This is a genomic window from Olivibacter ginsenosidimutans (assembly GCF_039542865.1).
Taxonomy (GTDB): domain Bacteria; phylum Bacteroidota; class Bacteroidia; order Sphingobacteriales; family Sphingobacteriaceae; genus Olivibacter; species Olivibacter ginsenosidimutans.
In genome coordinates, this window is the sequence record NZ_BAABIQ010000001.1 from 115,343 (window position 1) to 173,013 (window position 57,671).

52 protein-coding genes (1 of these 52 cut by a window edge) are annotated in these 57,671 nt (G+C 43.2%); 26 read left to right on the forward strand and 26 right to left on the reverse strand.

Annotated elements, in window-relative coordinates:
• Nucleotides 1-618 carry the 3' portion of an epoxyqueuosine reductase QueH gene (locus ABD930_RS00490; RefSeq protein WP_425571084.1) on the forward strand. 57 nt of this gene lie to the left of the window's left edge, so the window shows 618 of its 675 coding nt (coding positions 58-675); its start codon lies off the left edge, out of view; it ends in the stop codon at nucleotides 616-618.
• 240 nt (nucleotides 619-858) lie between these two features.
• On the opposite strand, the gene ABD930_RS00495 is transcribed toward ABD930_RS00490, so the two are convergent.
• The 3 genes from ABD930_RS00495 to ABD930_RS00505 are packed head-to-tail and all read right to left on the reverse strand — an operon-like array spanning nucleotide 859 to nucleotide 6,837.
• Entirely contained in the window at nucleotides 859-1,824 is a 966-nt protein-coding gene (locus tag ABD930_RS00495) for a BT_3987 domain-containing protein (RefSeq protein ID WP_345229709.1), read from the reverse strand.
• Between the two features lie 31 nt (nucleotides 1,825-1,855).
• The gene (locus ABD930_RS00500; protein ID WP_345229710.1) at nucleotides 1,856-3,658 is read right to left on the reverse strand and encodes a RagB/SusD family nutrient uptake outer membrane protein; all 1,803 of its coding nucleotides are present in this window, start codon (nucleotides 3,656-3,658) and stop codon (nucleotides 1,856-1,858) included.
• Nucleotides 3,659-3,684: 26 nt separating this feature from the next.
• On the reverse strand, nucleotides 3,685-6,837 hold the full coding sequence (locus ABD930_RS00505; protein ID WP_345229711.1) for a SusC/RagA family TonB-linked outer membrane protein: 3,153 nt from the start codon (nucleotides 6,835-6,837) through the stop codon (nucleotides 3,685-3,687).
• 790 nt (nucleotides 6,838-7,627) lie between these two features.
• Here ABD930_RS00505 and ABD930_RS00510 point away from each other — a divergent pair.
• The gene (locus ABD930_RS00510; protein ID WP_345229712.1) at nucleotides 7,628-8,377 is read left to right on the forward strand and encodes an endonuclease/exonuclease/phosphatase family protein; all 750 of its coding nucleotides are present in this window, start codon (nucleotides 7,628-7,630) and stop codon (nucleotides 8,375-8,377) included.
• A 23-nt stretch (nucleotides 8,378-8,400) separates the two neighbouring features.
• Here ABD930_RS00510 and ABD930_RS00515 read toward each other — a convergent pair whose 3' ends face one another.
• Complete coding sequence (locus ABD930_RS00515) at nucleotides 8,401-10,299, reverse strand: heparinase II/III domain-containing protein (protein WP_345229713.1); 1,899 nt, start codon at nucleotides 10,297-10,299, stop codon at nucleotides 8,401-8,403.
• Nucleotides 10,300-10,453: 154 nt separating this feature from the next.
• Nucleotides 10,454-11,914, reverse strand: a complete 1,461-nt coding sequence (locus ABD930_RS00520; RefSeq protein WP_345229714.1) for a PQQ-dependent sugar dehydrogenase — start codon at nucleotides 11,912-11,914, stop codon at nucleotides 10,454-10,456.
• A 368-nt stretch (nucleotides 11,915-12,282) separates the two neighbouring features.
• On the opposite strand from ABD930_RS00520, the gene ABD930_RS00525 reads away from it, so the two are divergent.
• Both ABD930_RS00525 and ABD930_RS00530 read left to right on the forward strand, forming a co-directional pair.
• Nucleotides 12,283-14,223: an oleate hydratase gene (locus ABD930_RS00525; protein WP_345229715.1), complete on the forward strand. Its 1,941-nt coding sequence runs from the start codon at nucleotides 12,283-12,285 to the stop codon at nucleotides 14,221-14,223.
• 194 nt (nucleotides 14,224-14,417) lie between these two features.
• Complete coding sequence (locus tag ABD930_RS00530) at nucleotides 14,418-16,811, forward strand: TonB-dependent siderophore receptor (protein ID WP_345229716.1); 2,394 nt, start codon at nucleotides 14,418-14,420, stop codon at nucleotides 16,809-16,811.
• 176 nt (nucleotides 16,812-16,987) lie between these two features.
• Here ABD930_RS00530 and ABD930_RS00535 read toward each other — a convergent pair whose 3' ends face one another.
• Nucleotides 16,988-17,152: a suppressor of fused domain protein gene (locus ABD930_RS00535; RefSeq protein WP_345229760.1), complete on the reverse strand. Its 165-nt coding sequence runs from the start codon at nucleotides 17,150-17,152 to the stop codon at nucleotides 16,988-16,990.
• 239 nt (nucleotides 17,153-17,391) lie between these two features.
• Between ABD930_RS00535 and ABD930_RS00540 the strand changes: the two genes are divergently transcribed.
• From ABD930_RS00540 to ABD930_RS21805, 3 genes are read left to right on the forward strand one after another with little or no spacing between them, the layout of a single operon-like run.
• Nucleotides 17,392-17,718 (forward strand): type II toxin-antitoxin system RelE/ParE family toxin, encoded by a 327-nt coding sequence (locus ABD930_RS00540; protein WP_345229717.1) that lies wholly within the window; start codon nucleotides 17,392-17,394, stop codon nucleotides 17,716-17,718.
• A 28-nt stretch (nucleotides 17,719-17,746) separates the two neighbouring features.
• Nucleotides 17,747-18,031: an addiction module antidote protein gene (locus ABD930_RS00545; protein WP_345229718.1), complete on the forward strand. Its 285-nt coding sequence runs from the start codon at nucleotides 17,747-17,749 to the stop codon at nucleotides 18,029-18,031.
• 58 nt (nucleotides 18,032-18,089) lie between these two features.
• Nucleotides 18,090-18,200: a hypothetical protein gene (locus ABD930_RS21805; RefSeq protein ID WP_425571086.1), complete on the forward strand. Its 111-nt coding sequence runs from the start codon at nucleotides 18,090-18,092 to the stop codon at nucleotides 18,198-18,200.
• 71 nt (nucleotides 18,201-18,271) lie between these two features.
• Here ABD930_RS21805 and ABD930_RS00550 read toward each other — a convergent pair whose 3' ends face one another.
• Complete coding sequence (locus tag ABD930_RS00550) at nucleotides 18,272-18,454, reverse strand: hypothetical protein (RefSeq protein WP_345229719.1); 183 nt, start codon at nucleotides 18,452-18,454, stop codon at nucleotides 18,272-18,274.
• A 42-nt stretch (nucleotides 18,455-18,496) separates the two neighbouring features.
• On the opposite strand from ABD930_RS00550, the gene ABD930_RS00555 reads away from it, so the two are divergent.
• A complete protein-coding gene (locus ABD930_RS00555; protein WP_345229720.1) occupies nucleotides 18,497-18,787 on the forward strand; it encodes a helix-turn-helix domain-containing protein in 291 nt (96 codons plus the stop codon).
• A gap of 45 nt (nucleotides 18,788-18,832) precedes the next feature.
• Here ABD930_RS00555 and ABD930_RS00560 read toward each other — a convergent pair whose 3' ends face one another.
• From ABD930_RS00560 to ABD930_RS00580, 5 genes are read right to left on the reverse strand one after another with little or no spacing between them, the layout of a single operon-like run.
• Nucleotides 18,833-19,396 carry a hypothetical protein gene (locus tag ABD930_RS00560; RefSeq protein WP_345229721.1) on the reverse strand — a complete coding sequence of 188 codons (564 nt, stop codon included), beginning with the start codon at nucleotides 19,394-19,396 and terminating at the stop codon, nucleotides 18,833-18,835.
• 2 nt (nucleotides 19,397-19,398) lie between these two features.
• Complete coding sequence (locus ABD930_RS00565; RefSeq protein WP_345229722.1) at nucleotides 19,399-22,989, reverse strand: DUF6443 domain-containing protein; 3,591 nt, start codon at nucleotides 22,987-22,989, stop codon at nucleotides 19,399-19,401.
• 10 nt (nucleotides 22,990-22,999) lie between these two features.
• Entirely contained in the window at nucleotides 23,000-26,524 is a 3,525-nt protein-coding gene (locus ABD930_RS00570; RefSeq protein ID WP_345229723.1) for an RHS repeat domain-containing protein, read from the reverse strand.
• 16 nt (nucleotides 26,525-26,540) lie between these two features.
• On the reverse strand, nucleotides 26,541-27,212 hold the full coding sequence (locus tag ABD930_RS00575) for a hypothetical protein (RefSeq protein WP_345229724.1): 672 nt from the start codon (nucleotides 27,210-27,212) through the stop codon (nucleotides 26,541-26,543).
• A 23-nt stretch (nucleotides 27,213-27,235) separates the two neighbouring features.
• Nucleotides 27,236-28,036 carry a hypothetical protein gene (locus tag ABD930_RS00580; protein ID WP_345229725.1) on the reverse strand — a complete coding sequence of 267 codons (801 nt, stop codon included), beginning with the start codon at nucleotides 28,034-28,036 and terminating at the stop codon, nucleotides 27,236-27,238.
• A 291-nt stretch (nucleotides 28,037-28,327) separates the two neighbouring features.
• On the opposite strand from ABD930_RS00580, the gene ABD930_RS00585 reads away from it, so the two are divergent.
• The 3 genes from ABD930_RS00585 to ABD930_RS00595 are packed head-to-tail and all read left to right on the forward strand — an operon-like array spanning nucleotide 28,328 to nucleotide 30,015.
• Nucleotides 28,328-29,392, forward strand: coding sequence for a DUF1800 family protein (locus ABD930_RS00585; RefSeq protein ID WP_345229726.1), 1,065 nt, complete (start codon nucleotides 28,328-28,330; stop codon nucleotides 29,390-29,392).
• Nucleotides 29,393-29,400: 8 nt separating this feature from the next.
• A complete protein-coding gene (locus ABD930_RS00590; protein ID WP_345229761.1) occupies nucleotides 29,401-29,847 on the forward strand; it encodes a DUF1800 family protein in 447 nt (148 codons plus the stop codon).
• Nucleotides 29,848-29,865: 18 nt separating this feature from the next.
• On the forward strand, nucleotides 29,866-30,015 hold the full coding sequence (locus ABD930_RS00595) for a twin-arginine translocation signal domain-containing protein (protein WP_345229727.1): 150 nt from the start codon (nucleotides 29,866-29,868) through the stop codon (nucleotides 30,013-30,015).
• Between the two features lie 12 nt (nucleotides 30,016-30,027).
• On the opposite strand, the gene ABD930_RS00600 is transcribed toward ABD930_RS00595, so the two are convergent.
• Both ABD930_RS00600 and ABD930_RS00605 read right to left on the reverse strand, forming a co-directional pair.
• A complete protein-coding gene (locus tag ABD930_RS00600; protein WP_345229728.1) occupies nucleotides 30,028-30,957 on the reverse strand; it encodes an Rpn family recombination-promoting nuclease/putative transposase in 930 nt (309 codons plus the stop codon).
• A 142-nt stretch (nucleotides 30,958-31,099) separates the two neighbouring features.
• Nucleotides 31,100-31,471 (reverse strand): sialate O-acetylesterase, encoded by a 372-nt coding sequence (locus ABD930_RS00605; protein ID WP_345229729.1) that lies wholly within the window; start codon nucleotides 31,469-31,471, stop codon nucleotides 31,100-31,102.
• 1,134 nt (nucleotides 31,472-32,605) lie between these two features.
• On the opposite strand from ABD930_RS00605, the gene ABD930_RS00610 reads away from it, so the two are divergent.
• Nucleotides 32,606-32,815: a hypothetical protein gene (locus ABD930_RS00610; RefSeq protein WP_345229730.1), complete on the forward strand. Its 210-nt coding sequence runs from the start codon at nucleotides 32,606-32,608 to the stop codon at nucleotides 32,813-32,815.
• Between the two features lie 531 nt (nucleotides 32,816-33,346).
• On the opposite strand, the gene ABD930_RS00615 is transcribed toward ABD930_RS00610, so the two are convergent.
• The 6 genes from ABD930_RS00615 to ABD930_RS00640 all read right to left on the reverse strand — a co-directional run bounded on the left by ABD930_RS00615 (nucleotide 33,347) and on the right by ABD930_RS00640 (nucleotide 36,951).
• Entirely contained in the window at nucleotides 33,347-33,550 is a 204-nt protein-coding gene (locus ABD930_RS00615) for a hypothetical protein (protein WP_345229731.1), read from the reverse strand.
• Between the two features lie 32 nt (nucleotides 33,551-33,582).
• Nucleotides 33,583-34,050 (reverse strand): DUF5675 family protein, encoded by a 468-nt coding sequence (locus tag ABD930_RS00620; protein ID WP_345229732.1) that lies wholly within the window; start codon nucleotides 34,048-34,050, stop codon nucleotides 33,583-33,585.
• A gap of 64 nt (nucleotides 34,051-34,114) precedes the next feature.
• Nucleotides 34,115-34,342 (reverse strand): hypothetical protein, encoded by a 228-nt coding sequence (locus ABD930_RS00625; protein WP_345229733.1) that lies wholly within the window; start codon nucleotides 34,340-34,342, stop codon nucleotides 34,115-34,117.
• Between the two features lie 117 nt (nucleotides 34,343-34,459).
• A complete protein-coding gene (locus tag ABD930_RS00630; RefSeq protein WP_345229734.1) occupies nucleotides 34,460-35,371 on the reverse strand; it encodes a DUF6266 family protein in 912 nt (303 codons plus the stop codon).
• 177 nt (nucleotides 35,372-35,548) lie between these two features.
• A complete protein-coding gene (locus ABD930_RS00635) occupies nucleotides 35,549-35,866 on the reverse strand; it encodes a helix-turn-helix domain-containing protein (protein ID WP_345229735.1) in 318 nt (105 codons plus the stop codon).
• A 206-nt stretch (nucleotides 35,867-36,072) separates the two neighbouring features.
• The gene (locus ABD930_RS00640) at nucleotides 36,073-36,951 is read right to left on the reverse strand and encodes a LytTR family transcriptional regulator DNA-binding domain-containing protein (RefSeq protein ID WP_345229736.1); all 879 of its coding nucleotides are present in this window, start codon (nucleotides 36,949-36,951) and stop codon (nucleotides 36,073-36,075) included.
• A 373-nt stretch (nucleotides 36,952-37,324) separates the two neighbouring features.
• Here ABD930_RS00640 and ABD930_RS00645 point away from each other — a divergent pair, with 373 nt between their 5' ends.
• The 4 genes from ABD930_RS00645 (at nucleotide 37,325) to ABD930_RS00660 (ending at nucleotide 39,628) form a co-directional block, all read left to right on the forward strand.
• Nucleotides 37,325-37,714 (forward strand): hypothetical protein, encoded by a 390-nt coding sequence (locus ABD930_RS00645; RefSeq protein WP_345229737.1) that lies wholly within the window; start codon nucleotides 37,325-37,327, stop codon nucleotides 37,712-37,714.
• An 81-nt stretch (nucleotides 37,715-37,795) separates the two neighbouring features.
• A complete protein-coding gene (locus tag ABD930_RS00650) occupies nucleotides 37,796-38,377 on the forward strand; it encodes a Crp/Fnr family transcriptional regulator (RefSeq protein ID WP_345229738.1) in 582 nt (193 codons plus the stop codon).
• 152 nt (nucleotides 38,378-38,529) lie between these two features.
• Nucleotides 38,530-39,132, forward strand: coding sequence for a MauE/DoxX family redox-associated membrane protein (locus tag ABD930_RS00655; RefSeq protein WP_345229739.1), 603 nt, complete (start codon nucleotides 38,530-38,532; stop codon nucleotides 39,130-39,132).
• 112 nt (nucleotides 39,133-39,244) lie between these two features.
• The gene (locus ABD930_RS00660; RefSeq protein ID WP_345229740.1) at nucleotides 39,245-39,628 is read left to right on the forward strand and encodes a hypothetical protein; all 384 of its coding nucleotides are present in this window, start codon (nucleotides 39,245-39,247) and stop codon (nucleotides 39,626-39,628) included.
• Nucleotides 39,629-39,682: 54 nt separating this feature from the next.
• On the opposite strand, the gene ABD930_RS00665 is transcribed toward ABD930_RS00660, so the two are convergent.
• The 3 genes from ABD930_RS00665 to ABD930_RS00675 are packed head-to-tail and all read right to left on the reverse strand — an operon-like array spanning nucleotide 39,683 to nucleotide 45,109.
• Nucleotides 39,683-41,068: a RagB/SusD family nutrient uptake outer membrane protein gene (locus tag ABD930_RS00665; RefSeq protein ID WP_345229741.1), complete on the reverse strand. Its 1,386-nt coding sequence runs from the start codon at nucleotides 41,066-41,068 to the stop codon at nucleotides 39,683-39,685.
• Nucleotides 41,069-41,080: 12 nt separating this feature from the next.
• Nucleotides 41,081-44,311 (reverse strand): SusC/RagA family TonB-linked outer membrane protein, encoded by a 3,231-nt coding sequence (locus tag ABD930_RS00670; protein ID WP_345229742.1) that lies wholly within the window; start codon nucleotides 44,309-44,311, stop codon nucleotides 41,081-41,083.
• 9 nt (nucleotides 44,312-44,320) lie between these two features.
• Nucleotides 44,321-45,109 (reverse strand): TlpA family protein disulfide reductase, encoded by a 789-nt coding sequence (locus tag ABD930_RS00675; RefSeq protein WP_345229743.1) that lies wholly within the window; start codon nucleotides 45,107-45,109, stop codon nucleotides 44,321-44,323.
• Between the two features lie 831 nt (nucleotides 45,110-45,940).
• Between ABD930_RS00675 and ABD930_RS00680 the strand changes: the two genes are divergently transcribed.
• From ABD930_RS00680 to ABD930_RS00695, 4 genes are all read left to right on the forward strand, one after another.
• Nucleotides 45,941-46,171, forward strand: coding sequence for a helix-turn-helix domain-containing protein (locus ABD930_RS00680; RefSeq protein ID WP_345229744.1), 231 nt, complete (start codon nucleotides 45,941-45,943; stop codon nucleotides 46,169-46,171).
• A gap of 293 nt (nucleotides 46,172-46,464) precedes the next feature.
• On the forward strand, nucleotides 46,465-46,842 hold the full coding sequence (locus ABD930_RS00685; RefSeq protein ID WP_345229745.1) for a hypothetical protein: 378 nt from the start codon (nucleotides 46,465-46,467) through the stop codon (nucleotides 46,840-46,842).
• A gap of 196 nt (nucleotides 46,843-47,038) precedes the next feature.
• Nucleotides 47,039-48,247 (forward strand): PDDEXK nuclease domain-containing protein, encoded by a 1,209-nt coding sequence (locus ABD930_RS00690; RefSeq protein WP_345229746.1) that lies wholly within the window; start codon nucleotides 47,039-47,041, stop codon nucleotides 48,245-48,247.
• 622 nt (nucleotides 48,248-48,869) lie between these two features.
• Nucleotides 48,870-49,349: an Abi family protein gene (locus tag ABD930_RS00695; RefSeq protein ID WP_486348633.1), complete on the forward strand. Its 480-nt coding sequence runs from the start codon at nucleotides 48,870-48,872 to the stop codon at nucleotides 49,347-49,349.
• A 100-nt stretch (nucleotides 49,350-49,449) separates the two neighbouring features.
• Here ABD930_RS00695 and ABD930_RS00700 read toward each other — a convergent pair whose 3' ends face one another.
• The gene (locus tag ABD930_RS00700; protein WP_345229748.1) at nucleotides 49,450-49,845 is read right to left on the reverse strand and encodes a hypothetical protein; all 396 of its coding nucleotides are present in this window, start codon (nucleotides 49,843-49,845) and stop codon (nucleotides 49,450-49,452) included.
• 263 nt (nucleotides 49,846-50,108) lie between these two features.
• Nucleotides 50,109-50,534: a hypothetical protein gene (locus ABD930_RS00705; protein ID WP_345229749.1), complete on the reverse strand. Its 426-nt coding sequence runs from the start codon at nucleotides 50,532-50,534 to the stop codon at nucleotides 50,109-50,111.
• 36 nt (nucleotides 50,535-50,570) lie between these two features.
• Between ABD930_RS00705 and ABD930_RS00710 the strand changes: the two genes are divergently transcribed.
• Genes ABD930_RS00710 through ABD930_RS00720 form a run of 3 tightly spaced genes read left to right on the forward strand, consistent with a single transcriptional unit; the run spans nucleotide 50,571 to nucleotide 52,572 of the window.
• Nucleotides 50,571-50,969, forward strand: coding sequence for a helix-turn-helix domain-containing protein (locus ABD930_RS00710; protein ID WP_345229750.1), 399 nt, complete (start codon nucleotides 50,571-50,573; stop codon nucleotides 50,967-50,969).
• A gap of 9 nt (nucleotides 50,970-50,978) precedes the next feature.
• Complete coding sequence (locus ABD930_RS00715) at nucleotides 50,979-52,379, forward strand: Fic family protein (RefSeq protein ID WP_345229751.1); 1,401 nt, start codon at nucleotides 50,979-50,981, stop codon at nucleotides 52,377-52,379.
• Entirely contained in the window at nucleotides 52,372-52,572 is a 201-nt protein-coding gene (locus ABD930_RS00720) for a hypothetical protein (protein WP_345229752.1), read from the forward strand. The genes ABD930_RS00715 and ABD930_RS00720 overlap by 8 nt, the downstream gene beginning before the upstream one ends.
• Before the next feature lie 14 nt (nucleotides 52,573-52,586).
• Here the strand turns inward: ABD930_RS00720 and ABD930_RS00725 are convergent, their stop codons facing one another.
• Nucleotides 52,587-53,573 (reverse strand): RpnC/YadD family protein, encoded by a 987-nt coding sequence (locus ABD930_RS00725; RefSeq protein WP_345229753.1) that lies wholly within the window; start codon nucleotides 53,571-53,573, stop codon nucleotides 52,587-52,589.
• A 162-nt stretch (nucleotides 53,574-53,735) separates the two neighbouring features.
• On the opposite strand from ABD930_RS00725, the gene ABD930_RS00730 reads away from it, so the two are divergent.
• From ABD930_RS00730 to ABD930_RS00740, 3 genes are all read left to right on the forward strand, one after another.
• Complete coding sequence (locus ABD930_RS00730; protein ID WP_345229762.1) at nucleotides 53,736-53,966, forward strand: helix-turn-helix domain-containing protein; 231 nt, start codon at nucleotides 53,736-53,738, stop codon at nucleotides 53,964-53,966.
• A 54-nt stretch (nucleotides 53,967-54,020) separates the two neighbouring features.
• Nucleotides 54,021-55,571, forward strand: a complete 1,551-nt coding sequence (locus ABD930_RS00735) for an oligosaccharide flippase family protein (RefSeq protein ID WP_345229754.1) — start codon at nucleotides 54,021-54,023, stop codon at nucleotides 55,569-55,571.
• A 334-nt stretch (nucleotides 55,572-55,905) separates the two neighbouring features.
• Nucleotides 55,906-57,429 carry a capsule assembly Wzi family protein gene (locus ABD930_RS00740; protein ID WP_345229755.1) on the forward strand — a complete coding sequence of 508 codons (1,524 nt, stop codon included), beginning with the start codon at nucleotides 55,906-55,908 and terminating at the stop codon, nucleotides 57,427-57,429.
• The last annotated feature ends 242 nt before the right edge of the window (nucleotides 57,430-57,671 follow it).

A 57,671-nucleotide genomic window follows, 5' to 3' on the forward strand; every position in this document is an offset into this window, starting at 1 on the left:
CCAGCAGGTGGCAAAAAATTATTATTGCATTCGTGCTGTGCGCCATGCTCAGGAGAGGTAATGGAAGCCATTATCGCTTCGGGAATCGAATTTACAATCTTCTTCTATAATCCGAATATTCATCCCAAAAAGGAATACGATATCCGAAAGGAGGAAAATATCCGTTTTGCAGAAAAGCATCATATTCCTTTTGTTGATGCTGACTATGATGTCGACAATTGGTTTTCGCGCGCGAAGGGAATGGAATGGGAGCCGGAACGCGGTATACGCTGTACCATGTGTTTTGATATGCGTTTTGAACGCACAGCATTGTATGCTTTTGAAAACGGTTTTGATACGATTTGCAGTTCGCTTGGTATTTCTCGTTGGAAGAATATGGAACAGATTAATGCCAGTGGTACCCGGGCAGCTAATCATTATGAGGGCATTAGCTATTGGACCTATAACTGGCGAAAGAAGGGTGGCTCTGCGCGTATGTTGGAGATTAGCAAACAGGAAAAATTTTACATGCAGGAATATTGCGGCTGTGCTTACTCCCTAAGAGATACCAATCAATGGCGAACAAAAAATGGTCGAGCGAAAATCAAGCTGGGAGAAAAGTATTATGGCAACGAATAAAGTCGATCATTATACTATTCTTACCATTACATACCTTATTACCAACCGGTTACCAACGATAGCAAGACCACCCCTTACTAGTCGTTGTTAAGTGCCCCGATTTGTGGACCACTGAATATTTTTTTTCTCAAAACTGTCCGGTACTGTCTGCGAAAAAATTCCACTAACTTGTGCGTAAGTGTTTAAGGGGCCATACAGCTATATCCTGTCGGCCCCTTGACGTTGGTGGTTCTTCAACGATTAATAATATTCAATCAGCCGCCATTCACTCATTTGGAATAGCGAATCGCCATTATTCTCCAGTAGTACAATCCGATAATACGTATATGCCTCTGTATTCTCAAATTCAAACCTGCGGGTTAGCGTTCTGGCCGTAAAGCTTTCGTCCGTACGCGTATCCAGGGTTGTCCAAGTATTGCCATCGTTTGATGCTTCCAGGCGCCAAGTTTTAGGGTCTCGTGCATCCGCATCATTCCCTGAAGTAAAGGTATAAGCTCCCAATACATGTGGCGAAGCGAACTTCAGTCGAAACCACATACCCGACGCATACGTTTGTGTCAGGTATTTTGTGTCCAGGTCTCCGTCAACCAACTTAGGCGAACCTTCTGCCGCGCCAGATCCACCATTATTTTCATTACTGACGGATAAGGTTGCCAGCTGAGTAACATCACGTTCTCGCCTTACTAAGGAATCTATACGGAAATAGGCAATAGATAGACTGGAATCAATAGTACTGCTACCCGCTGCTGTTAGTTTAATTGGAAGCATATAGCCCTGCCCCAGCTCCAATTCATTGGCTGATACCGCAATTTTCAAGGGATCCGAATCTACCTTTCCCGACCGAATAGAACTATTTAGGCCAGAAATCGTATAGGCCGATTCCGGAAAGGAGATAAAATGCGTTCCGTGTTGTTCATTATACGTCGATATCAAAGATTTATCTACCTCAAAAGTTACTGGTATATCTGCTGAAGGGTAGTTTAGCCCTCCATAAGAAGCCCCAAAATTAATATCCTGAACGGAGTCAATCGCATATAGGATGACAGCCGCTTTATTCTCATAAGCCTGCGCCATATAGATGGTTCCTTCATTATCCACCGTATACTCCACATCTTTAGTACAGCCTACCAAAATGCCCATTCCAGCTATGCAACAAGTGATATAATGTGTGGCATGTTTAGCTAAATATTGTGTTAGATATTTCATTAGCATAATTTTTTTGTCCTTTTATTTTACCTTACCAACCTGGATTCTGTACCATAAATTCATTTTTTAGAATCTCTGCATTCGGGATGGGCCATAAGTAATCGCGTTGACGGAACACCCGGTTTTCGATCAGTGTTTTTTCATAGAAAGCATTGCCGTCCACGAACATGTTCATGCCATATACTTCTCCCGCAAATTCTGTTGCTGCTGTTTTCCAGCGGCGACAGTCAAAATAGCGTGTGTTTTCAAAAGCCAGTTCAATCTGCCTTTCTTTGCGGATAGCTGTGCGCATAGCCGCTTGACCTGAAGGCGCGGGAATCTGTGCCGATCCATAAACAGGGATACCTGCCCGTTCCCGAATCAGGTTTAGATACTTGAGAATATCCGAACTATTAGGGTTGTATTCATTTAAGGCCTCTGCATAATCCAGATAGATCTGCGCTAAGCGCAACTGCACTGATCCTCGGTTGTCGCTATTCGTCACGACATTCTTCCGCACCACATATCCTGTAGGCGAGACATCGGATGTGCTCTGTTTGCGACCTGAGTTTCCAGAAAGTTCAAATATCGAGATAACCTCTTTGGTATTATTCGACTGATTTAACCAGTAACTACCATTATAGGTTACGCCTACATAGAAACGTGGTTCACGGTTAATCCATTGGTTATATGTACTTCTAGCCTTCACATCAAAAGGTGCTTGAAATTCTGAAAAGCCCGATTGTTGATAACCTGATCCGTTGCTGGATATGGGAAGTCCATTTTTCATAAAGTAGGCATCCACCATTTTCTGCGTTACTCCTAAGGCACCTGCACCCTGTACATCTGTTGTGTAGCCCACATGTTTAGGTGTTTTGTCATACTGTGAACGGTTCATCGAATTTGGCCGGGCAAATATCCACTCCTTATTCCATTCCGTAAACATGACATTTTTGGTTGATAGATATGCTTGCATAAAAGGATCGGCATTGCTTTGCACAAATAAATCGTACGTTGTAGGAACAAATTCATCCAAAAAAGCCTTTGCCGCATCAGCCGCCAATTTCCACTTGTTTTCGTCATATGTAGCGTTAAAAAGTGCAGTACCATCCTTATTGGTTACACCTGCATAGTCTGGGTTACCGTTAAACAAGGGGCTGGCACTGAGCATCAATACTTCTACTTTAAAGGCTTTGACCATTCCTTTCGTAATCCGACCATACTCGTTATTCACCGGCGTCAACGGCAGATCAATGTAGGCTTGATCCAATTCACTGACAATATACTGCACACATTCATCAAAACTATTTCGAGGTAAGAGCACCTCATCTAAAGGGGCATCTACGGGCAATACTGTTTGGATCAACGGTACCGGGCCATAAATGCGAACCAGCCAAAAATAATACATCGCTCGTAGGGCTCTAGCCTCTGCCTTGTAACGTGTTTTCATAGCAGGGGTTACTTCTTGTTCATTGGCGCCGTCAATTTTATCGATAAAATCCGTGGCATTACGGATGGATTTATAAAAATTATCCCAAAAATTGGACACCGTACCATCAGTCGTAGCCCAGGTACTTTTATTGAGGTTATTGGCATAGTTAAAATCCCAATTATACTTTGCCTCATCAGAACCGGCTGTCCATGGGCCGGAAAATTGCTCACCAAGACGCTGCGATAATTCGTTCGGTATATTGGCATAAATCTGGGCCAGGTAATTATCAACATAGGTTTTTGATTGGAAGATGTCGTCGACGGTCAATACATCATCCGGAATTTGGTCTAAGAATTTAGAGCAGGAAGCAGCGGAAAGGATGAGTCCACTTGCAACCAGTATCGTTAATATTTTCGTTCTCATTTTTTTTATCATTTCAATTGCAACCGTTAAAAATTAGCTTGGATACCTAAAGAGAAAGTACGCGTATTGGGATAAGCCGAACCGTTACCACTGTTCAGTTCTGGATCCCACAATTTAAACTTACTCCAGTAGAGTAGATTCACTCCCTGAAAATAGACCCGTGCGTTTTTGACTCCTAAACCATCCATCCAGGGTTTAGGTAAGTAATAACCAAAATCCACGGTTTTCAACCGGATGAAATCAATATCCTTTACCCACCAAGTAGACGTTACCGCATTATTTTTATTGACTGAATTTCCATAACCTAAGCGTGGGTATAGCACGTCTTCTGAGGGATTATCTTCCGTCCAACGCGATTCTGCTGCTGCAAAAAGGTTACTTCTTTCCGGTCCGGTGCTGTTATTAAAGGGGATAATACCATCGCCAGACAGGGTTCTGGTAGCCCCATCTACCCCTTGAAAGAATGCGCCCAAGTAGAATTGTTTATAGCTCACATTAAAACCAAAGCCATAGACCAGGTTCGGAACATCGCCATTACCGATCTTGGTTTGGTCGTAGGTATTAATCACCCCATCGCCATTCAGGTCTTTATAACGGATATCGCCTACCCGCTGTGATCCCAGTGCCGACTGATCGGCATGGTTATCAATTTCTGCCTGACTTTGAAAAAGCCCGTCGGCCACATAGCCATAGGTTGCCAAATAATTCCGGCCCCGCCGTTCTAAGTAAGGATAGAGCTGTTTTGGGTTGTCGTTATCGATTACCTGATCTTTATTATAAGAAAAAGTACCGTTGAATGACCAAGTGGTTTGGCCAATCTGATAACCTTCCAGCGCCACCGTTCCATCAAAGCCCTGATTATCAATGATTCCTAGATTTCCGTAAGGCTGGTTCTGTAAGCCCAGATAATTCGGTAAGCTCCCCCGTTGTAGGAATACACCGGTACGGTGCTCCTTAAACCAATCAACCGTAATATTTAAATGGTTATTGAGCGTGGTCAATTCCAGTCCAACGTCCTGCTTATGCGATTCGGCCCAAGTTACATCATAACCATAGTCAGAAATGGCCAAACCATTATAAGAGTTATTCCCAGAGCCATTATAGAACGAATATCCAGTAGCATCGGTTCTTACGATAGTCATGAAACCAAAACGGCGGCCACCCCCACCAGAACCCGTAATACCATTAGAATAACGAAGTTTTACCAGCTGTAAGGTATTTTTAAGCGGTTCAAAGAATTTCTCGTTAGACAAGATCCAACCCACCCCAAAAGAAGGGAAAAAACCAAAGCGACGACTAGGGATAAAATTCTCCGATCCATCGTAAGCAAAGTTGAATTCGGCTGCATAGCGATCGTCATACAGGTAATTTGCACGACCAACCACCCGCTGTGTACGGTAAGGAAGGGAACCTGTAAGGTCACTAGCAAAGGCAGAAATCTCATCGGTTTGAGTATAAAGCAGCAACCCCGTAACAGTATGTTTATCGAATTGTTGATTGTAATTGAACCCCCCTTCAAAATAGAACTGACGATCGCCACTATTGCTTCGCTTATAATCCAGGTTATCGGAACCATTGGATAGGAGGACCAGATTTGGTGAACCATCTTCGTTGTAAGGGTTAGACTGATCGATCGTATAGGTTGAGCGTGTGCGACTTCTGGAAATGCTATGCGCATTATAGGTATCAAATGAAAACATGGCATACGATGATAAACCCGGCGTAACAAAATTCAGTTCCTGTGACAAGCGCGCGTTCGAATAAATTTGACTGGCAAACTGGTTAATATAACCCGTTTGGGTAGCCAGCGCATAAGGGTTAGGTTGGGCATCTGACGACTGGTTGACGGCAGGTACTAAGTTACCCGGATACATCAGCGGATAAAGCACCGGATTGGTTTGCATCACCCGGCTAAAGATTGACTGTACACCAACCACTGGATTTCTAGAGTTGGCATCTGAAGAGTTAATATCCGTCTGCGCATTGGGAAAATTGGTATTGGTAATATAGCCCTGTACTCCCAGGGTGAATTTGGTTGTCTTCGTCCAATTCATATCAATATTGGACGTAAAGTTATACCGGCGAAAACGGGAGTCGGCCTTATAACTTTGCAGTGCATCGGTATTGAGCATACTCGTTTCGTCGTAATAGGCAACAGAAGTATAAAACTGCGTATTATCTGTCCCCCCACGAGCGCTAAAATTTGCCCGACGGTTCCGGGAAGTCGATTTAAACAGCTCATCCATCCAATTGACATTGGGATACAACAGTGGGTCTGTACCATTCAGCGTGTTCTGTATATACTCCTCGCTGTATTCTGGGCTTAAGCCTGATGATACCATGGCTTCATTACGTAGGTGCATGTATTGTTCAGCATTGGTTAATTCTGGTAATTTGGTAAAATTAACCACGCCTTCGTTGTAATTGAACATTAAGGTAGGTTTACCACTCCGGCCTTTCTTGGTGGTAATGAGAATAACACCATTGGCACCCTGCGCACCATAAACCGCTGTTGCTGAAGCATCTTTCAGGATAGTCAATGAAGCAATATCTTCCGGATCAAAGGCATTTAAATCACGTCCTTGCACGCCATCCACCACAATCAATGGCGACGCACTATTTTGTGAGTTGAACGTAGAAATACCCCGTATCCAGACATCGGCCGAATTACTTCCTGGCAACCCTGAACGCTGTACCCCTACTAAGCCCGCGATACGGCCAGCCAAGCTCGCACTTAGATTAGCAACCGGCTGCTTTAGGTCTTCTACCTTTACAGTAGCTTGTGAACCCACCATATTGATTTTTTTCTGTTGTCCGTATCCAACGACAACGATCTCATTCAAGGTGTTTTCTGCGGCAAATAAGGTGATGTTTAGATTAATCAAATCGCCAATCGCTGTGGTAAATGTTTCGTAGCCCACATTGGTAAAACGCAGCGAATCACCCCGACTCGACAAAATCGCGAATTTTCCGTCCTGGTCGGTAGTTGTTCCTGTCTTGGTCTGCAGGTTTTGAACACTTACTCCGGTTAGTGGGCTGTTTAACCCGTCTTTCACGGTACCCGTTATTTGGATCTGACCCTTCTGTTCTTGAGCAGAAAGGTTTAAAAAAGTAAGGCACAATAACAGGATCCCTGCCATTATTGCGCCCTTTGGTTGAAGTAAACTTTTTTTCGACATTTTTTTCTCCGTAAATTTTTAAGATTAGCTGATCATTTTGTTGATTTTTAACATTAGAAAGTGTTTGGTTGTAATACGGAGTAAAAATAAGAGCTTTAAGCAGGTTTATTTGTTAATAGAAGCCTAACAACTTGTTAACGAATCGTTAAATATCTACATAAAACATAATAAAAATACATTTTATGTGAATTCATTTTAATATATAAGCCATTTTATTTATAAAAATATCACGTAATAGCTAATTAAATTATATTAATTCATAAAAAACGTAAAATAACATAAAAATAAGCGACACATTTCAAAATAAATGACCTAAAATAGCCTATTAAACATAAAATATATGTCTTATTTATAAAAATCATACTAAAAAATACCATACAAGATAGAAATAGCATGAATAAGCGATTTGGTTTCGGTCAACGATTGCTTTCTGTCATGCAAATATGGTTTAAGAAAATACTTGCCTATATCATTTCCCTTAGGCCATTCGGAAAGACGGTATAATGACGATCATCGGTACGCTACAAAAATTGATAGAAACAAAACTCATTTTTAATAAGCGGATAGCTACTATTCTAATATCCGAGAAGATGATGCTTACTATTTTGGCTTTTGGTATACCATAATGGTATTAATTTTTATTAAAGCTGATCTTTTTTAAAAAAATTTAATAATCTATTATTAGTTTTGATTGGTAGACGCCCATCAATGGCAACATATATTTCTCTTACAGATGCAAATGACACGTTTTATTATTAAATCACTGTTTTATACGCTTTTAATAGCTTTTATGAACACTAGCCTCTCCAATGCTCAAGGAAAAGGCATTAAAATTAAGGTTCTAACTTATAACATCCATCACTGCAACCCTCCTTCAAAACCCGACGTAATTGATATACCAGCCATCGCCAAGGTTATCCGTTCTTCAGCTGCTGATCTGGTAGCCTTACAAGAAGTCGACGTGCATACCGAACGCTCGGGAAAAAGCATCAATGAAGCCGAGGAGCTAGCTAAAGCGGCAGGCATGCATTATTATTTCGTTAAAACCATTGATTATGAAGGAGGTGCTTATGGTATTGCTGTATTAAGCAAATTTCGCATTGTTGATAGCGCTTCCTACCAACTCCCCATGAAAGCAAGCATTAATGGTGAACCCAGAGGCTTAGCGGTTATTACCGTACAATTGAAAAAAGGAAAGCAGTTAAAATTTGCTTGTACCCACTTAGATTTAAAAAAAGAAAATGCCTATCTACAAGCGGTGAAGATCAAAGAGCTTTTTGCGCAGGAAGAAATACCCAGCATTTTATGTGGCGACTTTAATTCGCTTCCTGAAAGTGAAGCCTTAGCACAGTTACTGCAAAGCTTCACCAACAGTGATCCTGCTCATGCCTTTACCATTCCCACTATCAATCCAAACCGCACCATTGACTACCTGCTTTATCGGCAGCCAGATCAAATCAAAGTCAGTACACATCAGGTCATTAACGAAACTTATGCTTCCGACCATTTACCAGTAATGGCTACTTTTAAAGTTCAATAAACATGATGAGTAAGCAAAACCGCTTATTCTCCAGAGAGCCTCACTTTTATCTGCTGTTTCTTGCTTTGCATCGTCCACTTCGGTATCCGTAGTTCGATACGTTTTAGTCCGTCGATATGACGATCCAATTCCAGGGGAGTAGGATCCAAGGATACCACCGAAAAAAGGATGTTCGGGTGCGATACGTTTTGCACTTTCAACGTTTTTCCATCTTTTTTCAACAGCACTCCGCCCTTTTGCAGATCAACATCGGCCGTTGTCATCAGCTGCCAAACCACTTCATGAGTTGAGTCTGTCGGTACAACATCGTCCACAATTGTTAAGGAAGTAGGACTATCTTTGATAAATTGGCGTTTAGCCGATTGGAGCAGTCCACCAAAAGCAGCAGTAAGGTCGATGGTTGCCGAAGGTTTTGGACCCTTATTGAAGGCTACTATCTCCGCCATTCCATCCACTCGGTGCAATTGTCCGTTTACCGTAAGCGTACTGTGTCCAAAATTATTCTTTGTCAACAGCGTCCAGCGCTCACAATTTTGGCATTTTCCCCAAAGATCAAATCCGGTCTTTTCCAGGTCCTCGTAATCCTGATTCCCTGGATCGATTACCCAGCGCACACCGTTTAATTCGAATACGAACGATCCTGCATCCATATTTCCATGGTTTACCGTACCGCGGCCACCCTTGCCACCAAAATAATATCCATGGGGGTCCTGATTATCACCTGTAAAAATAACGATAGGGTTAGCACCCCCTCCTTTCCAAGCGTGCGGTATATCTCCTTGCTTTTTTGGCTCAAACTGGGCAATCCATACCAAGCCAACACCAGTCAACCGGGAAAGTTTTCCTACCTCAGCAGATTGCAAGAAACGATCTTTTTCAAAAAAAGCCTCATTACCTGTTCTCGCTGCAAACCATGCCAACACCACATCTCCCTCTTTTCCGCGCCTATCGCCACAATCCGCAAAATTATAATACATCCCTGACGGCGCATTAGCCAGTAAACGGAAGACCGCACTTTCCTGAAAGCCTGGAAAGTCCCCATAGCCGAAATCTGTACCAAATGCACTTTCCAGCATCGCTATGGTGACTACGGAAAAACCTGTTCCATAATCCCAGTAGGTAGAACCTTCAGGGTATACCCCATTTGGCATGTATTCATGCAGGGCATGAGGCAAGCCATCCAGTGCACGGTGAATAGTTTTTGCGGCCAATTGTGGGTCACGTTCCGCAACAACGATAGCAGCAGCAACCATACCACCATTGCATACTTGGTTCCAGTTATTATTGCCATACGTCCACCAAGCATTTTTTTGATCACTAGGCCAACTCGGTTGAATGCCCTTTTCAATCAGTGCCTGCTCCGCCTCCTCAATTGTCGCTTTCGGAAGGTCGCCCGCCGTCCAATCTAATGCGATTGCCACCGCCATAGCCATCTCGCCAATATCGAGGTAATGGGAAGGATTCCAATCAGAAAAGCGACATACCGCCAGTACCTCTTCATTGATACGTTTCAAGGTAGCCGGATCTTTTTCTATCCGATATACCATACCCAGCATATTCATGCGTCTAAGCATTTCCCGGGAAACGGAAAGCAATCTCCGTCCAATTTTCTTGTATTCCAATAGCGGTTCATTCCGTATCGCGGCGGCATCCCGTTTAATTGCCTGATAAACCTGCTGCACCACGGGATCACTTTTCAATCGTTTGCGAAGCAGTTGCTCCTTGTCTTTATTCAATACCAGTCGTGGTTTCGATTTCTGCAAGTGTTCCTTGAGATAGGCTGTTGTTATCGGGTTATCCAGTTTCGGAATGGTATCCGCCTGAACCGGGCTAATCGTTAGCGCGATAGCGAAAACAAGCCATAAGATTCCGGCATAAAACAGGCGGGGAAGGCAGGGTGTCGTTAACTTTTGAGTATTCATATATTAGGATATTTGAGGATTGAAAAATAGGCATTTTTCTTGAACTCGCCTTTTCCTGAAATGGTATAAGATTAATTCATTTTCAGTTACCTCCTAAACCGCATTACCATACGGCTGATAGGCTTAAGCGTTTGGTTTTTGTTATTCTAGCGGTTTAGGGTGTATAAGTCCATTCGATAACCGCGCCTTTCTCGTCAACCGCTTCATGGTGTTCAGCGCTTGGGCCGGAAGTTACTTCCGCATTATCCGTAACGGCAAAAATCTTTGTTCCGTCGGATGACACGGCAATAGCCCGATACCGCGCTTCTGCCTTAAAGTAATCGTGCCGCGCTAAAACGCGATCTCCGGCATCGTTTAATTTTAACTGGATGATCTTTCCTTGCTTAAGCGATGCCACCAGTAATGAATTCTTCCAACCCGGAATAGCATCATACGAATAAACGTCGATACCGGAAGGTGCTAAAGAGACCCAATCCCGGGATTTTCCTGCACGTATAGAAGCAAGAATATTGCGCAATGTATCGTTTGCTGTTGGATAGAAACTAAACATAGGTGGCTTATAATCGTTTAAAGTGGTCGCCATTTTTTGTTCATTTTTAATAAGCGGGTAGGTACTGTTCCAATAACCCGGAAGCTCACTGCTATCGGTCACACCTGCCGCCAGTCCGTTATAATTACCATCGGGATAACCGATAATTAACGGGTGTCCGTAATTTTTGCCTTTTTGAATACTATTCAGTTCATCATCAGAGAAGGGACCATGTTCCGCAGCATAGATGAGCTGCTTTCCATGAATGGTTAATTTCGCCAAGCCTTGTGGATTACGGTGACCTATCGTCCATACAGCGCTTTGTGCATTTTTGGTATTGAAGGGATTGTCATTTGGCACCCAAGCATCCCCTTCATCGCGATCGCCATCAGGAGCCGTATTAAAGCGTAAGATTTTCCCTTCATAAACGTGCGGATCCTGTGCATGATTAGGTCTCCCCGCATTTTTAAACTGCCCGGCTCCCATATCGCCAACGCTGTAGAACAAAAAGGACTTCCCATGCATTTCTGCTAGGAGCATTCTGCCCCCATTGTGGTCATTACTTTGCGGAATCGTATCACAGATCGTTTGCGGATCCTGCAATCGGTGTGCTACAGCGTCATATGTAAAGCGAACCAGTTTTGTTTTAAAATAAAAGCCGCCATCTTGCGGATGATGCCCATCACCCTCACGGTCCTTTCCTTCGAAGTCATAAATAAAAGCTAAAAAAACGAAAGGCTCACCCTTCATCAGGCCAGGATGAAGGGCCATACCCATCATTCCGCCCTGCGGCCAAGGTTTATCTTTATCCTTTCCCTGTTTTAGACTGCCATAGCGTGGAAAGTTACGCATATCTGTAGCATTCAACAGTGTATCAACCTTCCCAGTTTCGGGGTCCATATGCAATACCCGGTAGCCCTTCGCCTCGGTAATCCACAAAAAATGATCAGGACCATAAATGATTGTCCAAGGATTATCCAATCCTTTTGCAAGTATCCTTTTTGTAAATTTCGGTAGCGTTTGGCCGTCGACTTGGGTCATAAAACCAGCCAGTACTAGAGCGATGGTGCAGCATACATTTCCCATAATAATCGTTGATTTTCATTATTGTTTATTCATTCTTTTAACAAGAAAATAAATAGCGAAATTGTTTTGTAACAGCATCAAAGCACAATAACATTGGGAGAGGTCGAGATGATGTGGAAAGCGATTTAGGTGACGAAAATGAGGCTTCAGGTGATCTATCGCATGGCTATTAATACCTGAACAAATTGAAGAGAAAACTTTTTGATCGGTAGCGTTGTTGTTTAAGATGAATGGTTATTATGTTGAACCCAACATGATTAACAGCTCCATCTCAAAAAAACAAAGGTAATTCTATACCATTACGACCAATACAAAACCAATGCGTTAAGGTTAAAATGGTAAGAACCACCAAACCAAAAAATAAACAGATGAAAGAAATCACTTCTAAATTCGAAAAGGTATTGCAAGCTTCCACCTCTTACGGAAAGGTTAATCACGAACCCGATTCCAGTAAAGAGGTACAGCGCAATACCCCTAAAAAGTCCATGCCTTTCTCCGATCAGATTGGCAACTACCAACGGAACAAAGGCATTCCACCCAAATCTTTTGAAAACAGCAAGGTCTATATCGTAGGGAGTGGCATCGGCGGTATGGCCACGGCCTATTACTTTATCCGCGATGGCCACATTCCGGCAGCCAACATCACCTTTTTAGAACAGCTACACATTGAAGGCGGATCGTTAGATGGCGCCGGAAACCCAACGGATGGGTATATTATCCGCGGTGGCCGGGAAATGGATATGACCTACGAAAACCTTTGGGACATGTTTCAGGATATACCAGCGCTCGAAATGCCCGCACCTTACAGTGTCTTGGATGAATACCGGCTGATCAACGACAATGATTCCAACTATTCCAAAGCCCGATTGATCCACAATAGAGGCGAGGTAAAAGATTTCAGTACATTCGGACTTAGTAAAAAGGATCAACTAGCCATCATCAAGCTGTTGCTGAAAAAAAAGGAAGACCTTGATGATCTGACCATTGAAGACTATTTCAGCACTTCCTTTCTGGAAAGTAATTTCTGGATGTTCTGGCGTACCATGTTTGCCTTTGAAAACTGGCACAGCCTGTTGGAACTGAAATTATACATGCACCGTTTTCTACATGCCATCGATGGGCTTAACGACCTATCTTCTCTCGTATTTCCCAAATATAACCAGTACGATACTTTTGTAACCCCGCTACGCAAATTTCTGCAAAGCAAAGGCGTCAAGATTGAATTCCATACGCTGCTAAAAGACCTGGATATGCACAGCAATACCGAGGGTAAATGGGTGGAAGGGCTTATCATCGAACGAAAGGGAACAGCAGCGAAAATTCCCATTGGAAAAGAAGACTATGTGATTGTCACCACCGGTTCGATGACGGAAGATACCTTTTATGGCGACAATAAAACAGCTCCCATCATTACACTGGACAATAGTACCAGTGGACAAAGTTCCGGATGGAAACTCTGGAAAAACCTAGCGGCAAAATCACCAGTTTTCGGTAAGCCCGAAAAATTCTGCTCCAATATTGAAAAGTCATCCTGGGAGTCGGTAACGCTTACCTGCAAACCCTCCGCTCTTGTCGAAAAGCTAAAAGAATATTCGGTAAATGACCCCTATTCTGGAAAGACCGTTACCGGGGGTATTATATCCATTACCGATTCCAATTGGCTCATGAGCTTTACCTGTAACCGGCAACCGCATTTTCCGAACCAACCTGATGATGTGCTGGTGATATGGGTATATAGTCTTTTCATGGACAAAGAAGGAAACTATATTAAAAAAACAATGCCACAATGTACAGGCGATGAGGTGCTTACGGAACTGTGCTACCATATGGGCATTATTGACCAGCTCGACAATGTGCTGGAAAATACCCTAGTCCGCACCGCTTTCATGCCTTACATTACGTCCATGTTTATGCCACGGGCAAAAGGCGATCGGCCAAGGGTGGTACCCGAAGGATGCAAAAATCTGGGATTGATCGGACAGTTTGTAGAAACCAATAACGATGTGGTGTTCACCATGGAAAGCTCCGTAAGAACAGCCAGGATTGCCGTATACAAACTATTGAACCTTAATAAGCAGGTGCCCGATATCAATCCTTTGCAGTACGATATCCGTCACCTACTGAAAGCGGCTAAGACCTTAAATGATGATAAGCCGTTTTTGGGAGAGGGCCTGTTGCGAAAAGTACTCAAAGGCACTTACTTTGAGCATATCCTTCCAGGCAAGGAAGAAACAGAAGAGGAACATGAATCTTTTTTGGCCGAGCAGGTAAATAAGTTTAAAGATTGGTTTAAAAATATCAGGAGTTGATAAGACAGCCCGAAAATACTACCTAACTTGGTTTACGGGAACACGAAACCGAAAACCAGTCATCGCTTTAGATGAAATTTCACTTGTAAAGGTAGAAGATGGTAGCTGATTTTTTTTACGTTTATTGCATTTATTAAGGGCTTCTCGTGTTTTTATTTATTTTTGTTCTAAATAACAAGATAAATAAGAACACGATGAAAAAAACAAAAACCAGCTTATTGATTTGTTTTACAACGATGTGCGTTGCAGCCTATGCTCAAAACGGCTCTATCGGTGGTACGGTAAAGACAAGTGATCAGTATTACGCTACCGATCTAACCGTCAGCCTGAACGATAGTCTCCACGCGAAAGTTTCCAATAATGGCACTTATCTGTTTAAAAACCTAGCCCCGGGGAAATATATCATTACCACGACGCATGTTGGTTTACAATCAGAAAGCGATACGCTTTTTTTAAAAGCCGGTGAAGCACTTCAGTTCGACTTTAACTTAGCCGTTGATAACCATACGCTACAGGAAGTGGTGGTCGAAGGCTTTAAGCCAATCGTTGAACCAAATGTTTCCAGCAGTTTACGCGTGGAGACACCCGTGCTCGAATTACCCCAAAACGTACAGATTGTCAATGCCGAAGTATTAGCGAAGCAACAGGTTTTCAACCTAGCTGATGGCCTAATTCGAAATGTGAGCGGCGTGAGCCGATTAGCACATTGGAATGATCTATATGTCAATATCCACATGCGTGGTTCGCAAATTCAAGCCTTTCGAAACGGGATGAACATCGTATCTTCCTTTTGGAGCCCGCTTTCTGAGGATATGGCTGTAGTCGATCGCGTAGAGTTCGTTAAAGGGCCAGCTGGTTTCATGATGTCTAGCGGTGATCCGGCAGGGATTTACAATGTGGTTACCAAAAAACCAACCGGTATCGAAAAAGGTGAGGTAACATTTGCCTTAGGCAGCTTCTCCAGCTATCGAAGTACCTTAGATCTAGACGGTATTTTGTCTAAAGATCGGAAGTTGCTATACCGCCTCAATATTGCGGCTGATACGAAAGGCTCCTTTCGGCCATTCGAGGATAACAAACGCTTGGTATTAGCGCCGGTTTTATCTTACCAATTGGATGACAAGACAAAAGCCACATTTGAATATACCTATCAAAAGGCCAAGATGTCCGATATCGGATCGAGCTATGTGATGTCTCCTTTTGGCTATAAAACATTACCGCGCGACATGACCTTCTCTTCCGAGGGACTAGAACCTTTGGACGTGAATGAGCACAGCACTTTTCTGACCGTAGAACACCAATTCTCCAAAAACTGGAAGCTAACCGCCCAAGGCGCTTACTTTTACTATGACCAGATTGGCGCGAGCAGCTGGCCACAAGACGTCTATGCAAATGGTCAAGTGATTCGGAAAAGCGATATCTGGGATGCGCAGAGCACGATGACCATGGGCCAGCTATTTATCAACGGAAACGTAAGCACCGGTACTGTTCAGCATAAAATTCTTGCCGGATTAGATATGGGCGATAAGAAGTATTATGCCGACTGGAATACCTCCTTCGTTCTAGATTCCGTTGGCGGAGGTGAATTTGATCCATTAGACCCTAATCGCGACTATACCTTTGATTTTCCTTACCAGCCTTTTGACCGTTCTATCCCTATCAAAACACGAGCCGCTGAAGGAGGAGGAACCATTGCTTCCCATTATACGTCCGTTTACCTGCAAGATGAACTTGGTTTCTTTGAAAATGCGCTACGCCTTACGCTTGCAGCCCGGTTTACAAACATGTCTCAAGCCTCATGGGGCAGTTCTCCTATTGAAAGTAAAAAAGTTACACCACGTGTTGGGTTATCCTACTCGATAGACAAACGTACATCTGTATACGGGCTTTATGACCAATCTTTCCTCCCTCAAAACGGATTCTTATTTAATGGAGCGGAAGTAAAACCCATTACCGGCGATATCACCGAGTTTGGACTCAAACGGGATTGGTTTGGTGGCCGACTGAATACTTCCATCAGCGCTTATCAGATTCTCAAGAATAACGAGATTACTTCGTATGGACCCAAACCCGATATGAGTGTCGAGATCGGCCAGAAAAAAGTAAAAGGTATCGAGTTTGATTTGCGGGGCCAAATCTTACCCGGCTTCAATGCGATTGCCAACTATGCGTATACCGATGGGAAAATTACCAAGATTAATGAGGGTGTAGAAGATTTCTATGTGGGTCAACGTCTGGATGGAGCAGACAAGCATATTGCCAACCTTTGGTTAGACTACACCTTATTAAAGGGAAGCCTTCAAGGCTTAAGTCTTCGTGCCGGAGTGACCACCTATATCGATCGGGCTACCCAATTTTATTCCAATGAACATCCGGAATGGAATATCGAAGATTATTGGCGTTTCGATGCGGGTTTGGGTTACCATCATGATCGCTTTACAGCAACGTTGAACGTGCAGAACCTACTCGATCGTTACCTCTTACTGGGCGGTTCTTATTATACCGATTATTTCGCCTCTTCAGAAGTTTATTCCTGGCAGGCCGATCTGCCGCGCAATTTTCGGTTGAGTTTCAGTTACCGTTTTTAATCCAAATTTGGCAATAGGCACCGCCGATTCGGTATAATATTATGAAAGAGAGGATGTCCGAAATGCAATGCTTCCAAAAAGGTCGGACATCCTCTTTTGCTTACAAACTCCTCATCATTGTTGTTGATTTGAAGTATCCTGAGTTCCCTCTCCAGAATATGGAGCACTCTTTGCGTTTAAACAACACTTTTTCTAAACGGGTCTATGTAATCAAAACGGTTTGCTTCAAAAATTTCTTCCAATCTTTCAATTCCATATTTTTTCTTGAAATCAACTTCTTCTTCCATGATCGGGATAAGCCAATAGAAGTAAACTTTTTCAGATGCTTGGTCAGAGTGGATATTTCAGCACCATTGACCATGCAATTTTAGAAACCCATGACCAAGTAGTTCGGGATTTTTTGACCATCAAAAATGTTGACTGCAATGCTCATAAACTAACTCCTTTATCGAATTACCCTTTTTTTGTCCGATGGTCAATCCGCGACGGAATCAGGTGATCTAAAGATCCGAAATCTCCATAAAATTGTGGAATTCTATTTTTTTATTCATTTTTGTATCCAAATGAATACACACAAAAGATGTACTTTATTGAAAAGACGATAGAATTTGACAAATGGTTTAGAAAATTGAAAGATTTGAGAGCAAAGGCTAAAATATTGTTCCGAATCCAAAAATTAGAAACCGAAGAACACTTCGGAGATTGCAAACCCGTGGGTGATGGAATTAGTGAATTGAGAATTAACTATGCAAAAGGGTATAGAATCTATTTTAAAGAAGCTGACGGGAAAATCATTTTGTTATTAAGCGGAGGAGATAAATCCTCTCAGCAAAAGGATATTCAAAAAGCGAAAGAATTAGCGAAGCAAATCACAAATACCATTAAAAAGCAAAAAAGCGGCAAGTAAATTTCGAATAAACTAAAAAGATAAAAAAATGGAAACATCAAAATTTGATATAGCAGATTATTTAGACAGTAATGAGATGATTGCTGAATATCTTAATACAGTTTTGGAAGATGGTAATGATTCTGAAATAATAGCTGCAATTGGACATATAGCAAAAGCAATCGGCATGACTAAAATCGCAGAAGAAACTGGACTAAGCAGACCAAGTCTATATAAAGCATTATCCAATGGCTCGAAACCTCAATTTGGAACAATTATGAAGGTATTAAAGGCTGTTGGTGGACAGATACAGATTAATCCAATAACTGCTTAAAAAAGGTTGTACTACAGCGTAATCCTGAATTACTGGAATTACTACTATATCAACTCAAATTGTAGGACGCTACGAACGGGATGAGGTAACCCCTTCGGTGGAAGTTGCATCCAAACTGGCCGATGCCTTTGCAGAATTGGAGCTTGACCATCTCCCAATTGTATATTAAATTTGGCGAACGGTTGCGGCTGGATCAGAATAGTTTTTAGGTTTAGGTTGATCCGGATGACACCGTTCGCGTTACACTACCCGGTTCCGACGGTTCAGTACCTCCAGGTTCCCCAATTTGTCGTACAGCATCCCCTCCCGCGCCCGGTTATCCGGTAGCGAGGCCGTCCGCAGCCGATCCAGGTTATCATAGGTATAACTGAAGTTACCGTGCGCAGTTTTTGAGATTACAGACAGTATTATGTGCATTACCATGAACACAGGAGACAGGATAACAGCTCTTAGGAAGGCAAAAAGATGTCACAGACCGACCTTGCCAAGATCGCAGGCGTGTCAAGAGAGATCATAGGAAGATATGAACGGGGCGAAGCTTCGCCTTCCATCGAGGTGGCAAGAAAGATCGCCGAGGGATTGGACGTGTCACTGGATTACCTTGCCGGATCAACCAGCAAGGCCAGTATGGATAAACAGACCCTCAAACTGATCGATGATATCGAGGAGCTGGAACCTTCCGTAAAGGATAAGTTGCTGTTCCTTGCCAACGCTGTCATCAGGGATGCCAAGACCGGCAAGGCCTATGCCCAATAAAAAAGCCTCGGCGAAACGCCGGGGCTTTCTCATCACAAAGAGATTTTATTTATTCAATCTAGTCAATTCAACGATTTGGTCAAACAGCTTTTCATCTGGATCTATACTCAACTTATTTATTAAATCGTCTTTCCCAAGGACAATGGAGCGATAACTAAGCACATCCCCTTTCATAATCTCTCCATCAATTCCGTTTGAAGTCCAATAAGGACTGTTATAGATTTGTCGCACTATATCTTTAAGATTCTGAAGATCCATCTCCCCCGATTTAACCCTCTCCCAACTAGATGAGCTATAATCATAACGAAACATACTCAACACACCTCTAGTCTGGTACTGCATTAATAAACATTTTATATTGGACACAGTATAACCTGTTGTTCCATAATATTCTACCAATGACATTTGTACAGGATAATCTTTTCCTGGGTACCGCAATGTATCCATAAGCTCAACAAACTTACTTTCATGAAACAGACTATCGTTTGTCCCACTTAAAAGAGAATCGATATCCTCGCCAATAACATGATAGTTCGTTTGCGAAACAGGGTTGCTACAAAAAGAAAAACAGCACAAGGAAAGTACAAATATTATGATTCTATAATCCATATTTAATTGATCCTTTCTGGTTGAGCCCTATTTTTATCCAATTGTTCCTGCCTGATTTTATTCTCATCCATACGAGTATTTATCTCCTCCTTAGTCATATTCACCTTACCTCCAGTATCAGGGTCTTTAACCTTAACCTTGGTATCATCGGATTTACCCCCCATCCTATTTCTAGCATGTATCAGTTCGTGACCTAAAGCACTCTGCGCCTTTGCCCCTTTCGTCCCATCTTCATTCTTAAGACTTTTATTCTCCTTAACATCATGCAGTATTTTTACTTCGCCTTTTTTTACATTTGACGTCGTATGGTTTCCCCAACCTTCATCATCTACAATGTTAACTTTGAAATCCGCATTGATCAATCCCTGAACTAACTCAGTCCCAAATTCTTTATTGACAGGGGTATTGCTCAACTGTCCCATTTCATTAACATTTAGAACGTCAGTAACAGGGTTAATACTTGAATAGGGAACTACTTGTCCCGTATTTAGTAAAACTAATCTTTCCGATGTTAAACTTTGTAATTGTGAAAATGCTTTTGAAGAATAATCTCCTTTAGTGATTGGTATGAAAATATCTCTACCGTCAACATCAATATACAATAACGGATTGTTAATAGCATACCCATAAGGGGAATACGAATAATATTTCTCCGTCAACGGATCCACACTGCCCCACCTGCCGATTACCGGGTCATAGAACCTTGCCCCGTAATCGTACATGCCTAACCTGTCCTGCAACTCCTTCCCGTTGTAAAGGTAACTGTTCTTCGGGTTATCCGCAAGCAGGTTCTGCTGTACCTGCAACCCGAAGGCATAGTAATCCGAACCAAAGGTTGGCATGGTCGGTGCCGTGCCCGCAAATCCCGACCTGGTGTTCCCCAGGTGGTCTTTCAGGAAATATTCATAACCGTAATTGTTGCTCCCCTTGTTCACCAACCGTCCCTCCTCCATCTGTACAAAGTCCAGTGTACCGGCCGCATACTCAATCCCATCGATATAATCCCGGGCCTCCCCGTTAACCGCGTTCACGCTCCGCAGCTTCCTGCCCGTACCATCGTAGACATACGTTGTCGTTGTCCCTCCCACCGTTATGCGCTGCGGAAGGTCCAGGTAATTGTACACCGTGGCCGTGATGTTGGTCGCCGCACTGCCGCTGTTCACCCGCGTCAGCTGGTTCCCATTGGCATCGTAGCTGTAGCTCGTCGTGCCCCCTGGCAGGTACGGGGTACCCGTGCCGCTGGCCGTGCGGGCATCGGTGACCGAGGACAGCTGCCCCTTGGCATTGTACGTGTAGCTCAGCGCATCCACCTCCGTGCCCGACTGGTTCCGACGGTTCAGTACCTCCAGGTTCCCCAATTTGTCGTACAGCATCCCCTCCCGCGCCCGGTTATTCGGCAGTGCCGCCGTCCGCAACCGATCCAGGTTATCATAAGTATAGCTGAACGTGTCCCGAACCGTTACCGTGCCTCCGGCCTTCCGGCTGTAGAGCTGGTAGGCGATGTTCCCGTTGTAGTATTGCTGTGTGCCCGTATTATAGCGCAGCTCCTGGCTGAACAGTGCCGCGTTTGCCGTGCGCAGCCAGCCCCGCTCGTTGTAGCTATAGGCGATGCGCTGGCCAAAGGTATTGCCATCCGTACTGTGCAGCTGCTTTGCCTTCAGCTGTCCGATGCCGTTGTATTCGTTCCGGGCAACCAGTGTCCTGGTTCCCTGTACCGTGCCACTCTTCACTGTCTTCCATGTATCCACCGGACGGTCCCGGTGGTCATAGCTGTATTCTGTGGTGATAACCAGCGAGGCCGTTGCACTGCCTGCATGGTGTTCCCGGGTGCTCTTCTTCAGCTGATGGGTAAAGGTGTATTCGTTCTTAATATCGTCATAGTTGTTCGTGTTGTAAGCACCGCCCTTGTAGTGCTGGCTGAGCGTGCGTACATTGTCGCCCCGTTCATCGTAGTAGTACACCGTCCACAGGTAGGTGTCTGTTGTGCCCAGCACCTTGGTCTTCTTGGCCACCGGAAGCCCCTGTGTCATCTTCGAATAGGCCGCATCCGAGGATTTGTCCAGATTCGATGGCAGGTCCGGGATACCCGCATAACGGTCGTAATAGTTCACCTCCAGCACATCGAAATGCTCACTGCCCGTCGGGATGCTCACGTTCGTATAGCCGTGCAGGTTCCCGCTGGCCGTGGAACGCTCCTCCCACTGGGTGTTCGCCCTCCCCGGTTCATTGACATAGCCCTCGATCTCCTCCTGTGTGGCCGTGCGACCACGCTCCCAGCCCGTCATGATCATCCTGCCCTGCCCATCATACTTGTAGAAATGGTGGTAGCGCCCGCCTGTGAATCCGCTATAGCTTTCCGTGGAGTCCCTGGCATTTTCATGCAGGATCAATTGGTCCATCCGGTTATAGTTGAAGCTCTCCCATCGGCTCCTGCCCGGAACGTGCCGCCGCTTCATCCGGTTCCTTCCATCGTACTGGTACTGGTAGGCATAGCGGTCCAGCCAGGCCTGCAGTGCCGTGCCCGTGGGCAGCGTCGCCCGGTCGGGCGTGCCCCCAGGGGTCAGCACGTAGCACAGGTTCCCGAAATCATCGTACACATAGTACGTGCTCAGCATCTCCTGCGTACTGCCGTCCTTGGCATTAAAGGTCCTTTTCAGTACCACACGCCCCTGCTTGTCCTTGTACTCCTCCGTCGTGTTCAGACGGTAGGCAAAGGTGCCCGGGGTACCCCCGGCCCAGTTCTCGTTCCTGCTCACCGTAACGTACAGCTGGTTCGATCCGTACGACTGGCTGGCCGTCAGCTCCAGCTTCGGCCTTCCATTGCTTTCGTAGCCCACCCGGTACAGCATCACCTTGCGCGTCTTCTCCACCGCACTCAGCAGTTCGTTGTTATTGGTCGTATATTCCGTGCGCACGCTGTGGCCCCCTCCGCTATAGCCGTCCGCTGCCGGCTGCCACGCCGAACCTGCAAAACCCTGCTCCAGTACCCGGTTCAACGGGCTGGCCTCGTACACCGGGCGGCTGAAGGAAGGCGTGTTCTTCCCCGAAGGCTTGGGGATCGTTACCACCCCATTGGCCGTACCGCTGTTGTAAAAGGACGCCTGTGCCGTAACCGCATCCCCCTTGTAGCTCCCGTTGCCCGCCGTGGATGTAGCATAGGGAAGGTAGCTCTTGTCTTCCCGTCCGAAGGCATCGTAGCTCTGCTGGCTTACGATATCCTGGTAGGCCGCACCCGCCTTGGTACCCACCCTCTGCACTGGCCTGCCGAGCCCGTCAAAGTACGCCACGTCCTCCATGAGCTCATCGGTCTGCGGCGAGGCCGAGACCGCATCCTTCAGGTACGTCCGCGTGCGGATGTAGTTCCGGTCCGCGCTCGGGGCACTCCCCAGTGCCACCGGCTGCAACAGACTGGTGATATAGGCGTGGAAGCTCGTCGTGCTGAAACCCGGCTTCAGCGTGATGCTCACCGGATCGGTCTTCTCACCTGTGGTGGGTGTGTTCAGCACCAGCTGGGCCCATACCCCTACCGGGAAGAACAGCAGCAGTATACATGCAAGCAATCGCTGTACGGTGTTTTTGTTATATCTTTTCATGGCTCTCGCTTTATTGGTTCTGGTAATGGTAGTCATAACTGGAAATCGGTTTGCCCTGTGTGTCCTTCACCTGCTGCAAACGACCGAAGCCGTCATATTCGTAGTACGTCGTCCGGCCGGAAGCATCCGTACTGCTCGTCATGCCTACCAACGGATCGTAGGTGTACGTCGTTATCTGGGCACTCTCTGGATAGATCCTCACCTCATCTACATACACCGAACCAGTCAGGCTTACTGCTGAAACTCCCGTAACTGTACGTCGGTATAGTGTCCAACCATTGCGGCTGCCGAGTGCCGTGGCCGTGCCTCCGCTGATACCAGTAGCGGTAGCACTCTTGGCCCAATAGCTCAGCACATACCGTTTTGCTGTTGACAGACCCACCTTAGACAGATTCCCTCCACCAAGGCTATACACTTTCCTGCCTGCCGGTGCTGTATCATCCCCAACCGTTGCTCCGCTGTAACTCCAATTCCCCTTCCCCTCAGCCTCAAATCCCGCATAGGCGATCTCCGACTGTCCAGCATTCTTCACTTCAGCAACTGGATATTGGCCATTATAGCTCCATAAGTAGCTGATTAGTGTACCATCTTCTAGCGATGAGGTTAAGATATTTCCCTGTTTGTCATAAGCATGATGACGCACCCTTACCTCTTCACGGGCATTAAGTTTATTGGTTGTTATAGTTTGGGGTGCATAAAAATCAGAAGCGCTAAGGGGCTTAAAATAATTCACCTTTATACTGTACAGATCATTGGATTTTGAGCTATTCTTAGTCACTTCATGTAATTTATAATTGATCATATTCTTACTTAGCATGCCTGAATAAATACCATTTGGATCATTCCCTTCTTTAACCATATCAAAAGCGTATTGATACCGCTTCATCTCCCGGATTCCCGCGCTATTGGTTAGGGTATCATACTTCAAGAGGTAATTGTCTTGATCATAACCATAGCCCCTTATCACGGTAACACCCGAACCACCATCGTAAGTAGTCGTTGTACTTTTTACCAGATCGGCACGCCCTGCTCTCGGAGAAAATTCACGCATGACAAAATACTTTGGTTCACCTCTCGGGTTTATTTTCTGGTTGGCATCGAAAAAAACCACCGGCGCTACGGAAATGGATCTGAAATTATTATACCTATTTTCATCTCTCCAATATCCGTCCTGCACCATATCATATTGATTGACTGTTTTTGATACAAGCGTATTCTTGCTGTCATAAAGCTGCTCTTCTTTCAGTAGGCCATAGTGCCAATCACTATAATCTGCAGGGGTAAATGGAAAAGCGTTTATACGGGGCACATACTCGTCGAACGAAGTAAAATAACGGACAATCTTACCGTTGGTTATACCGTTGTTTGTTATTTTTTCCACTACCCGGCTATAGGTTACCGGACTTCCGTTGACATTAATCAGATCGATATTCGTGGAACTGTTCCGGATAATATAGTTTGGTGAACTATGGATATAATTCGGTATGGCGTTCCAGTCTATGTAATCATAAAACACCTGAAATGAATAAATGGGATATACACCTAGCGTGCCAGAAGAAGTATTTCCATCATCTAAGGTATATTCAAATTCCCGAGAACGCACTGGATTCTGCGACACTCCATCATAGTCTTGTATAGCAGCAACTCGCAAACCACCAACATAAGGTTGCTTATTACTATACGTTTGTGTTGAAGATCCCTCCTCACCTTTTTCTCTCCACGAAATACCTATATTCGCAGCGAAATTGTCCATTCCGTTTGCATACATAACAATGCGGTAGGATTTTCCTTTTATCAAATTTGACACGGAAAAAGAAGTCGATGCCCCGTTGCTAGAGAAAGGAACCGTGCCGCTTGCCATGATATGCATGGTTGATGGGTTCGTGGAATCGTAGAATTCTGCGGTAACCGAACAATTCCCGTAGCAATCAGGATGATGTCCGGAACTAAGGGTTATCTTAAACGTTGTTACGGTATTGTTCTCTCCATTATAAGTAATATCCCGATAATCCGACTTATAAGGATCTGAGCTGTTTACATAACAGGATGCACTTCGTTCAATATATGGAGGATTTGGTATGGTTATGGTAAATTCCTGGTTGAGCCAGTCGTCAACCGCTTGGTTCGCTTCCATATCAAACGTTGTGTAACCACCAGTGGGGTAATTCATTTTTATAAGTGAACCCGTCTTCATATAATTCGGATCTGTATTCCTATTGGAGCCGGGCAGTTCGTACATCGGTCTTACGGAACCACCTTCCACCTGCTGGAGACCTATCCCAAAGGGAAAAATTTCCCGCGGAATCCAGCTTCCCACGCCTTTTCCCTTATAATATCCCCAATGATCCGGCTTCTCGGTATTCCTATTCGGAAAAACACCATACGATGTATAGTAAAACATTTCATATGGCCGGTCCTTCACCTCGTTTATACCCGATAAAGCAATAACCTCTTTTAAGGTAGCACGATTCAGCGAATAGTCCTGTTTCAGCTCATAGCCTATTTTATTGAACCCATCCTTTACAGTGATTTTTTTGAGTAGGCGATCACCTGGAAGATCGCTCCGTTCTGCCTCATCATAAAGAAAATCTGCGGAAACTCCATTTGGGAAGCTGATCTTCCGGAGACGCTGTGCTTCTATATTCTGGGCAAATGATGAAGAACTGGATCCCGACAGTTCCTTTGCTGGCCCTGCAAAGGCTTGGAAACGGCTTTCACTGCTTCCTACACTATAGTTACCAATCCCATAGGCATCATATTGCAGCGTTATTTTATTAGTTCCGGTAGGGTCTATAATCTGCGTCAGGTACCATGAAGATGAAAAGGTACTGCTGCCTGTCCAAACAGATCCGAGCGTTGTGGTAACTTCAGGTGCACCAAAAATATAGGTAAAACCCTTTTCGTCTACTATTGTAAATTCCGTGATCATATCCCGGTTCTTTAACCTGCCGATTTTTTTGGTTACCTTTAATTTTCCTTGTTTTAGCATCAGGAAATCTCCATTTTTCCCAAACATGAACTTGCCGGACTTACCACAAAAGTTAAAAATGAAGATATCACTCTGTCCGTCTCTTACACCCGCGTATATCTTATTGAATGGCCTAAAGCTGACATCCAACGGCGAATTGCCTTCATCTTCATCTTTAGGTAACGGGGAATCATTAAGGAAACCATACGCCGGTTCTTCATCGTATATGCCTCTTACTACCCTAGTGATCACGCCACCTGCATTTAGGGCCCAGCCTAAACCAACGCTTGATGCTATTTCTTCCAATTTAACCCCTCCGGCATGATAATCAAGGGATATACTCAGTTGCAAATTGTTCGAAGAATTATTGTAACTGTAGATTGGTATATTTATTTCCGGAATACCCGTCGAAGGGCCAACAGGGATATTCCCAAATTTTGTCAGCGCAGAAGCATTAGGTGATGGCCCTATTACCTGACTAAGAGTTGGGTTAAGAGGTTGCATATCCTGACCTTTTACCAGACTCACGAGTAAGACAAGAAATACTAAAATTTTAATTTCTCTCATATTTTTTTTATTGCGTTTATTGAGCACTTTCCAACTTTCTGAGCCGGCATTCCATATCTGTCAGCTTATTACTTTTTTCTATCAGCTGCAACGTCAACTCCTCCACCTTCTTCAACAAGAGTAAATTCATCTTCGCCACATCCAATCCTTCCTCACCTATCTCCCTGGCCGAAGGGATTTCCGGCAGGTGTTTGTGTTCCTTAACATAAGCCTCCACTTCGGTTAAAGAAGGCAACTGGTAATCCTTTTCGAACACATAATCCGGTACGGTAATATCGGTTTTGACCTTGATCTCCTTGGCCAGGATATTGCCGTTCACGGCCAGTTTGGCTGAGGGATTGGTGGTGCCGATACCTACATTACCGTTGCCCAAAACAATCATGCGTGATTGAAAAGCTCCGTTCACTTTTCCAGTCTGGAACACCAAATGCCTGTCGGTAGCATTGCTATCGGTTGGAGCCACTCGTATATAGAAGTTCTTCTGGTTCGTTCCGCCATCATCACTGGTGATATAATTTCCACCACTAGTGGCATGTATTAAAAAATGATTGGTTCCAGCATCCGACCTTTCTAGTCGCACATTTCCTTTAACGTGCAATGTTTCCATTGGGCTGGTCCTACCAATCCCCACATTTCCGCTGCTTGGAAATACATTGGTCTGCGCCATCATGCTCGATGCTGCGAACATTATAACGAGTAAATAAATTATTCTCATTGCTTTGGTTTATTCTGGTTCAATAAAGTTTCTATTTGTTGATATTTCTGCACCAATAATTGTTGCGTGTTATGGAGCGCTTTTACTTCTTTATCCTTTTCTATCAAGTGCAGCGTCAGCTCCTCCACCTTCTCCAATAGCTTTCTGTTCATCTCTCCAAGGTTCACACCATTGGCTGCCACCTCATCTTTATCCGGTATACCGGGTAGGTGCCGATGTTCCCTGACATACCTCTCCATCTCGGTCAGTGTGGGCAGGGCATAGCCTTCTTCAAATACGTAGTCTGCCCAGTTGGCCGCTTCCACTTTGATCTCTTTGGCACGGATCGTACCGTTTACGGCCAGTTTCTCGGCAGGTGTACGGATACCAATCCCTACGTTGCCATTGGTCAGGATAGTCATCCGCCGATACGTTTCCAGTTGACTGTCATCCAATGTGTAACTGCTACCAGTAGAGCTCCTACTGAAAAAGCCGATGGCACCCACATTCTCGAAACGTAACAGGCTAAAATCGGATGTGGTGCTTGAACCCGCTACCGACCAATTGCCGTTGGTTACATCCCAGTGTATCCCCTGGGAAATGATCCCTCTGGACCAGTTATTTTCTGCTTTCCCCGGGTACTGCATGTATACCCGGCCACCGGTAGTGAAATAATTAAAGCCGCCGACAAGGGCGTCGCCGTTAGACGGAAAGGAATTAGACTGTGCACGGACACCGCCAATGGCCGATAACAGTAACGTGATCAGGAAAAAGATCCTACGCCTGAAGTTACACGATTTTAGAGTTGATGTTTCCATTTTTCTGGGTTATCTGAGGTTTAACTTTTATAATTACAAAAGAAACCATAGGGATTGAATAACCTGCTAACGGAAGGTTATAATTTTCATAACCCTGGGTTATAATTTTCATAACCTGTGGTTATAAAAGATATAACCGTAGGTTATATTTTATGCAAAGTTGCTCACAGGGCCTTAAAATGGGCTAAAATCGATTCGTCTATATTTCGTCTATCCCTGATTGGTTAAACCTTTTACTCATCGATTGTCTAATAAAAGAAGATACCCATCGTTTATATAGAAAATAGTGGTATGAAGACAATCATAAAAAGCAGTATTGTCCTATTGCTGATTCTTGGTGCCCTAACGGGCAATTGCCACCTAGCGGTAGGGCAGGAAAAACCAAAAGGCTCCCTCCGGTTTCCTTACCGGCAGGCAGGGCTGACTGCCGAACAGGCTGCTGCCCACTTACTCGATAGGTTCAGCTACGGAGCAAGACCAGGTGAGGTCGAAGCTGTCGCCAGTGAAGGACTGGAAACATGGTTTCTGCGGCAATTGGATGCCAACATGCCCGAAGATACCCTTAACACCTTGCTAGCGAACCTCGATGCACTTCAACTCAGCAACGAGCAGGTAGCTCAAATATTTCCTTCAGCCGGACAGGTGCTGCGAAGTGCCATTAAGGATGGGGGCATAAAGGCCGATTCGGGAGCGATCGATCGAAAAGCCCATCGCCAGGAGCTCGAAAGCTATAGGCAAAACCATCAGCTCCGGCCGCAACAGGAGCTTTTCAAACAACTGATCGACCAGCGAATCTACCGGGCAGCCTATAGTCATAACCAACTCTTGGAAGTCATGACCGCTTTCTGGTTCAACCATTTCAATGTATCCCTCAGCAAGAACTCATGTGCTCGCTTTGTTCCCGCTTATGAACGAGACGTGATCCGACCTAACGCCCTGGGAAATTTCAGTGACCTGTTGCTGGCCACCGCCAAATCTCCCGCGATGCTCTTTTACCTCGACAATTTCAGCAGTACAGCAGCACATCAAAATAAGGTCCTTTCTCAAACCAAAAAACGGGCGAAAGGCATTAACGAAAACTATGCACGCGAAGTAATGGAGCTGCACACGCTTGGGGTTGACGGCGGTTACCGTCAGCAAGACGTAACCGAAGCCGCTCGGGTACTTACGGGATGGACCGTCTTCCCCCTAAACGGGAAAGCCCAATATTCCCCCAAGAATGGTAATATCCGTGAAGGAGACTTTCTTTTCGTCGCTGCTAGGCATGACAAAGGAAAAAAGACGGTATTAGGTAAGCCATTTGGCCCCAAACCAAATCACCTTTCGAGCTGGCCGTCGGGGCGGTTCGCAACCTAGACGCCCAAATAGCAGACCCTTATCCCCTTTATCAACAGATCAGTAAGATGGGCGAAAAAATATATTACTATCAGGCACCTACCGGCTTCCCTGACCGTGCCCAATACTGGGTAAATACCGGCGCCCTGCTGAACCGCATGAATTTCGGTTTGGCCATCGCCTCAGGACGTATCCCCGGTATCGCTGTTGATCTAGATGCCCTAAATGGTTACCATGAACCGGAAAGCACCGTTGCGGCCCTAAACACGTACAGTAGGCTGATGATGCCCGGCAGAAATCTGGAAAAAACCACGGAAAGACTTACTCCCATGATTAATGACCCGTCTTTGGCTCAAAAGGTAAGTCGTCGGGTGGCACAACAAGAGGGAAAAGTTGACGATCCACCCCTGGTAAAAAATATGCTGGCCCAAGTAGTGGGTATTATTATCGGTTCGCCGGAATACCAACGGCGTTAACCATAAAAAATTAACGTTATGCTCGATAGAAGAGGATTTTTAAAAGCAAGTGGTCTGGGAATGCTCGGGGTAGGCCTAATGGGCGGTATCCCTGCTTTCCTTGCCGAGGCGGTTGCCGCCGATAAAAAAACAGGCCCCTTTATCAGAAAACGCTTATCCTATATGTAGCGATTTTAAAAGCTATTTCAGCTTTTCTATTTCTTCTGCACTAAGTTTGGTAAACTTGACAATTTGTGCAATAGGGAGGCCGTCTTTCTTCATTTCCTTAGCTAATTCTCTTTTTTCAGCAATAACCCTGGCACGTTCTTTTGCTATACCCTTTGCTATACCTTTTTCTATACCTTTTTCTATACCTTTTTCCATACCTTTTTCCATACCCTGTGCAAGTCCCTTTTTCTCAGCACGCTCCAATTGTCTAATAATGCTCAGCCGGATGGCTTCTGCATCGCGCTTATCCTTTAAGCTTAATTCATACGCATTCATATCCGACGGATTTAAATTGGTGACCTCACCTATGTCAAAGATAAGCTGAAATACCCGTTTATCCAAAAATTTCGGGATTTCCTCCAGCTCACTCATATGCCTGAACACATACAGCCACATATCCATAATCCCTTTGATGGCCATGATCGGCCTGTTAAAGTTCGGCAGCACCAAGAACTTATAACCCAGCTTGCTGTAAAACTGATCGCCGCTTTCCCTGTCACACAAAGCGATGTCATAATAGTATCTTTCAGTGCCCGGCATATCCAATACAAAGTCCAGGATCCCGATAAAGTAGACTTCCGGGAGTTCGTAGGTGTTCCCTTTAAAACCGCGCGGCACCAAGGTATTGATTATCCGGGAAGTGTAATAGACCGCACGGTCTTTGATGAATTCCTGCGACAGCTGCTGCATCTCAATAATAATATGGCTGCCGTCATCGCAGGTACAGTACAGATCAAAGATGACCTTCCGGTCATGTTCCCGCTCCCTGTTACGCTCAGTCTGCTGGTAGTCCAAGTCCACGATTACTTTCTCTCCCTGGAAGAGACCGTTGAGAAAATTGATCAGATTCTGTTTCCCCACCTCGGGGCCGAAGTAGCGCTTCATCCCGAAGTCTGTACACATATCCACGTACTTGCCTAAAAAATTTCGCTTTTTTGCCATAATAGTCTAATGGTTAAATCATAAATCAATACAATATAAACAAAAATTCACCATAAAACTAATTTTTTTAGCAAAAACTTTTAGCTTGTATATTTTTATATTGTTATATTGGTTCCGAATGGCAAGCACAGGGTATCAAGCCAATAACTGCCGAGGTATCTGCATCGGCCATGGCCTTACCAAATTCAAAGCCCGGACCAACACCTGCAACCGGTTTATCAAAGTGGAGTGGATCTTTAGCTTCCTCCCATTCACTTTCCTGATTTAACCGCAGCACGCTGGCATGGGCTATCGTATCAACAGCTTCGGGGTATCCACGGCCAGCCATATTGGATTGGCCCACCAATAAAAACAGATGAAATTTGGTTTTATCCGTTGGTGGTTGTACTATTTTTCGTACGCTCGGATTAAGGCCCTGTGCTGCAACCTGCAAAAAGGCTGGTAGAAGCAATAGGAATAATATATATCTTTTCATAAAAATCTACATAAACCCTATAAAAATAATCAATATCCCCTCTTTTTGTAATTACCGTTTAATACCCTTTGTCACGGCTTGTTCATCTCTCTAACTTTTACCGAGTCAACAGGCCATTAAACGGCCATCAACGAGACATATCATCGCCATAACAGGTACGAAGCAAGTAGGGGAGTCGTTTTCGGCTATTGAATTAAGTATCATAATCTGCGGTTTTTATGTATAATCCAAGTTAGCAACCCTTTATGGCTGTTGGGTCTGTTTTGTGTCATAAAAAAGGAGTAGTTGGGTGGGGGTTCAATTATAACTACAGCCCATCCTGTAAGGGGAACGTAAATAATCGAAATCTTTTTTATAGAAATGGTATAAAGTCTTCCATTTTTGTTTTCTCAACCTCAAAAAACACTTTATTAAGGTGATCGAAATCTGCGTCCGTGGTAACAAGTTTTAAACCCAATAGAGCGGCAAGAGAGGCGATCCAGATATCATTCTTACCCATGTTTCGTGGGGTTCTATTTCCGCCTCAGAGACTACACTCACATATATCAATCTATTATCAGGATTTAAAAAGTTGATAATACCATCATAATCCTTAGATCTTACAATAGCCAAAAGGATATTTGTATCAAACAATAAATTCATTGGAGGTTTAGGCGATACAGGTTATTTACTTTCTTTTAACATTTTCAGCGTTGCCTTCCACTCCTCATCCGTAAAAGGTTCAATTTCGGGAGTTTTTTAGCGCATCTATCATTCTTTTATTGCTCTGCCCCATTTTTTTACCAAAAGCTGTAGTTCCGCCTGCCGCCCATATTTCCTCTGGAGAGCAGGATTTATGCGTTCTGAAACCAGATGTCGAGGTATGTTCTTTAGTTTAGCCTTCATGTACACCTTCCTTATTAATTTATTCAAATAAAGCGATTTTGACTTGTAATTAAAAATGGTGTAATCTATGCCTGGCTGCTGCTTCTTGAACAATTTTAGTAGACGACTCATACCCTGAACCAAAAATCAAATTACCTTCATCCAGGTTAACCTACTATTGCTATTACAGCCAATAAATAATTAGTTTTTTCATAATTGATAGATTTTATCGTCAAATTTATGTGAAAGATACGACAAAGAAAGAAGATAATGGACCCGGTTGATGCTTTCGCTGGTTTAGTTACCTGCCAAAACTGCTCCACCTATGTCGCTTTTCCAACTATTGAAGTAGCCGCAAAATTTCACCACACTTCTCCAACAATGAATAACTTCGCAGCGCGAAACCGCATATATGGGCCAACACCGGGTAATACCTTTTTAGGTTTCACATCCTATACCCATTATAAAGTTCCTTTTTGAATTATGGCTACAAATAGCCTACAATATAAAAGATTTCAACCAAAACCAATCAGCTACGTGTAAAACATACGGTCAGGGCTTCAACAATTTCCGATTTTCAGATCGATGATATGACCTTTGAATAGGAGGAAAAACAAAAGTTCAGCAACAACTACAAGGCATCGAGAAAGCCTTTGTAGTAAAAGACAACATAGAAACTGTTTTTCTGAACACCATCTCACTGTAGCAATTCGGAATGATGTATTAACATTAGGGAGAGGTTAAACATGACCATGCTAGCGTTCGCAGACAACAAACATCCTAAGAAAAAAAATCCGCTTTTTCCATTATGGAGAACTTAACACTAGTGGTAAGAAATTATTCAAAAAACATTATATTTATTGAAATCTAATCTCTTGTTAAAAAACTTAGTATGTTAGCTTGCACATTTTTCTCCGGAGCTTACATCTACGGAACGATGATTAAATTTTCAGTGTAAAAAAGCGGGTGGCCAAAATGATGAATTTCGACCACCCGTTTACTTGGAAAGCATTATTCTTTCGTTGCTGTGGCCACAGCCGAAGCAACAACACCCGCTGTAGCCAGATAGCCCCCTATCGTTACGACCGTAGTCGGCAAGGCAATAGGAGCGGTTAACAGCGCCCCACCGATGGCGCCCAAGACTAAACCAATGGTTCTGATCGTTTTAAAGAACTTTGGGGTTGGGGATTGGATTCTTTCTTTTATTTGTTTCATTTTCTTATTCTTTTAATAGTAAGACTTTTGGGCTATATGTCTCTATAGCCAACATCGCGCAACGCACAACTGGCAACTTGTAGCGCACACCCTTCCTCCGCAGCCACTGCCAATAAGGGATAGACCCGTTTGTAGGCCGCAGCCGAATGCAGTACCCGGTAATCACCATCGATAAGCTGATAATAGCTGCCTGTCAGCAGGCAACCCCTGGTGTCGGTGTGGTAGTTGCCGATATGGAAAAATACCAGATCAAAATGCGGAATGCCTTGGACCTCCACCATGCCCCGATGCACCTGGGGATAATAACTGTGGTACCTTGCATTCATCGCTGCTATACCGTTCAACCCCAACGTATAGGTTCCCTCCGGAATTGCGGTCATTCCCGGAATTTTTTCCGTTCGGATTTTATCTTCCAAAATGTAGCAGGCAAAAAGCCCGTTGATGTATAAGTGGCCAAGGGTCGTGTTAATCCCTTCGGCGATTCTTAGTAGTTTGATCATTTTTTTAATTTAGTATCAAGACATCGATATCCAATAGCGAGATGTCTCGTTGTCCGTGTTCTATTTATCTATTCCTATCTTCCAAAAACTCCATACGCTGCCTCAATAAGTTGTAATTTGATTTTAGTTCGGCTTTCATCAACTGGATGCTGGCCTTCATGAAGCCCATATCTTGCTCCATCTTTCTGAAATTGCTATGCAATTGTTTTAAAAAGTAGGCGATAATGGAGAGTAAAATGCTGATAATTGTACCTAGTAGCATCATCAGCTCGGTGTTATGTGATAAATTCATTTTTTCTTTACTATTACTTTTTAAATACTCAACACTCATTTTTTATTTTAATTGTAGATGATCTCGTGGCAAAAAATGGTGTAGCAGCAGCCAAGCTACTACACCAATCATTACGCGTTAAGCCAAGGTAATTTCTCCAGCGTACTGGCTATTGGAGGCATCTAAGCCATCCCGATCCATGGCAAAAGCATATACGTGGATGGTATGTCCCGAGAATAGCGCTGGGAGTTCCAGCTCAGCGGCTTCGTCCTGTCGCAATACATTTTTGAAGGTCGCAAAGGTATCCTCCGTTTCATCGTACAGCAGTACGATCACCTCATCGTCACCATGCGTATCACCACTTAGCAGACTGTTGTCCATCCAGCTCATGCTCACCGTATTTGGCGTGTTCGACGAAGCGGATAAGCCCAATAATTTACCTAAACCACCACTGCTCACCTCGATCCCCGAGTAGTTAATTTGCAGATCGGGATACTCCCCAATGATGGCATTTTTCATGAAGCGCTGCATTCCCTGGTTGTAGCCCGTACTCTTATTGCTCTTCTTGTCACGAAAACCTAGGTTCAGTACATTTTTCATCGGGCGCAGAAAGCTTACCGCCATACCGAAGCGGGCGCGCTGCGCTGCCTGCTTGGGCGAATTCGATTTTGATTTGAAGCGCGCCAGACCGCGTAGATAACCAATACTGCGCCAGTTACTGCCTACCACACTACCTGCTTTTCCCCTGAAGGCGCCATTTACGCCTTGTGCATACGTTGCCATAATGTTAATTTTAAACGTTAAACCATTTGTTAAGCAAACACAGTTTTTAACCGGTATCATCCTGTATCTACGGTGCAAACATCGCACACCGATACTCGCCAAAAAATTAACGGGACAAATTGGGGCAAGATCGGACGGATGGGGACATTTTGGGAAAGTAATAGCCCCCTCGCCCGCAGCTTTCCCTCCAGTTTCCCACTGCTGTCGCTCCATTTTGGATACCCGCCCATTACCCGCGCCCACACCTCTCCCATAGTTGTTCGACACCTGTTCGACAGCGCTTCGACAAACCTCCGCTATCTTGTCGAAGCGCTGTCGAAGGGCAGTGGGAAAACCGTCGAAGGATTCTCGAAGCAAGTAGGTAGCAGGTAATGACCGGGTAATATGCTTCATGAGCAGATGACCGAAACACTCCCGAAGGGAAATAGGAAATGATACCCTTACCTAACCCCGCTCGCGGTACTTCCGTTTTTCCCGCACGGGCACTAAGTCTTCTTCCAGGAAGCAATCCTGCCCGCCGTTATCACGGGGCTTGAGCTTCCCTTCAGCAATCCACCGGTAATAGGTACTCTTTTCTATCCGCAGGTAGCGCATCGCTTCGTCTTTAGAATACCATCTGGGCAGTTCGCCCTGCCGATCTGCTCCACGTTCAAGGTAGATACGCAATAGTTGGCAGAGTTCCTGCACTTGTTCTTTATGGGCTTCCTGTTGGTTATAATTGGTTTTCAATTGGCCGTAAATTGCCTGCAAGAGGCTGACCATCAGTTCATCTTGTTTCACGTACTGTGTGTTGGCACCACGATCAGTCGGAGCCCAATAAGCCAGCCATTGCTACATCACGTGAACAGGAGCAGGTTTATTAACTTCTCTGTGGAAGGGTTAATAATCCGTTAAAATACATGCTATAGGCTAAAAAAAGAATCTCATTATATACAATGAACAAAATGAACAACCATAAGAAGCGAAACCTAAGCCTTACCCACTCTTTTTCGATAGGTTTCCATAAAGCGTTTGCGGTAGGTATCCGATATTTCCAGGCTTGTTGTTACCGACTCCGGAAAATGATCGGCAATCTCTTGCGTAAATAGCACAGTAGGGGCCGCCTTCAGCTCTAGGCCATCAACCCATTTCATGTGCACGATAGTCCATCGGTTAATGCGTATAAAATTTTCCGGATTCAGGCACTCTGCTAGCCTATCCAATGTTTCAAAGAATGTGTACTGGTTTCCATCTGCCGTACAGGCCATACTGAGCCCTTTTCGTTTATGCAGCACCACTATCTCTTCCAGTGGCATGATCCGCCGGGTAAAACCATCGGCTAGCTCCAGTTCCTCCAACCAATCATTCCTGCTTTTTTTCCACATGGACCATCGACCGTATTTCCGGTATACCCGATCATCTTCCAGAACGATCAATATGCCAGCAACAATAAAATTATATACGATGAGCATCCACACCATCATGTAATATTCTGACTGCATGTAGCCACTATCCGAAAAACGAGTACCTAAAAGCGCTTTTACCGAAAACAAGATCAGCAAACGCGGTATTTCAAAGGCCAAAATGAGTTGCAAGAGTAAGCGCAAGCAGGTTAAATACCATTTTTTGCCTTTCCAGGGCAGTACTTCATTGAGGTAGACACTGGTTATTTCAATGATCACCATACTTACCAAGGCCAGTATGGTGCTGGCCAGTAACATGATCCAGAATTGAGGTTTAGCAAAGAAGCGGAAGGGATCTGTTTGACGAACCAACACGACATAAGCCGCAGCAAAGATGGCGATGACGATTCGGCCACACCAAGCATACCAAGAGGGAGATTGAAGGGATAAAGGTTTATACTTCATCTGGTTTTATGTTTTTTTGTCAGATGCCTACCTAGCGCAAGTAGGGAGCCTTTGATGATTAAACCCTAATAGGATTCATGAGCAAAAGAACTCGTTAGCATCCGAAAATGATTAAACAAGATTACCTGCTTGAACGGTCTGCCAACTGGTGGATTCACCGGGTTGGACCAATAGGTAGCGATAAAAACTGTCCGGCTAAAGTATCATTTTACATTCCTTTTCACAAGCAAAAAAAGGCATTTCATTTTTTTCACGCTCAAATTTTGCCGTTTCGTTAAAATTTCACCTTGCTTTTTAACGATTTTCCAACACATCATTCTAGGTTTGAGAAATCGGATGTGCACCACGATAAACCACATTTAATAGCATCATTATGGAAAAAGTACCTTTCAACGCCCTAGGCGTACAACGCTTATTACAGCAACTTTATGCACTGGACCGTGCAGCACTACAAGTAGAGATTGACGCCTTACAGGCTAGCCTACAGCAGTGGGTGTTAGCCCATTTTACCCTTAACGACAGGCAGCAACGCGATTTGGCCAATATGGATGACACCTTTGCCCAGTTGCTAAGTGCCGAACTGGCCGAATCGTTTGCGCTGCAGCAGCCGGTCAATCTCGTCAAAACGGGTAAAGAGGAGGAGGATCCCGGCGAAGGTGTCGGGAAGCTTTACGGATTGTCCCGCAGCACCCAGCATCTTTATAGTGAAACGCTCGGTGTGCGGCAAAACAGCACCCTCATCCTCAGTATTTCTTACCAGTAGCGGGCAGCAACACAATCCCACTCCGGTAGCGGCAGGTAGGAGCCCCCTGCTGCTACCAGAGCGGGTTATACGCCAAACAACATGAACAGATTACTTACCTTTTGGCAGCGCTACATGCACGTGCCACCAGAAGCGAGTGCCTATATGGCCACCCATTGCCAGGTAAAGCATTACCTGCGCAACAGTATTTTCAGTTATCCGAACGATGATCCAAAGCCCTATTGGTGTTTTGTTTTAGAAGGTTTAGCCGTCGGCATTCATGTAGAAGCCGATGGAAAAGAGACCGTCCGCTGGCTGGCCGTTCCCTACAGCTATTTTACCGGTACGATACATCCTTTCAGTACCCGTCAGAACACGGCTATCATCGAGTTTTGGACAGAAAGCGTTATCTTGCTCATTCCAAATGAATGTATCGCCTTCGCCCAACAGCACTATCCCGCTATTTCCGAACTCATGCAAATCCTGAAGCAGCAACAGATTAGCCGCTTACGCAAGTATGTACAGCTTTTTCAATATAAAGACAACTTTGACCGTTATTGCTTTTTTCAAAAAAACTTAGCTGAAATAGCTGAGCACACCAATAATCGCCAGCAGGCTATATTTCTTCAAATGAGCAACGGGACATTTTATATGCAAAAGCAAAAATATGTACACCAAAAATAAGGGTTGATAGATTTTCTCCAACAGCTCTGGAGCATCTTTCATCGATATGCCCCTTACCTTTGGAATATTCGAAATTTCCATATACCAGCCCTTTGCCGAGAAGGATGTTGAAAGGCTAATGATGGCCAGTTTGGAAAAAGAAAGGATAGATCATGAAGAAAAGGGAAAAATTAGTTTTGGTACTCAGTTTGGCCGTATTAGGGCTATGGCTATATGTGGTTTTTTATAAACTGGCAGACCATCGCGATTTTGTATCGGGCATGCACCGCCAGCCCCTTCCCCATTGGATGCAAGGACTGGCCATCTGGTTCTTGCCACCGGCAGAAGCTGCTTTGGCCCTGCTGTTTTTCACGAAGCGCTGGCGTATTTACGGCTTTCTTTTCTCCTGTGCCTTGTTACTGGTATTTGCCCTATACATCGCCTTTGGTTTACTGGGTTTTTATGGCAAATTACCCTGCGGCTGTGGCGGGCTCATTCAAAACCTGTCGCTCAAGCAGCACTTGGTTTTTAATTATTTATATGCTGCCATAGCTGCACTGGGTTTTCTGTTATGCTACGAAAACGATTATACAAGCAAGACAACCATACGCCATTTGTTCAGCGTACAGCAACCGCCCGAAGTTGACGAACCGTTTAAAACCCTATACTATTTTAACCTATTTGCCCTTTCCCGTTTGTTTAAGCATAAGTACCCCCATAAGTTTGTCTTGTTCCCGCGCAGGCGGTGCACATTATTTACCGGCCATGGATGCTGAGCCAGGTTTAGCAGGTATGGCGGGCGGCTGGCAGTCCTGATGAAGAACAGCACCAATTACTTAACCAACGTTTTTTGAGGTTCCATTTTTTAGCAAAAAAAAGAACCCTATCATGAAGAAAGTCTTCAAAAAAATAAAATCAAAAATGACTTACGGCAATATCGTAAGCATGTTTGCGGTAGCTTTTGCTATCACGTTAATGTCTTTTAAATTTATTGAAAGCCGGAGGGCTCCGGCAGATGGATGGTATGAAATTACCATTAGCGGTACCGACCCTGAGGAAGAGTCTAATCAAAACTTAAGCAACACTCCCGGACAGGCTCCCCCCAGCATGGACGAAACCGGATGTGCACAAAGCGGGAATTCTGGTGATCGCTGTTATGCCCATCTTGAGTTCGAAACCAGTGCCACATCTGTTCCTAGCACTGTTCAAGATGCCAAGAATGATAGCCTAAACGTTACCATTCTAGGTTTTGCACAAGCGCCTGAAGAATAAGGGCGTTTGCCAGACAAAGAAGGAGGTGGATAGATGCCACCTCCTTTCATCTAATTACCTTTCATTTTGTACTAAACCCGAAAGATCCATTTCGTTATCTGGAATTGGAAAAGCATACCTGAGGCTGTTCGGCTCAATCTTATATACAGTTTTGTCCAAGTTTCTTTCCAGCGTTACCGCCGTCCGGCTATCCTTGTTCAGTCTTCTCAAATCTTCCCATCTTGTGCCACGGAAAACCAATTCCTTTCGTTTCTCTTCCAATGCTATTTTCAACAAGTTTTCCCTATTATCTTCTGTTATCTCAGAATACGCCTCTTTGGTATATCGGTATGCTCTCAACAAGTTTAAACACTCTCTGGCAGTTGATAACTTTCCCACGCGCACATTACATTCTGCCCGCATTAAAAGTATTTCGTCTGTTGCCAATCCGGTAAAAAACGTAGCGCCTCCTTTATAAGAACCTTTAAACAATAATCCATTATTTGGATCTTGATAGAAATAGATTTGTTTACGTAGATCGTCATCCTCATATAAATCATAAAGTTGCGGCAATATATTATACCTTGCTGCACTAAAAATCTGTAGATTCGGAATACTGCTTATAAACAGAATTTCCGGGTTGCTCTCGTAATCAATGGTAAACGAATAACGTAGTTCGGTATCCAGTTCATTAAAATCAATCAGAGTATGGTTCAATTCCCATGCGCTGTCAGCACATTCCAGTGCCTTGCCATAGTTATCCATTTGCATATAGACCCTAGCCAACAGTGCAAAGGCTGCCGCCCTACAGGGGCGATACTTGATCACGGCTTTTACGGGAAGCAGTTCGCTGGCGGTTTCTAGATCATTTATGATCTGGGCATAGGTTTCGGCAATGGAGGCTCTTTTTGCTCTAATCGTGACATCTGATTCCGTTCTCAATACAATGCCCAAATCCGAATCAGCCGACTGTGCGTTATACGGTTTACAGAATACCTGGGTCAGCTGATAGTGGTTAAACGCACGATAAAAAAAGGCATTCCCTTTCAAGGTACTCCATGCCTCGTGCTCCATTTCGTTCGGTGTAATTTTTTCGGCACCATCTGCGGATATATTGGCTATCAGTATCCGGTTATAGGCTTCGTCCCAATCATCAGAGCTTTTTCCTTCGAAAATCTCCTTTGCCCAGATATGAGCATTTTTTTGATCGGGATGGGTCAAAGTCTCCCATTTATCCAAAGGCACAACATACTCATCAGCGGCCACAATGGAAAGATTATAGCATGATTTGAGGTTCATCAGATCATATTTATCCAATAGCGCCTGATAATCACTGATATTATGTGGAACAACTTCGCTCTGATTACGCTTAACATCCAGATAGCTTTTACCACAGGAGAACATGGCCAAGATGCAACAAAGTGCAAAGTATAAATAGATTCTAAATCGGAATATTTTCATGATATGTTATTCTTAAAGGTTTACTTGAATACCGAACGACCAGCTTTTAGGTTCAGGAAAACCGCCATTTGCATAATCCGGGTCAATACCATACTTATTGGCCTTCCATAAAATGCCCAGATTACGGGCATACAGATTAAAGCCGACGCTCTGGATAGGTAATCGTGGCCAACGCTCCCGGGTAAGAGTATAGCTCAGTGTGACATCTTTTAAACGGATATGATTACCCGAGGTAATGAGCGCTTCCGAATTATTGTAAACCGAAATTCGAGAGGCATCGAAATCAGCGGCGTAAGCCGGCACATCGGTAAAAACCTCATCGCCTGGCTTTTTCCAGCGTTTATAATAATCCATGTGGTAAAACTCCACCGCTCCATAGTATTCTTCACCAGTTGCCATCGAACTGCGCCTAAACACATATCCCGCTTTCCACATTAGATTGAAGCTTAACTGAAACCCCTTCCACGAAAACGTGTTACGTAACGAACCATAATACGGCGGCACTGTTACCCCCTTTACCAAAAGATTTTCTACCGAGAAACCATTGTAATAATCAGCATAATCCATACTTAACCCACCATTGTAATTTACCAGTGGCATCCCCGTCTCATGGTCTAACCCCGCCCATGGCAGCGCATAAACGACATCACGGGAACGGCCTATAGCCGGAGGGGGTACGGTAAAATAAGTGCTGATAGTTTTTACTTCTGCTGTATTATATTTGGTTACCTTATTGCTCACAAAACTGAATAACACATCGGTTTGCCAACGGAAATTACCCTTTAAGTTTTGGCTGCTGAGCTGCACATCCCAACCGTGTGTTTTCAGGTTGGCATAATTGATTTTATTGCTCAAATCATAATCAGCACCTTCAAATATTCCGGTAGATGGCGCCATGTAATCTTTACCGATCAGGTCGCTGGCGTATTTTTCGTAAAACTCCACACTGCCCGAAAACCTATTTCCACGTGAGGCAAAATCAACCCCGAAATTCAACGTGTTCACTTGCTCCCAACGCAGCGAAGGATTTCCTACCCCCCTTAAGATTGCCTGTGGCATACCTGTATTATCATCGGTATAATGATAAATTATCGGAAAGACACCAATACCCTTGTTCACATTGCCTGCACTGCCATAAGTGGCTCTTACCTTCAGATAAGGCGACCAATCGGCCATTGGATAAAAACTTTCTTTGCTAGCCGTCCAAGCCCCGCCCAGCGACCAAAGTGGTACACCTTTCTGATTGGTCTTAACGCCGAAGAGGTTACTCCCATCCCACCGCAGACTACCCGAGAGCGTATACTTCTTTCCGTAGGTATAGGCAGCGTTTCCAAAGTAAGAGAGGTAGCGGTCTGTATAACGGCTTTGCCCGGTACTGGGTGTAGGCAATCGTGCTGAACCCACCGGTTGTATGGCATATACATCTTGATAGTTGTAGGTGGCCGTGCCCGTTAACAGGTCTTCATCGTAATTATATATCCGGTAACCGGGCGCACTCTTGCTTACCGTTTCCCTGATCTCTGCCCCTACCAGGCCACTGATCTCGTGCTGGCTGTTAAAGGTTGTGTGATAGTCTAGCTGCGCCCTGCCAGATTGGCTGATGCCTTCGTTCAAACGGCCGCCATCCAGTATACCATTGTACGGAATGATTTGCGTACCATCCGGCTGTGTATACTGGTTTACCAAGTTGCGCACAAAATAGGTTTCGGGAGCATAATAATTATCGGTAGTACTATTCCCCTGGACATACTGATAAGTGGCCTGCAAACGGAAATCTTTTAGGAAACGGTAATTCACACTGGCGTTGAGCCGATATTCGCTTCCCTGCATACGATTATCCGCCAAGGCGATCTCATCTAACGGCCGGTAGTTCCAATCGAGCAGTCCTCCGGCCTCCGCCCCCTCGGTATAGATGTAGCGCCGGTTCTTTGGTATGGCAAGGGCATTTCCATTTTCATCTGCCAAACGGGTATAGGGCGATACCGAGAAGCCAGTTTTTGGACTCAGGTTACTCAATGTCAGCCCGTTATTTTCGCCCTGTTGCCTGCTGTACCAGATGCCGGCCGTCACTTCCATATTCTTTACCGGTTGGAAGCTGTTCTGTACATTCAGGTTAAGCCGTTTGGAGGAATTGCCCACTGTATAGCTACGACTGTTGTCATAACCTGCCGATAGGTAATAATGGTATCGCTCTCCCCCGCCCCGCACATTAAATGCGTACTGTTGGTTCAATGCCGATTGATAGAGGTATCGCAGCACCTCTTTGCGCACATCGGTCTGTTTCATCAGATCTTCCTGCCTACCGAACTCTTCCGCGCTGATTAAGCCATCGCGCTGCTTGATGAGCAATTCTACATAGGTGGGTATGGCCATTTGTGGTTCTTCCGCATACATGCCCCGCTCAAATAGCTCCTTTTCAATGCCCATCACCGCATCGCTGGGCAGCCAGTTCTGATCGTAATAAAGGTTAGGCCTTTCGCCCACCACAAGGTTGCTACTCACACTTACCTGCGTGCGCTGGTTATAGCGCCCACGCTTGGTGGTGATCACGATAACGCCATTGCCTGCCCGAGCGCCCCAGATGCTGGCCGCTGCGGCATCCTTCAATATGGTAATGCTCTCGATATCGTTGGGGTTGATATTGTTTATGGGGTTCAGGTTATCAGCCGCCCCGCGATCGTAAGGAAAGCCATCTAACACAATGAGTGGTGTAGCATCCGATTCTATGGTGGCCACGCCGCGCACGCGGATATCCGAGGGCGAAGAACCATTGGCATTGACAAACTGCACCCCTGGGGCGATACCTTCCAATCTCTGCAGTATATTCGGTGCCGTACTGCGGTTGAGCAAGTGGTTATCGATGTGCACAAAGGAACCCGTTGCCCGTTCTTTGGGTACCTGGTAATAGCCCGTGCTCACCATCACTTCGTCCAGCACACTGCCGGTGGTTTCCAGAACAATCTGCATGGGCGTTTGCGTTTTGGCGCTCACGGCAATCTTCTTACTTTGATGGCCAAGATAACGAACCAACAGGGTATCCTGCTGGCCCGTCCACGCCAATTCAAAATGCCCGACCTCATCCGTGGCTGTATGGGCACCTTGTTTCTGTAAGCGCAAACTGGCGCCAACCAGAGGTTCGCCGGTCTGCAGTGCGGTGACGGTTCCAGTCAGGCGGATCTGCGCAATGGCAATTCTACACGCAGTCAGTATGATCAATAAAACAATGAGTGGTAATTTTTTCATCGGTAAGGTCTAGGGATTATCAATAGGTTGTTCTTTACGGTTAATGTTATCGAGCCTCTTACGTTTAATTGCCCGCTCCACGTGGCTTTCATTCACTTTTCTCAGATCAGGTACGGCCAATAAGCGGCCATTGGCAATCCAGACGAGGCCAAAACCGGTTATGTACCGCCTGAAGTATTTTTTATTCATTATTGTATCGCCAACAATGGATGGTAACTGCCAGCCATGTTTTTTTATGAACGGCAATGCCTTCTCTTTCAGATCATACACCTGAACCGGGAGCAGCATTAGCTGCTCGGAGGTATATTTCCTACGGATCGTATCAAACTTATCAATTGATCGTATACACGGATGGCAATAACTCGCCCAGAAATCAATGATGATCAGTTTCCTGTCGCGGTAGTCGTTCAGTGTAATGGTATCCTTCCCTTCGGGGTGATTCACTATCTGTAAAGGCAGGTTCCATAGCGCTTCGGGGATGGTATCTCCTATTTTTAGTGGAATAATAGAGTCTGTGGATAAAGCCACGCCGGTGGCAGCAGACACTACCGTACCGGTAATACGGTAAGCATCTTGCTGCCGGGCGTGCGCCAAACAAACACAGAACAAAATCATTGCAGCGGTAGCTGCAGGTATAAGGTATGAGGTGTAAGGTCTCCTTTTTAGTTGTACGTTATAAGTAAACCGTTTTAAGAGCGGAAAGCTCAAAGCAGAAAGCTTTAAAGCTTTGGTTCGTATATTTTTAAAGTGGTTGTGAAAAGAGCATAGCTCTCCCCTTAAGCGTAAATGTTGCTTCATTTTGGTTGATTATCAATAAATAAATAGTGAACATTTATTATACCGACCATCCAAGCCGAAGAAAACAAGCAAGATTATTTGTGAAAATTTTAGAAAGCCACTATCTTTAGGGTGAATTGCAATAACCAAAAGAAAAGTACCTATTCCAAACCTAAGCAAACTACATGTTTTCTTACGGCATTGGGATCGGCAACAGACTGAGATGTAGGCTTTTTTATGGCCTATTTCGGGTAAGGGCTTTTTTATATGAGCCCCTCTCCTATTCGCAGCCTGTTTTATCTTCTGGAACGCCTATTCAGGCGAGGCAATGATGTTCTTTATTAGATTTTGAAGAGATCTAGGGTATACCGGTGGCTGACCGTAACGTTGAGTTTGCGTCGCAAGGAACTTGCGAGTTAAAGAGCTTGTTGGTTTGGTGTCAATCGTTCTCATAATTGTTTACAATTTATTTGAACGATGTTAATTTGAGTTCTTATAATTCCCCTTAAATAAACAAGGGGTAGCCTCGCACTTTAGACCTGCGGGCGACCAACCCTTTCACCTACGCCTCCTTGAGACGCATGGATTTGCTATCTAAAGCTTAACGCGAGACCACCCACATGCTTTTATTGCAAAAGTACGAAACTTTTTCAGGACAGCATGGGGCGATTTCACGGTTCCCTCGATAGCATTTTGGTCTTTTACAGGTCGAGAAAACATCGTTCATCAAGGCAAAATTGCCGTGATTTTCTAATCGCTTGCACAAATATAATAATAAAGAATAAATGTGGCAATAAAACCACAAATATATTTTAAAAAAAATCAACTGCTACAGCGAAAGCTTATAGAAAAATGATCGAAAAACATAAAGGTGTCTACAAAAGAATAGGAAAAAATATTCGAAAACAACGGAAAGAAGCTAATTTGACACAAGAACAACTAGCAGAAAAAAGTGCCAAGTTGGATCGAGCAAAAATTAGTGACATGGAAAATGGCAAGGAGGATTTTATGTTTTCGACATTAATGGAAATAGCAGAGGGCTTAGAGGTTGATGTGGAATTATTAATAAAAAAAGAAGATTAAATGAATTACCCTCCCAAATATCTGAAAATATAGTCGTGGGAGCTTTTGTAATAAACGGAGAAACAAAGGCAGAAGTCAATAAGCAAAATAGAAGCAGATGAAATAAGTGGGTTCGAGGTCGCGAAATGCGATCTCAAAACAAAACGAGGATTAATCAATCAATCGACAAATGAATAAACTTATACACCATTCTATATAATAATGAGCGTATTACGAGAAACCGTAGAAAGGCACAGAAAATAGTTGATAGATTGAGAGCTTTTTAGCACAATGTGCGACAACAAATCTAAATTATGACAAAAGAAATTAGACTACAACTCATCGAACTTGCAAGGTTGAGAACGACTTGGACGTACAGTCAGCTCAATAATCATTTAGAGTTAGGTTTAGACTTTAATAATGATTACCACAGAAAACGTATTGGAGAATGGCTTGGAGAAATATCAATACATGAACATAGTAAAGGAAGACCCCCACTTAGCAGTTTAATAACACATAAAAATGGGAAACGAGAGCAGGGAGATGGCTTTTATAAACTATGTGAAGAACTTTTTGGTGAAGATTGGCAAAGTTTAAAGCAAGACAAAGCTTGGGAAAACAGCTTAATAGCAGACTGCTACACGTATTGGGGTGATCCTGAAAAATATAAAATGAGTAAGAATGACTTTTAGATTTTCAAACTAAATACTTTTATTTTTCGGATTGTGTCCTTGTGAGGCATTTCCCAACAGAATTTTGAAAGAATTAGATATAAAAGGGTGCCTTAAAGAGATACCATCTAATTTTTTAGACACGGAAGCGTGAGATTGTTATTATAGATGAGGAAGCAAAGAGTAGAGGAAATAAGGGGAAGAATCATTAGAACAGATGAAATTTGACAAGCTGGTAGTTAACATAAAAGACACACACGATGGTCTGCAGCGTGCTGCCTTCAAAGCTGTGAACCAATCGCTTACAGTGCGTAATTGGCTGATTGGCTTGTATATTGTTGAATTTGAGCAACATGGTGAAGAAAGGGCAAAATATGGCGAACATTTGCTCTCCGATCTTGCTTCATCGGTTAAAATTAAGGGCCTGTCAGAGACAAACCTGAGACTTTGTAGACAGTTTTACACGTCATATCCTCTCTTGTTTTCAATTGTAAAAGCTACATTAAAACAGCTTGGGATTCAGATTGGCAGAATTGGTCAGTCGCTGACTGACCAATTACAAATAACTGATAATCAGAACAATGAAATTCATCAGTCGCTGACTGATGAATTGAAACAAGACCAAGTTGCTGACTTCGAAAGCGACGACAAACAATTGGTAGTTCCGGAACAAATCCTCTCAAAACTGTCCTTTACTCATATCGTTCAATTGCTTCCCATCCAAGATACCGTAAAACGTACTTTTTACGAATGGGAATGCATCAGGCAAGCATGGAGTGTAAGCGAATTAAAGAGGCAAATCAACACACTTTATTATGAACGAAGCGGAATAAGTAAAAACCCAGATCAACTGTCTAAAATCGTCCAACAGAAAGCCGAACATGTAAGCGTGGAGGACATCATTAAATCTCCTTTTACCTTTGAATTTCTCGGATTCAAGAGTAAAGATGTTGTTTATGAAAACGACCTCGAAAGAGCACTTCTAGATCATCTGGAAACTTTCCTGCTCGAAATGGGCCACGGTTTTTGTTTCGAAGCAAAGCAAAAGCGTATCCTGATCGGAGGCGAATATTTTTTCATTGATCTGGTTTTCTACCATCGAATATTGAAATGCCATGTTCTGGTAGAACTTAAAGTAGATGAGGCAAAGCATGAGCATATCGGTCAATTAAAAACATATGTAAACTATTATAAAAAGGAGATCATGCAGAAGGATGACAATCCTCCTGTAGGTTTACTGTTGGTAACAAACCAAAACAAAGCCTTAGTGGAGTATGCCATTGCAGATAGCGACCAACAATTGTTCGTGAGCAAGTATTTGCTGGAGTTACCTTCAGAGAAAGAACTTATCGCAGAGATTGAACGGGAGAACAATGTATTAAGGGAGCAAGCTGCGGAGTATAGAAAGATTGATAATGAATACTAAATTAAACATTAGGTGTCTCTGAAACTTAAAAAAGGCGATATCACAAAATTGGAAGTAAATGCCATTGTAAACGCTGCTAATTTTAAAAAGCATGGGTATTCGTGAACATATCGCTGAGATTGTTGAAGGTGGAAAGGAAGCCTTTAAGAAAAGAGAAGAAAAATATGGCTTCTAATTGACAACGAAAAGCTTAAAAGTGATTGAATCTAATTAAATAATTGAGGCCCTATCCCTAAACATCCTAGTAGCCCAAAAAGTATTTTAGAGAAGGAAAGGTCATAGTGCATCACCAATGTTTTTATTTAATGAAACAAAAGAAATTTGCAACGCAGTTGAAAGATTTTCAACTAGATCATTTTTCGTGAGTTCTACTCCTGTTTTTGCAAAATTGATTGAAAGCAATATTAATGATGCAGCAATAATACCCAAACCATATAAAAACGAAACCCGCTAGCTTGAATTACTTCAGGGGCTAACGGGAATAATCTTAAACAAGGTTAACACTATTTTTTGATATAACAAAATATAATCCACGATGTTATACAATGATTTCGAAAATATCCTTTCTCAACCACGCATAATAAGGTATCTGAATGCGTGCGACGGGAATAGCCGAAAGGCCATGACACTGTATCGTAAAAACCTTAGGCTGTCACAGGAACTATTTACGGTAATCAGTTGTTTCGAGATAGCTTTAAGGAACAGAATCAACCAAGTATACAGCACAGCATACGGTTATGATTGGCTTCGCGATTCTTCTGTAGCCGGGGGTATATTTGACAATACTAATTGCAGGCATACGAAGAACATTATCCTTCTAAGTATGCGAAGGCTATTACCCCACTACAGTCCGGCAAAGCTATTGGCTGAGATGGATTTTGGATTCTGGCGCTACTTATTTGCCCAACCACAATTCCATGCTGGTGGAAAAATATTACTTAAGATTTTTCCTGCAAAACCCACCACTACACCAGCTATTCAATACAATCATAGCTATGTATTCAACCAATTAGGAAAAATCAATGAGTTGAGAAACCGTATTGCTCACCATGAACCTATCTGTTTCCTTTCTGGTAAAGCTATTATAGAACACACTTCCTAAAAGCCAGACCGGAAAGGCCATGGCTTGTACAGCAAAATGCCGGTTATTAATCCCTCAGTAGACTTTTCCGTTAAACAACTAAATGCCGGTATCTCGCCTTTCACTTGACGGGAGCTAAAGGTTCTTTGGTAAACATAAAATCTTTACCAAGACAGATTTTATGTTTTTTACCATCTACGACGCTAATAATAGTTTTGATTCTAAGCCGTAACATAACATCGTATACCAACTGGAAAACATGGTACATCTCTTTATTGATATTGTTTAATTTATTGTCCAAATCGATTAATAAATTGTCTAGGTCGACGTATCGCTGAATGACTTCAATGTTAACACTTTTATCCTTATTGTTGATTTCTTTTATTTTGTTCGTCTCTTTTATTATCCGCTGTTTGGTTTTATCCCTTTTAGTAGTCAACGTATCAAATTCTTCTTTTAATGAAAACCAATAATTTATTTTATACTTCAACCTTATGCTGATATCGGTTACGTCCATATTGCAGGTAGTTTACAGTTTGGAAACACCAATATACGTATTTTTATATGTGATTCCCATATCGATTGTTCCTCCCGATAATTCCGTTATAGAATTGGAAAAGTTTCCATGATATTTATTGTATGGGGTTGATTGTTGCTTTTGTCACTGAACCTTTTAATAAAACAGCAGGAGGAATGATTACTACAAACTGGTGAAGCCGATTGAAATGAACGGAAAGCCATAAAAGCCGTAGTAATGGCTGTGTTGCATTGATTTATAGGTTACTTTATTTCCTTCAGTTCCGAGCGGACTTTTTGCACAAAAGTAATGTCAAGTTTAGCAAAATCTGCAATTTCAGCTATAGTAAAACGATTTGCTAAAAGTAGGTCACTAACAAATTCATAACTCTTCTGTTCAGCAGCTTCTTCCGCTGCTTGCTGAGCAGCCCAAGCAACTGTATTAGAAAGGTATTTCACTATATAGATCAAAAATATTTGGTTGATTTTTATTATTTTTAGGTTGACTTTTAATACCTTTGTGAAAAATATAGCGTGGAAGTAAAAAGCGCCAATAGCAGGCATATAAATAGAAAGATTGAGAAGATAAGAAATCTTAAAGGCATCACACCAAGTCTTTAATCCTATGGAGAAAGTCGTTGAATGGTATGAGTGACTGCTGGCCAGTAAAAAAGAGAAGCTCAAAATCATCAGGAATCAACATAACTAAATACCAAGCGAGTTATTATGGAAACTATAACTAATACTCTTTCTTTACATAAGGGCAGAAAAATTGAAAGAATAAGGAAATTAAGGGGTTGGACACAAACTACTTTAGGAGAAAAGCTAAATATTACCAAACAGGCTGTTTCAAAACTGGAACAATCAGTGAATATCAGTGATGAAAAGCTTAAGGATATAGCTGAGGCTTTAGAAGTTACATTTGATGGCTTAAAGAATTTTAGCGAAGAAAACGTATTATACAATACAAACAATTTTTATGAAAATTGTGGTGTCAATGCCACTAATATTAGCGCTAATATTGAAAACGTACATAATCCGTTAAAAGAGATGATCGAGATGTTTGAAAGACAACTTCAGGCTGCTAGGATAGAACTCATTGATGCATTAAAGAACAAAAAATAACATCCAAAAATGGAGCCCATTGAACAAGCCATATTATTAAAGCAAGAGTTAGATAGCTTACGGCCTCTTAATAACGAGGCAGAAGCGCTAATCATGCAAAAATTTAGGTTAGACTGGAATTACAACAGCAATAGCCTAGAAGGTAATTCACTAACCTTTGGCGAGACAAAAGCGCTTATTCTACATGGGATTACCGCTCAGGGCAAACCATTAAAAGACCATTTTGAGATTACCGGCCATGATGAAGCCATAAAATGGGTTACGGATGTGGTTAAAGGAGATCATCCGCTAACGGAGAGCTTCATCCGGGAACTGCATACCTTACTTCTTAAAGAACCTTACGATGTGGATGCGATCACACCGGAAGGGCAACCCACCAGGCGGCGTATTGCTGTTGGCCGATACAAAACCGCTCCGAACCATGTATTAACAAAAACAGGGGAAGTGTTTCGTTTCGCTACGCCGGAAGAAACACCAGCCAAAATGCATGACCTGCTTGAGTGGTACCGAGCAGAAAGCGGAGAGGAAGATGTAAATCCCGTTATTCTGGCAGCTGAATTCCATTACCGGTTTATCCTTATACATCCTTTTGACGATGGAAATGGCCGTACTGCCCGTATTCTTATGAACTTTATCTTGATGAAATCCGGATACCCGCCCGTAATTATCAAAACCGACGATAAAGCGAACTATTTTTCCGCCTTACAACAGGCAGACTCCGGTAACATCAAGGTCTTTGTAGACTATATTGCTGAAAACCTTGTCCATTCTTTAGATATTATGATTGCCGGTGCAAAAGGGGAAAATATTGAAGATCCAGATGATGCATTGAAGGAACTGGCCTTGCTAAAACATCATTTAAAAAAAGAGCATCCCACGAAGTCGCCAAAAATTATCCTAGAGACATTTACTTATTTCGAAGAAAAAATAAAGCCTTTTTTTACTAAAGCGATACAGGAAGTGGAGGAGTTATTCGATGAAATAAAAGAGCAGATTTATATCGACGGTCGAGAATATAATGAGCTTAAAAGCCCATTGGCTAAAGCACTCAGCAATCCCCTAATTGAAGGCATGTCTTCTATTACAAATAGATTCAGGGAATCATCGGAAAATATAAAAGTATTTGGCCGGAACCTCTATACCTCTCCTGTTAGTAATATTACCTGGAAATACCGCTGTTACGGATTGAAGGGGGCAAAAAGTGAAAAACCGCTCAACTTTTCTTATACGCTCAGTTTTTCAACAACTCATTATACCATCAAATTATATCTTAATGACAAAAAACAGCGTGAGGTCCCTTTTCTTTATGATGCTGAACTCTCCGAAAACGATTTAAGGGAATTAGGTAACAAGTTTCTGAAAATAATTGTTATCGGTATCAAACAATCTACAAACGACGGGATTGCATAACATACAGACCTTCCAATCTACACTCGACTTTCCAGAAATGCTTAACGAGTACTCGATAGGTAACCAACCAATTCATACGCTTGAAGGAATGAAAAAAGATCGTGATTTCTGGAAAGAGGAATACACAAAACAATACCAAGAGAATCAGTGGCTAAAAGAAGAAATAGAGGCATTAAAAAAGCAAAAAAAATAAAAAGAATCTATTTCCTACTTTTTCCCAGCCAATTCCGCACGGACTTTTTGCACAAAGTCAATAGAAGTTTGAGAAGCCTTTGCGGCCTGTTCGTCAGTGAAGTTAAAATCCAAAATCAGGTTACGGACAAATTCGTAGTTTTTAGATTCCATCTTTTTGCGTTCTTCAACTAACAGTCTTTCAGCGTTAGCGCGTTCGGTTTTAACGCCCAAGATTACACCCTCATTTTTTGCTTTTTCCAATAAATACTCTCTTGTTCCCACTGTAGTACTCCTTCCTTGGTTTTGTTGTATTTCCTCTTCAAATTTACGCAATATATCCGGATTTTCAAATCGCACATAATAGGCAAGAAAATCATAGATACCCTGTCGTACAGACCTTTCCATTTTCCGTTTCATCATTTCACTATAAAGGTCGAGCTTGATGCTCTTCAACTGTTCGTCATTACTATCCCGATGTTTAATGGCCATTAGCGCTGTGAGTGCCACCACGGCAAAGGGATTTGAATCTGCCCTTAACAGGCCTTCATTCTGCTTAAGTATTTTATAGCTATTGAATTCATAGGTAAGCCTTGTCCCCATAAAATGTTGTGCATAGGTTGCCGGGTGATAGTTCTTATTCCCATCAGCAAGTATAGCGATGGCGGTTATCGGCACCTTGTATTTATCGTATATCTTGTAAAAGTATTCAAACATGCGAACGGGAAGATCGCCTTTGCCTTTTTTGGACTGTACCTCGATATGGCACAGAACGTACTGCTCGCCTCCCTCCATTAAATGTACCTTGACAAGCTTATCTACATATCGAACGCCCTTATTATTCGGCTCCGGTGGAAAAAGTGTTTCAAATTCCTTATCCAGATATTCAAAACCCTTATCCAACCTAAATACTTCCTCAGCTTCTGGAAAGAAAAACGTGAGGAAATGAGCAAAGGTCTGTTCCAATATGGATTTCCATAGTGGATCATCAACACTTCTCACGGAAGGCTTCTTTTTGGTCATGTATTATAAAGATTTAGTTTCGCGCCTCGGTCTTTATTACAAAGATACTCTTTGCGAGAACTTCCTTTGGATTATTGGAGAGCATGAACAAAATGAACAGCACACTAAACTGATGTCTGAACCGAACGAATAAAACCAATTTACTGTACTTGAAATAAAACCATTGGCCGGAACTTTGCCAAGCATCGCAAGTTCAGGGAGAAGATGCTACTGAAAGTGGCCGAACACTTGGGCATGACCGAAGCGAACTATAGCAAATACGAACGTGGTGAAAACAAAATAACCGTTGAAATCATTCAGGGTGTAGCGGAGTTTTTGAATGTTGATCCGTTGCAATTGAACCAGTTATTGATTATGATAATTGCAACTTATGCATTAAAAATAACGGCATGATTTTTATATACATTAGCGGCATAAGAAACAACACAAAATACATAGACAATATCCATGCATGCCGCTAACAGAGTAGCTCTTAATACTTCCGTACTATACTTACGAATGTTAATTACAACGGGGATAACACTCTATACTACCCGTATTGTATTAAACGTATTGGGCAGCACAGACTATGGGTTGTTTAACTTAGTAGCAGGTATTGTGCTGATGCTCTCTTTTTTGAACACCACCATGGCTTCTTCTACACAACGCTTTTTGTCCTTTGCACAAGGTACAGGAGATCTGGCTATGCAAAAACGAGTGTTCAGTAACAGTTTGTTATTGCACTTGGGTATAGCGGTGGTATTGGTCTTGGGTTTAGAAGTAGCCGGACTTTTTCTGTTTAAAGGCACTTTGAATATTCCGGCTAATCGCTTAGTTGCCACCCAATTTGTGTATCAGTTTATGGCGGTAACGGTTTTTTTTAACGTCGTTGTGGTACCCTTTAATGGGGTGCTGATTGCACACGAAAATATGGTGTGGGTGGCTGTTGTAAATGTGATCGAAACCCTATTAAAATTAGCCATTGCGCTGGTGTTAAGTATAGTCGCTTATGACAAATTAATGGTTTATGGTGGCTTAATGGCCATGGTAAGCGTCGTGAGCTTTTTATTGTATGCCAGCTATTGCTTGCGGAAGTACGATAGTTGTTCTTTAACGGGTACTCGTGCAAACCGTGACCGAACCTTATTAAAGGAGCTGGCTAGCTTTGCTGGCTGGAATCTGTTCGGTACACTAAGCGGCTTAGGCCGATCACAAGGGATGGCTGTATTATTGAATATTTTTTTAGGGGCAGTTGTTAATGCGGCTTATGGTATAGCTAATCAGGTAGCTACCCAGCTTAATTTTTTCTCAGCAACTTTACTACGCGCACTGAATCCCCAGATCATGAAAAGTGAAGGCGCTAATGACCGGGATCGGATGTTGCGCTTGGCTATGATGGCCAGTAAATTTGGCTATTTTTTGTTAGCCATCGTTGCTATACCAGCCTGTTTTGAGATGAAGACCATCTTACAACTATGGCTCAAAAATGTTCCACCTTACACACTTATTTTTTGCCAATTAATTTTAGTAGCAACGCTTTTTAATCAATTGACCATTGGTCTGCAATCCGCGGCGCAAGCCATTGGTACTATTAAATATTATCAGATCGTCGTTGGTTCTATGCTGTTGTTAAATTTACCTATCGCTTACGTTTTGTTACGTCTCCAATACCCGGTATATTCGGTCATTGTCAGTTACGCAAGTGTAGAATTGATAGCCGGTGTACTCCGTTTATATTTCGTCAAACGCTTGGGTGGTTTGTCTATCCGCCTATACCTATCCAGGGTAATCGGCAGGGAGCTTTTGCCAACAGCAATTTCTGTTTTAACTGGATTTTTACTCGTAACCTATGTACACCATCCCTACCGCTTTTTAATTAGTGTCCCACTTACCGGACTGCTATTCCTATTCAGTATTTATTTCTTTGGATTATGTAGCGATGAAAAAGTGCTGGTTAATTCTTTTTTTAAACGCGCAAAGAGCAAGCTAAAGGCACGTTCAGAAGCAGTGCATGCGTGAGTAATTACTATTACAAGTATCGAGAGACCAAATTAACTAGTCCTTACCATCAAATCCAGTTATTCAACATTCTATTCATGTATTAATTGTTTTTTTTATGCGGCAAGAGCACAAGAATTGAACACGAAATCACAATTGATATATGGAGATAATATAGAAAAAATGTTTTTCATCACCCCCATATAAGCATAATCAACTTATACTGTGTAAAAATTTCACATTTTGCGAATTATTATATACATAATACAAATATTTACCAACAAAAACAATAAAAACATAACAATTCATTAACATTTTCGGTAAAATATTTAAAATTTTACTTCGTTATACTATCATGATCGTAAGAAACATTTTCGTTACAGGTGTATTTTTGGTTTTAACCCATTCATCATTCGCTCAAGACTCGCTTTATCAGGTAAAACTAGAGGCGCAGGCTGGTGTCACTTCAACGCAACATGTTCCTTTTTGGCTCCGATCCAATCAATTTGGATCAGTCCCCTTAGATGGCGCTTCGGGTAGCTTTATCGTTAACGGAACCAAGAGATATACCAGCGATTATCAACAAGGCGGAAAACTATTCGATTGGGGAGCCGGTTTCGAAGGTCGTGTCAATGGCGGTAACCGTGGCCAATTTTTGCTGTTAGAAGCCTATGGAAAAGTCCGCTTAGCCATGTTCGAACTCAAGGTCGGTCGTAGCAAAGATGTTATGGGACTGAATGGCGATACTACACTAAGTTCCGGTAATTTTGCCGTCTCCGGAAATGCGCTCGGTATTCCAAAGGTACAGTTGTCCATCCCTAACTACTATACATTACCCATATTTGATGGCTTATTGGCTATTAAAGGAAACATTGCCCACGGTTGGGTTGGGCGAATGCCTTTTCTCAAAAGCCAATTTGCCGATCCGAATAATCCCTATATTGAAGATGGTGTGCCTACCTATTTTCACCAAACGTCTCTTTATGGGCGTATTGGTAAAGCAGACTGGAGAGCCAAGGTATATTTAGGCATCAATCATGAAGCCTATTGGGGCAATGAAAAAGCGATTTATGGGAAAAACTTTGGGTTATCGCCAATCGAGTCGTTCTATTACGTAGCTATAGGTAAAGTATACAAGTTCGGCGGTGGCACAGGCTATACCAAAATAGGTAATCAATTGGGTTCCGTGGATATTGGTTTTCAATATGACTTTGATCAAGTAAGCCTGTTAGCTTATCGACAAAATATTTACGATGTAGGCGCACTTGCTAAGCTGGCCAATATTCGCGATGGATTAAATGGTATTGCCCTTACGAACCGTATGTATCGGACTGATCCTAACCAAGGCTTCCAATGGAAGAAGTTGCTGTTCGAATTTCTCTACACCAAAAATCAGGCCGGTGAAAAATGGTCAAAGCCTACGGCATCTGGCGATGAGGATTATTATAACAATGCTTATTACACCGAAGGTTGGTCTTATCAAGACATAGGCTTGGGGACACCATTTATTACGCCACGGCATTTTGCTAAAGATGGACAAGTTAGTACTGGCCAGTATTTTATTAATAATCGGGTTATAGCACTACATGGTGGAGCAGAATTTAGTTATCAATCGTGGTGGTTCTTAGGAAAAATGAGTTACTCTAAAAACTATGGAACGTTCGCTACAAGTAAAACTGGATCTTCTACTGGAAGTGGTTTCAATTCTCCAGTAAACGGAATATTTAAATCCGTAAACCAATTTTCCACTTATCTAGAAATCAATAAACATTTAAAGAATGGGTTTTCGGCTGGCGGAGCAATAGCAATAGATCGAGGCGAATTATTGGACAATAGTGTTGGAGGCTTTCTGAAAATAACAAAGGAGTTCTGCTATTAAAATCGTCATTTCAAAAAAGCCGCTAAAAAATTTTTTGAATTTATTTAGTTAGTTGATGAGCTATCATTTTCTTTACAAGCTTTTCTTATTTTTTAAGTTCGCTTAAATTTTGATTAATCTGAATTAGTTAGCTGTTTTCTTTCCCTCGACCTAAGTCTGATAATTAAGGTTACATATCTAGTATAAATCGCACTCAAACGTAACCTTCCGTAACTTTACTAAAAATATCACTAAGAATATCA

Coding starts and splice junctions, on each gene's coding strand:
- ABD930_RS00495 (WP_345229709.1), bottom strand. CDS start 1,824: ATGAAATATCTAACACAATATTTAGCTAAACATGCCACACATTATATC.
- ABD930_RS00500 (WP_345229710.1), bottom strand. CDS start 3,658: ATGAGAACGAAAATATTAACGATACTGGTTGCAAGTGGACTCATCCTT.
- ABD930_RS00505 (WP_345229711.1), bottom strand. CDS start 6,837: ATGTCGAAAAAAAGTTTACTTCAACCAAAGGGCGCAATAATGGCAGGG.
- ABD930_RS00510 (WP_345229712.1), top strand. CDS start 7,628: ATGAACACTAGCCTCTCCAATGCTCAAGGAAAAGGCATTAAAATTAAG.
- ABD930_RS00515 (WP_345229713.1), bottom strand. CDS start 10,299: ATGAATACTCAAAAGTTAACGACACCCTGCCTTCCCCGCCTGTTTTAT.
- ABD930_RS00520 (WP_345229714.1), bottom strand. CDS start 11,914: ATGGGAAATGTATGCTGCACCATCGCTCTAGTACTGGCTGGTTTTATG.
- ABD930_RS00525 (WP_345229715.1), top strand. CDS start 12,283: ATGAAAGAAATCACTTCTAAATTCGAAAAGGTATTGCAAGCTTCCACC.
- ABD930_RS00530 (WP_345229716.1), top strand. CDS start 14,418: ATGAAAAAAACAAAAACCAGCTTATTGATTTGTTTTACAACGATGTGC.
- ABD930_RS00540 (WP_345229717.1), top strand. CDS start 17,392: ATGTACTTTATTGAAAAGACGATAGAATTTGACAAATGGTTTAGAAAA.
- ABD930_RS00545 (WP_345229718.1), top strand. CDS start 17,747: ATGGAAACATCAAAATTTGATATAGCAGATTATTTAGACAGTAATGAG.
- ABD930_RS00550 (WP_345229719.1), bottom strand. CDS start 18,454: ATGGTAATGCACATAATACTGTCTGTAATCTCAAAAACTGCGCACGGT.
- ABD930_RS00555 (WP_345229720.1), top strand. CDS start 18,497: ATGTCACAGACCGACCTTGCCAAGATCGCAGGCGTGTCAAGAGAGATC.
- ABD930_RS00560 (WP_345229721.1), bottom strand. CDS start 19,396: ATGGATTATAGAATCATAATATTTGTACTTTCCTTGTGCTGTTTTTCT.
- ABD930_RS00565 (WP_345229722.1), bottom strand. CDS start 22,989: ATGAAAAGATATAACAAAAACACCGTACAGCGATTGCTTGCATGTATA.
- ABD930_RS00570 (WP_345229723.1), bottom strand. CDS start 26,524: ATGAGAGAAATTAAAATTTTAGTATTTCTTGTCTTACTCGTGAGTCTG.
- ABD930_RS00575 (WP_345229724.1), bottom strand. CDS start 27,212: ATGTTCGCAGCATCGAGCATGATGGCGCAGACCAATGTATTTCCAAGC.
- ABD930_RS00580 (WP_345229725.1), bottom strand. CDS start 28,036: ATGGAAACATCAACTCTAAAATCGTGTAACTTCAGGCGTAGGATCTTT.
- ABD930_RS00585 (WP_345229726.1), top strand. CDS start 28,328: ATGAAGACAATCATAAAAAGCAGTATTGTCCTATTGCTGATTCTTGGT.
- ABD930_RS00595 (WP_345229727.1), top strand. CDS start 29,866: ATGCTCGATAGAAGAGGATTTTTAAAAGCAAGTGGTCTGGGAATGCTC.
- ABD930_RS00600 (WP_345229728.1), bottom strand. CDS start 30,957: ATGTGTACAGACTTCGGGATGAAGCGCTACTTCGGCCCCGAGGTGGGG.
- ABD930_RS00605 (WP_345229729.1), bottom strand. CDS start 31,471: ATGAAAAGATATATATTATTCCTATTGCTTCTACCAGCCTTTTTGCAG.
- ABD930_RS00610 (WP_345229730.1), top strand. CDS start 32,606: ATGGACCCGGTTGATGCTTTCGCTGGTTTAGTTACCTGCCAAAACTGC.
- ABD930_RS00615 (WP_345229731.1), bottom strand. CDS start 33,550: ATGAAACAAATAAAAGAAAGAATCCAATCCCCAACCCCAAAGTTCTTT.
- ABD930_RS00620 (WP_345229732.1), bottom strand. CDS start 34,050: ATGATCAAACTACTAAGAATCGCCGAAGGGATTAACACGACCCTTGGC.
- ABD930_RS00625 (WP_345229733.1), bottom strand. CDS start 34,342: ATGAATTTATCACATAACACCGAGCTGATGATGCTACTAGGTACAATT.
- ABD930_RS00635 (WP_345229735.1), bottom strand. CDS start 35,866: ATGGTCAGCCTCTTGCAGGCAATTTACGGCCAATTGAAAACCAATTAT.
- ABD930_RS00640 (WP_345229736.1), bottom strand. CDS start 36,951: ATGAAGTATAAACCTTTATCCCTTCAATCTCCCTCTTGGTATGCTTGG.
- ABD930_RS00645 (WP_345229737.1), top strand. CDS start 37,325: ATGGAAAAAGTACCTTTCAACGCCCTAGGCGTACAACGCTTATTACAG.
- ABD930_RS00650 (WP_345229738.1), top strand. CDS start 37,796: ATGAACAGATTACTTACCTTTTGGCAGCGCTACATGCACGTGCCACCA.
- ABD930_RS00655 (WP_345229739.1), top strand. CDS start 38,530: ATGAAGAAAAGGGAAAAATTAGTTTTGGTACTCAGTTTGGCCGTATTA.
- ABD930_RS00660 (WP_345229740.1), top strand. CDS start 39,245: ATGAAGAAAGTCTTCAAAAAAATAAAATCAAAAATGACTTACGGCAAT.
- ABD930_RS00665 (WP_345229741.1), bottom strand. CDS start 41,068: ATGAAAATATTCCGATTTAGAATCTATTTATACTTTGCACTTTGTTGC.
- ABD930_RS00670 (WP_345229742.1), bottom strand. CDS start 44,311: ATGAAAAAATTACCACTCATTGTTTTATTGATCATACTGACTGCGTGT.
- ABD930_RS00675 (WP_345229743.1), bottom strand. CDS start 45,109: ATGAAGCAACATTTACGCTTAAGGGGAGAGCTATGCTCTTTTCACAAC.
- ABD930_RS00680 (WP_345229744.1), top strand. CDS start 45,941: ATGATCGAAAAACATAAAGGTGTCTACAAAAGAATAGGAAAAAATATT.
- ABD930_RS00685 (WP_345229745.1), top strand. CDS start 46,465: ATGACAAAAGAAATTAGACTACAACTCATCGAACTTGCAAGGTTGAGA.
- ABD930_RS00690 (WP_345229746.1), top strand. CDS start 47,039: ATGAAATTTGACAAGCTGGTAGTTAACATAAAAGACACACACGATGGT.
- ABD930_RS00695 (WP_486348633.1), top strand. CDS start 48,870: ATGACACTGTATCGTAAAAACCTTAGGCTGTCACAGGAACTATTTACG.
- ABD930_RS00700 (WP_345229748.1), bottom strand. CDS start 49,845: ATGGACGTAACCGATATCAGCATAAGGTTGAAGTATAAAATAAATTAT.
- ABD930_RS00705 (WP_345229749.1), bottom strand. CDS start 50,534: ATGATTTTGAGCTTCTCTTTTTTACTGGCCAGCAGTCACTCATACCAT.
- ABD930_RS00710 (WP_345229750.1), top strand. CDS start 50,571: ATGGAAACTATAACTAATACTCTTTCTTTACATAAGGGCAGAAAAATT.
- ABD930_RS00715 (WP_345229751.1), top strand. CDS start 50,979: ATGGAGCCCATTGAACAAGCCATATTATTAAAGCAAGAGTTAGATAGC.
- ABD930_RS00725 (WP_345229753.1), bottom strand. CDS start 53,573: ATGACCAAAAAGAAGCCTTCCGTGAGAAGTGTTGATGATCCACTATGG.
- ABD930_RS00735 (WP_345229754.1), top strand. CDS start 54,021: ATGCATGCCGCTAACAGAGTAGCTCTTAATACTTCCGTACTATACTTA.
- ABD930_RS00740 (WP_345229755.1), top strand. CDS start 55,906: ATGATCGTAAGAAACATTTTCGTTACAGGTGTATTTTTGGTTTTAACC.